Consider the following 57671-nt stretch of genomic DNA (forward strand, 5'->3'; position numbering starts at 1 on the left):
TCCTGCCCCCCGAGGCTCCCACCCACCAAAGCTCCCGCCCTGGTGGCTCCCGCCCACCGAGGCTCCCGCCCACCTCCTTACTCCTGCCGCAAGGCTCCGACAGCAAGGACACGCCATGGCCGCCGCTTCGCCCGTAACGTTCGACGACGTCCGTGACGCCGACGCACGCCTCAAGGGCATCGCCCACCGCACCCCCGTCCTCACCTCGCGCACGCTCGACGCCCTCGTCGGCGCCGAGGTGTTCATCAAGTGCGAGAACTTCCAGCGGATCGGCGCCTTCAAGATCCGCGGCGCCTACAACGCGGCCGCCCAGCTCTCTCCCGAGCAGCTGGCCAAGGGCATCGCCGCCTACTCCTCCGGCAACCACGCCCAGGCCACCGCCCTGGCCGCCCGCGAACTGGGCACCAGCGCCGTGATCCTGATGCCCGAGGACGCCCCCCGCTCCAAGATGGCGGCCACCGCCGGCTACGGGGCGGAGATCGTGACGTACGACCGCTACACCCAGGACCGCACCGCCCTCGGCGAGGCCCTGGCCGAGGACCGCGGCCTGGCCCTGATCCCGCCCTACGACCACCCGCACGTCATCGCCGGCCAGGGCACGGCCGCCCTCGAACTCCTGGAGGACACCGGAGAACTCGACGCACTCGTCGTGCCCGTCGGCGGGGGCGGCCTCATCGCCGGGAGCGCCACCACCGCCAAGGCGCTGCACCCCGGCATCCGCATGATCGGCGTCGAGCCCGAAGCGGGCGACGACACCAAGCGCTCCCTGGAGAGCGGCGAGCGCGTCACCATTCCCGTGCCCCGCACCATCGCCGACGGCCAGGCGATCTCCACCCCCGGCGAGATCACCTTCGACATCAACCGGCGCCTGGTCGACGCCGTCACCCTGGTCAGCGACGAGGAGATCGTCCACGCCATGAGGTTCGCCTTCGAACGCCTGAAGATCGTCCTGGAGCCCAGCGGCGCCACGGGCCTGGCAGCCCTCCTGTCCGGACGCGTCGACGATCTCCCGCGGCGGATCGGTGTCATCGCCTCGGGCGGCAACATCGACACCGAGCGGTTCACCGCGCTCATCAGCGGCTGAGGCGGAGGTCGGAGCCGGTACGCCGGGTGGTGGGCACCCCCTCCGCCGGGCGGCCCGCCGACCGGGACAATCTTGGCCATGACCGAAGAGACGGGCGACGCCGAGAACCGCTTGGCCAGGATCGAGCGCATGCTGGCGAGCCGCGAACGTGATCTGGTCCCCGCGTGGCAGCGGGCGACGCGCGGGGAGCCGCGCTGGGCGGTGACCGCCGCGATCCTGGTGGCGGTCGCCCTGCAGCTGATGCTGCCGCACAGGCTCGCGCTCCAGCCGTTCTGGGCACTGCCCGTACTGGAGCTGGTGCTGCTGGCCGGCCTGATCGCCGCCAACCCCCGGCGGGTCGAGCCCCGTACACGTCGGCTGCGCTGGCTGGGCCTGGGCCTGATCTGTGTCATCAGCCTGGCCAACGGCCTGGCGGCCATCCGGCTCGTGGCGGACCTGGTGAGCGGCACCGCGGGGGCGGACGCGGTGCCGCTGCTGCTCACCGGCGGCGGCATCTGGCTGACCAACGTCATCGTGTTCGCCCTGTGGTACTGGGAGTGGGACCGCGGCGGCCCGATGGCACGCGCCCTCGGCCGGCAGCAGCACGTCGACTTCCTCTTCGTACAGATGCAGAGCCCGGAGACCGCCCCGCCGGACTGGGAGCCGGCGTTCCTGGACTACCTGTACCTGTCCTTCACCAACTCCACCGCGTTCAGCCCGACCGACGTGATGCCCCTGTCACGGTGGGCGAAGATGCTGATGATGCTGCAGTCCTCGGTCTCCCTGGTGACCGTGGTCCTGGTGGTCGCGCGGGCCGTGAACATCCTGAAGTGACCTGCTGTGACTTCTCCCACCTGCTCTTGCCCTGGTGGGAGAGGGTTACCTACGTTCGGTCGTATGTCCTCCTTTGACCCCATCCTTCCCGGCGAGCCGGACGAGCCTGCCGCAGAGAGCACCTCCGCGCCCGTCGACTTCGTGGTCGACCTGACCGCGCACGAGATGCTCCGGCGCACGCACGCCCTGGCCGCTCTGGGGCCCGACTGGGACCCCGTCGCGGCGCTGCGCGGTGAGGAGGAGGCGTACGACCTGCTGTACTCCGGCCTCGACGCGGAGCAGCAGCGCATCTACGACGAGCTGCTCGCGGCCGGTGTGCTCCCCAGGCGCGGGGGCGGCGATGCTGCCGCTTGACCCGCAGGCCGACATCGGGCGCCGTGCCTGGGTGGACTGCCCGAACTGCGACGACCGCCGGCAGTGCGCCACCTGCGAGCAGGGGCGCGCGTGCCACGCCCACTGGCGCTACCTGCTCTCCACCACCGGCAGCCTGCTCCACCTGCAGTGCCCGTCCTGCACCCACGTCTGGACCCACGAAACCAACTTCGGCGCCACCCGGTCCCAGGGGTGAGACCGCTCAGGGCGCGGTGAACAGGGTCGGGAAGCGGGGGGCCAGCCAGGGCTTGGCTCCCCAGGCGAGCACCTGCCCCCGGGCGATGGCACGCCAAGGATTGAGCCGTCCCAGCGCGATCAGGAGGAACGCGGTGGGCTCGATGAGGATGGTGCAGTCCGAGCGGTCCGGCGGCGGCCCCGGTGTCACCGTCGCGGCGCCGTCGGCCAGGGACACGCCGAACGCCTCGCCCCCGCGGAGCCGGACCGTGTAGCGGGCCGTGAGACCGGCGGTGGCCGCGGTGTTCGTGACGCGCGGCATGACCGAGAGCATGAACGGCATACAGAGGCCCACGCGCGGGCCGTCGAGCATGTGCGGGCGGTCCAGGGCGCGCGCGAGATCGTATCCGTGGCCCAGCATGTGCGTGAGCAGGTAGGACGCGAGAACGCCGCGGTCCATGGTGCCCATCGGCGTGGTCGGGGTACGGCCCGCGGTGCCCGTCCGCGCCACGGCGTCCAGGAATACCTCGGCCTGCTCCGCGATCATCGTCGCCAGTGGCTCGGCCCGGCGCTCCCTGAAGCCGGCGAGGGACTCGGCGTTCGCCGCGGCCAGGCTCTGCGGGGTGCCGTCCCCGTACGGGCGCTCACGTCCGGAGGCGAGGTCGGCCATCAGCTCGTTGGCCAGGGCCAGATGGGCGGCCGCCTCGCCGACGCTCCACTCCGATCCCGGTACGGGAACCGCCGTGTCGGGCACACCCCGCAACAGCGCGGCGATGTCCTCGGCGGTCCCGCGTATCGCCTGCCCGAGGTCCTCGGGCAGCGGCCCCCCGATGTCCTGCCGTTCCGTCACCTGCACGCCGCCCACCCCTCCCGCCTGCCACGCCCCGAGCGCACGGGGCGCCGCGTACCCAATCAGACTCGGGAACGCGGGGCAAGCCCGCGGGCGGCGCCTGATCAGCGGCTGCCCGTCCAGTTGTGGGCCACGTCGATCACCACACGGTCGGGCAGCTGGATCACCCGGAAGGGCAGCCGGGCCCGGACCCCGAGACCGATCTGCGTCTCACCCTCGAAACTGCCGGCGAACCGGGTGTCCCGGAAGGTGCGGTAACCGCTGACGTTCACGCCCGGAAGGGTGTGCCCCACCCGTCCCGGATACGTCGGTGTGCCCGTCTCCGGGTCGTAACTCGGCGCGCCGATATGGACGTCGAGGATGGCCCCGCCGCCGACCGGGATGTAGCGGCCGCTGGCGGTCTGGTGGAGCCGGTGGACGTACCTGACGGAGAAGCCGATGGACCGGCCGCCGCCGGGCACGTCGAAGACCATGCGGTCGAAGCAGGCGTGCCGACCGGTCCTGATGTCGTCCAGCGGCACGGCCCCGGCGGTCGGACCGCCCTTCGCGCCGCTGCCCCAGCCGGTCGGACAGGCCGTCGCCCGTGCGGTGGCCGCCGGTGCGGCGCCCGCCGTGCTCGACGCCGTCGCCAGCCCGGTGCCCGCCAGAACGAGCGCCGCTATCACTGCCCCAATTCTTCGCATGATGTCCCCCTTGGTCGAGTCATGCTGTTATCAGGTGAGACACGCAGGTATGGCGAAAGGTTGCACGCTGAGTGCACGGAGTTTAAGGGGTCTCGCGGTGCAGTAACTCTCGGTTGCTGATCTTGTGACGTACAGTCGAGGCCGGGGAGGCAGACCGGAGGGGGTGTCATGCCGGACGAGTCGGCCGTGCGGTTCGCGGTGCTGGGGCCGGTGCGGGTCTGGCGCGGGGAGGGCGAGCTGGATCTCGGGGGACCTCAGGAACGGGCGCTGCTGTCCCTTCTGTTGCTCAGGGCAGGTCAGCCCGTCCCCGTACCCGAGATCGTCGAGGCGCTGTGGGGACCGCACCCGCCGCGTACCGCCCTCAACGTCGTCCGCCGTCATGTCGGCTCCCTGCGCCGCCTGTTGGAGCCGGGGCTGCCCGCGCGGGCGTCGGGCCGCCGCCTGGTACGCGGCGCGGGCGGCTACCGGCTGGTCACCGACGGCGACGCCCTGGACCTCGTACGGTTCCGCGGGCTGCGGGACGAAGCCCGGCGGGCCGCCGCCGAGGGCTCGCCCGCACGGGCCGTGGATCTGCTCGCCGAAGCGCTGTCGTTGTGGAACGGACCGGTGGCGTCCGGGATCTCCCCGGACGTGCGCGACCGCCTGGCGGTCGGCGGGCCGCAGCGCGAGCGCCTCGCCGCCGTGCGCGAGGCGGCCGGCGCGGCGCTGCGGGCCGGTGTACCGGGCCGGATGCTGCCGCAACTCCGGGACGCCGTCGCCGAGCACCCGCTGGACGAGCCCCTGCTGGCCCGGCTGGTCCTCGCCCTCGCGGCCACCGGCCGCCGCGCCGAGGCACTGAGCACCTACCGGACCGCGTGCGCCCGCCTCGCCGACGAGCTGGGCATCGATCCCGGACCCGAACTACGGGACGCGCTGCACGAGGCGACCGGTCCGGGTGCCGACACACCGCCCCGGGAATCCCTGGGCCCGCGCACCGCCGTACCCGCCCAACTGCCCCACGACCTGCCGACGTTCACCGGTCGGCACGCCGAACTGGCGGAGGTCCTCGGTCCGCTCGCCGACGACGCGGAGCAGGCCGAGACGGTGCTGATCTCCGCGCTCGGCGGCATGGCGGGCGTGGGCAAGACCGCGCTCGCCGTCCACTGGGCCCACCGGGTCGCCGACCGCTATCCGGACGGGCAGCTCTACGCCGACCTGCGCGGCTTCGCCCCGTCCGGGTCGGTCACCGACCCGGGGGAGGCCCTGCGCGGCTTCCTCGACGCGCTGGGTGTGCCGCCGGAGCGCATCCCGCAGGGCCTGGACGCCCAGGCCGCGCTCTACCGCAGCGTGTTGTCCGGACGGCGGGTGCTCGTCCTGCTCGACAACGCGCGTGACGCGGAGCAGGTACGGCCGCTGCTGCCCGGCGCGCCCGGCTGCCTCACGGTGGTCACCAGCCGGGACGAACTCACCGGCCTGGTGGCCGCGCACGGCGCCCGCTCCCTGACCCTGCGGCCGTTCGACACCGGCCAGGCACGGGCGTTCCTCGCCGGCCGGCTGGGCACGGCGCGGATCGCCGCCGAACCCGCGGCGGTGGACGAGATCATCACCCGATGCGCCGGACTGCCCCTCGCCCTCTCCTGCGTGGCCGCCCGGGCCGCCCTGCGCCCCCACTTCCCGCTGGCGGCCGTCGCCGCCGAACTGCGCGAGGCCCACGGCAGCCTCGACGCCTTCACCCGGCCCGACACCTCGGCTGACGTCGCCACGGTGTTCTCCTGGTCCGCGCATGCCGTGTCGGCCGAAGCCGCCCGGCTCTTCCGGCTCCTCGCCCTGCACCCCGGCCCGGACGCCTCCCCGGCCACCGCGGCCGCGCTCGCCGGACTGCCGCTCCGTCAGGTGCGTCCCCTGCTCGCCGAACTCTGCGGCGTCCACCTCGTCAACGAACCCGCACCCGGCCGCCACGCCTTCCACGACCTGCTCCGCGCGCACGCCACCGAACTCCTCCAGACCCACCACGGCGAGGCCGAGCGGCAGGAGGCGGTCGACAGGCTGTTCGCGCACTACCTGCACCGCGCCCATGCGGCCGGTGCGGTACTCGACCCCGGTGGAGATCTCCCGCCCCTGCCGGAAGGCACGCACACCGAACCGTTCGCCGACGACAACCAGGCCCTGGCCTGGCTCGGTGCCGAGTACGGGGCGCTGCCCGCCGTCATCCAGGAGGCGGCGGCCTCCGGTCGCGACCGGCTCGCGTGTCTGCTGGCCTGGTCCCTGGAGCCGTACTTCGAACGGCGCGGCCACTGGCACGACGGGCTGACCGCCCAGCGCACCGCGCTCGACGCCGCGCTGCGGCTCGCCGACCCCGCCCTTGAGGCACGCGCCCGGCGGGGTCTCGGCCGGGCGGCGGGCAGACTGGGCCTGCACGACGAGGCCCGCGCCCACCTCGACCGGGCCCTGGAGCTGTTCACCGGTCTCGGTGACGTCGTCGGCCGAGCGGGAACCCACCGCAGCCTGGGCTGGACGAGCGAGCAGCAGGGCGACCTGGCCGGAGCCCTGCGGCACAACCGGCTCGCCCTCGACCTGTTCCGTACCGCGGGCCACCGGCCGGCGCAGGCCAGCGTCCTCAACTCCGTCGGCTGGTACCACGTCCTGCTCGGCGAGCACCGGCAGGCGCTCACGCACTGCTTCGAGGCCCTGACCCTGCTCCAGGACCTGGGCGACCGCTACGGCCAGGCCGCGACCTGGGACAGCATCGCCTACGCCTACCACCACCTCGGCCGCCACCCGCACGCCCTGCTCGGCTACCGCAACGCGCTGACCCTGTACCGCGCGCTCGGGGTGCCGTACCCGGAGGCCGACACGCTCACCCGCATCGGCGAGACCCATCTGGCCACCGGCGACAGCGACAGCGCCCGGGCCGCCTGGGAACAGGCCCTCACGCTCCTCACCGCACTCGGCCATCCCGACGCCGACCGGGTCCGGGCCCGACTCTTCGGACGGGACGAGCGGGTCGGCGCGGTGTGAGCGGCGGACACACGCACGACGCGGCGGCGGTCGGTGGCCGTGCCGGACGGGACTTGGTGAAGTGATGCGGTTCGACGTGCTCGGATCCCTGCGGGTGGTGCGCGGGGAGACCGAGCTGGATCTCGGCTTCCCCCAGCAACGGGCCCTGCTCGGGCTGCTGCTGGTGCACACGGGCCGGTCCGTGCGAATGACCGAGATCGTCGACGTGCTCTGGCCCGGGCAGCCGCCTGCCAGCGCCCGGAACGTGGTGCGCCGCTACGTCGGTGCGCTGCGCAGGCTGCTGGAACCGGAGCTGCCGCCGCGCGCGCCCGGACGGCGCCTGCTGAGCCGTACCGGAGGCTATCTGCTGGAGGCGGACACCGACGAGGTCGACCTGCTGTGCTTCCGCGACCTCACCCGACAGGGCATGCGGGCCGCCGCCACCGCACGGCCGGAAGAGGCGGTACGACACTTCGCCGACGCCCTCGCCCTGTGGCGCGGTCCGGTGGCGACGGGCATACCCGCGGCCACGCGCGCGCACCTCCATTTCGCGGCCGTGGAGCGGGAATTCGTGCGCACCGCGCAGATGGCGGCGGACGCCGCGCTGCTGTGCGGCAGGTCGGAGCAGGTGCTCCCCGCCCTGCGTAGAGCCGCCGTACGCGAACCGCTCGACGAGGCGCTGCACGCCCGACTGGTCCTGTCGCTGGCGGCCTGCGGACTGCAGGCCGAGGCGTTGACCGCGTACGAGGACGTCCGGCGCGACCTGGCCGCGCAGCTCGGCGTCCCACCCGGTCCCGAACTGGGCGCGGCCCACGCACGCGTCCTGCGCCAGGAAGTGCGGCCCGCCGGGCGGGACACGTCCCCGGTGTGGCCGCGGCCTCCGGAACCCTTCGTCCGGCCCGCCCAGTTGCCGCCCGACCTCGCCGTCTTCACGGGCCGTAGCGCCGAGCTGAAGACGCTGAGCGCCCTCGCCGACGCCACGGCGACCACCGGCCACGTGCCCTCGACCGTCCTGATCAGCGGAATGCCGGGCGTCGGCAAGACCGCCCTCGCGGTCCACTGGGCGCACCGCGCCGCCGACCGTTTCCCGGACGGCCAACTCCACGTGGACCTGGGCGGCTTCGACCCACGCCGGTCCGCCCTGGAACCCGCCGAGGCGCTACGGCAGCTCCTCGCCGCCCTCGGAGTGCCCGCGCAGCGGATGCCGCAGGGCGTAGACGCGCTCGCCGGCCTCTACCGCGGCCTGCTGGCGGGCCGCCGCCTTCTCGTCCTCCTGGACGGTGCCGCCGGCACCGAGCAGCTCCGTCCCCTGCTGCCCGCCTCGCCCGGCTGCCTGACGGTGGTCACGAGCCGCAACGCACTGCCCGACCTGATCGCTACCGGCGCTCACCCGCTGCGCCTGGACCTGCCGTCCGCAGCGGACGCTCGTGCGGCCCTGGCCCGGCGGATCGGCTCCGCGCGCGTGACCGCCGAACCCGGGGCGGTCGAGGAGATCGTCGCGCGGTGCGGGCGGCTGCCGTTGGCCCTCGCCGTCGTCGCCGCGCGCGCCACCAGCCGCAGAGACTTCCCGCTGGCCGCCCTCGCCGCCGAACTCCGCGCCTGGCACGGCAGCCTCGACGCCCTCTCGTCCGCCAAGGGGACAGCCGACGTCCGCACCGCGTTCGACTGCTCCTACCGCACCCTGTCGGCGCGAAGCGCCCGGCTGTTCCGGCTGCTTCCACAGCACACCGGCCCCTTCGTCACGGCCGGTGCCGCCGCGGCACTCGCCGACCTGCCGGTGCGCGAGGCCCGGGCGCTCCTGGGCGAGCTGGCCGAGGCGCACCTCGTCACCGAAGCCGTGCCCGGCCGCTACGCCCTGCACGACCTGCTGCGCGCCTTCGCCACCGAACTCACCGCGTAGCCTCCCTCACTTCCTTGTCACTCTTTTTGCACATCCCCCGACCTACGCTCCCGGCGAAGTGGCCGACCGGATCGCCGCTTCACATGACGACAGAGCGGAGGCGACAGCTGATGACGGCGATGACCGGCATCGGGGCGAGCGACGGACACCCGGGCTCGCCACGATCGGGCCGCGTGTGGCGGCGGGCCATGGGACTGGACATCCTCATCACGGACCCGGCCCCCGCCGTGCTGCCCCGCGAACGCTCGCCGTACGGGCAACCGGACCTCGCCGCAGAGCCCCGCAGGTGGACCGCCCGGGACAGCGGCGAGTACCTCTTCGTGGGCGTGCGGGGCGGCGGGCCGCTGTTACTGCAGGAACCCTCCCAGGACGGCGTGCTCGGCCCGGGCGACATCTGCTTCTACGACCTGCACCGCCCGCCCTCGCTGCACCTCCCCGAACGATGCCGTACGAAGACGTTCCTGCTCTCGCGCGAACAACTGGGGCTCGCGGACCGGGACCTGCACCGGATCACCAGGGTGCCCGTGCGCCGCGACTCCCGGATGGGCTCGCTCCTCTCGCCGTTCCTGTCCGACCTCGCCGACACCGCCGTGGTGTCGCGGGCCGCGGTCGGTGAGATGCTCGCCTGGAACGCCGCGAACCTGCTCACCACCCTCGCCACGGAGCACCTGCGGGAAAACGGGCGGGCGGCCGTCGGCGACCAGCCGTCCCTGGTGTGCCGGATCCTCAGGTTCATCGACCTGAACCTGGGCGACGTGGATTTGTCTCCCGAGCGGATCGCCCGAGCCCACCACATCTCCGTGCGCTACCTGCACAAGCTCTTCGCGGACCAGGGGACCACGGTCGGCCGGCGGATCCTGCTGCGCCGGCTGGAGGAGTGCCGGCGCGAACTCGCGGACCGTTCCCGCGGGACCCTGACCATCGCCGCGGTGGCGGGCCGCTGGGGCTTCGCCAGCGCCACACACTTCAGCCGTGTCTTCCGGGCCACGTACGGGACGACCCCGCGCGAGTGGCGGGACTCCGCGGACCGGTAGACGGCATTCGTGCACTGTCGGCACACGGACCGTTCGCTCACGGGCAACTGACCTCCGCTCAGCGGTTTTACGGTGGCGCTCAGCGGTGCCGGAGTACTCAGCGGATCCCGCCGGAGGATCCGGATCCGGCGCCCCCTGAAATCCGAGGAGATTCGATGTCCGATGCCGTAGCACCGGTCCAGCCGGTCCTGGAGCCCGCCGCCGCCGAGTTCGCGCGGGCGACCGCCAATCCGCCGTACCTGTTCGACCTCGCCCCGGCGGAGGGCCGCAAGGCGGTCGACGAGGTGCAGTCCGGCGACATCGGGAAGCCGGCCGTCGACGAGGAGTGGATCACCGTCTCGGGCGGCCCCACGGGCAGCGTCCGGGCCCGGATCGTCAAGCCCGCCGGAGCCACCGGCACCCTCCCGGTGATCGTCTACATCCACGGCGCCGGCTGGGTCTTCGGCAACGCCCACACCCACGACCGCCTGGTGCGCGAACTCGCCGTCGGCGCCGACGCGGCCGTCGTCTTCCCCGAGTACGACCTGTCGCCCGAGGCCCGCTACCCGGTCGCCATCGAGCAGAACTACGCCGTCGCCCGCTGGGTCGTGGAGCAGGGCGCGGCCAAGGGCCTGGACGGCTCCCGGCTGGCCGTGGCCGGTGACTCCGTCGGCGGCAACATGACCGCCGCCCTCACCCTGATGGCCAAGGAGCGCGGCGGCCTCCCGCTGGTCCAGCAGGTGCTGTTCTACCCGGTCACGGACGCGAACTTCGACACCGGCTCCTACCACCAGTTCGCCACCGGCTACTTCCTGCGCCGCGACGGCATGCAGTGGTTCTGGGACCAGTACACGACCGACGAGGCCGAGCGCGCGCAGATCACCGCCTCCCCGCTGCGCGCCACCACGGAGCAGCTCAAGGATCTGCCCCCGGCCCTGGTCGTCACCGCCGAGGCGGACGTCCTGCGGGACGAGGGCGAGGCCTACGCCAACAAGCTGCGCGAGGCCGGGGTACCCGTCACCGCGGTGCGCTTCCAGGGCGTCATCCACGACTTCGTCATGCTCGACGCCCTGCGCGGCACCCACGCCGCCGAGGCCGCCATCACCCTGGCCGCCCGCACCCTGCACGCGGCCCTGCACACCGCCTGAAGCCGGACGGGTCGCCCTTCCGGCCGTGCGAGAGGGCGAGCCCGTAAGCAGTTTGATGGTGCGTCAGACACGGTGAGTGTCGCTGTGAGTCTATGACCTCTCGCCCCCCCCCGAGACGCGTGCCGACTTCAACCATCTGCGTGATATACACGTTCTCCATATCTTCCGCACGGTCTGTTGGCATGCTCCTGGGGGGAGTTCCGTGAGCACTACTGGCGCGGGCGGGCGGGTTCAGCCTGCCCACCCGGGGGACCCCGCCCGCATCGGCCCGTACCGGATCATCGGCCGTCTCGGCTCCGGTGGCATGGGCACGGTCCACGCCGGCCTCACCGTCGACGGACTCAGGGTCGCGGTCAAGGTGATCCACCCCGCGCAGGCCCAGGACCCGGAGTTCCGGGCCAGGTTCCGCCGCGAGGTGCACCTCTCCGCCCGGGTGCAGGGCCCCTGCCTCGTGCCTCTGCTCGCCGCCGACCCCGAGGCCGACGCGCCCTGGCTGGCGACCGCCTACGCGCCCGGCCCCACCCTCAACCGGCACCTGGCCGAGCACGGCCCGCTCACCGGCGGCACCCTGTACGCCTTCGCGACCGGTACCGCCCAGGCACTGGCGGCCATTCACGCGGCCGGCGTGGTCCACCGGGACGTGAAGCCGCAGAACGTCATCCTCACGCCCGCCGGGCCCCGCGCGCTGGACTTCGGCATCGCCCACGCCGCCGACGGCACCAGCGTGACCCGGACCGGCGTCCTGACCGGTACCCCCGGCTGGATCAGCCCCGAGTACTACCGCGACGGCACGGCCGGACCCGAGGGCGACCTGTTCGCCTGGGGTGCGCTGGTGGCCTACGCCGCGACCGGCCGTCTCCCGTTCGGCGGCGGCGCGCCGGACGCGGTCGCGTTCCGCGTCATGTCGGGGGAACCCGATCTGGACGGCGTTCCGCGGGAGTTGCGGGAGATCGTGACGACGGCGCTCGCGAAGGAGCCCGCCGACCGGAGGCCCGCCGTCGCGGCGGCGGAGCAGTGCGCACGGCTGCTCGCCGCACAGACCACCCAGGTCGTCGGCGGCGAGGTGCATCTGGGACCCGCCCGTGCCGGCGACCCGGTCATGGCCCAGTGGGACCTGCCCACCCTGGACGATCCCCGCTGGCACGCCCCAGCGACACCGTCCTCCCGCAAGCGGACCATCACGACCGTCCTCGTCGCCGCAGCCGTGGCCGGCGGCCTCGCGGGCGCCGCCATCGCCTTCCCGCGCGGGGGCAGCGACCACGCCGGAAGGTCCGACCAGTCCACGGCCACCGCGTCCCCGGCCGCGCACGAGGACAGCACCGCACGTCACACCGGATCCGCCGCGCCCGACGGGACGACGCGGGCGCCGGAGCCGGCGGCCGATCCGCGGAGGGCGACCGTCCCGACCGACCCCCTTGCGGGAGTGCCCGACCCGGCCTTCACCCGTGCCGGGGACGAGACCCAGCCAGGCGACGACGAGTGGAGAGCCAGCACCGTAGCGGGCAGCGCGGCCGAGCAGGACGTGGCGAGGGCGGTCCGGGACGACGTGACGGCCATGCTCGCCACCAAGGACATGGCCTTCATGGAACCCACGGTCACGTTCAACAAGCGTGCGCAGACGCTGATGGTGACCGGCGGCCCGATCTCCCAGCTTCCCGACGAACAGCAGGAAGTGTTCCGCAGGAGCGGGGAGATGGCGGCCTGCACCGCCCTGGCCCGCAGGCTCGGGGACGACCCCACCGCCTGGCCCTACGGCCGCTACTCGGTCTTCTGGAAGGACTCCGACACCGACCCCGAGCCGAACATCCTCGGCTTCGGCGAGGCCACCGACGGGTGCTACCACCAGACCGCCGGGCAGTGGCAGGGCGACGAGTCCGGCATGGCGACCGCGCAGATACCGAGCAGCGACCGGGCGGAGATCCGCGTCGCCGACGCCACCGACAAGGCCATCACCGCGGCCTGGAAGGTCAGGGTCGCCGAGGGGAACGGGGTGGATCCCGCGGCCGCTGACAACGACATCAGCCTCGGCTTCGATCCCGTCGAGAAGGCCGCGTACGTGTGGATGAACGACCCCGACGGCACACTGATCGGCCGTGCCCAACGGGACAACTTCCAGGACGTCGTCACCACCACCGCGTGCCGGAGGCTGGTCTCCGAGTACAGCCGTAACAAGGCCTGGAAGTACACCCGTTGGTCCATCGCCGTGTTCGAGGGCAACGCCCGCTTCCCCGAGCTCACGGGCTCGGGCGACTGCATGCGGTAGCGGGCCGGAGCGGCAGGGCGCCGTCCCCGGCGATCACCACACGCACGGCAGCCGCACCTCGATCACGGTTGGCCCCCCAGCCGGACTGGACACCTGCACGCTGCCGTCCAGCGCGGCGACCCGCCGGCGGACGCCCAGCAGGCCCGTGCCCCCGCTCTCGTCCGCCCCGCCCGTGCCGTCGTCCCGCACGACCGCACGCAGCCCGGAGCGCAGGCGTTCCAGCCGTACGGCCGCCCGCCGGCTGCCGCCGTGCTTGGCGGCGTTGGTCAGTGCCTCGGCGACCGCGAAGTACGCGGCGGCCTCGACGGCGGCCGGGGGCCGCGGGCCCTCCTCCAGACCACCCGCGACCTCCACGGTCACCTCGAGCCCTCCCCCACTCTCGGCTCCGCTCGAGCGGGGGGACCCCCACCTCGCCGCCAGGGCCCGTACGGCCCCGGCCAGGCCGCGGTCGGTGAGGATCGGCGGATGGATGCCGCGCACCACCTGGCGCAGCTCGGTGAGCGCCTCCTCGGCCTGGTCCTGTGCCTCGGCCAGCAGCCTGCGCGCCATCTGCGGATCGCGGTCGTACGCGCGCCGTGCCAGCCCGATCCGCATGGACAGCGCCACCAGGCGGGCCTGGGCGCCGTCGTGCAGATCGCGTTCGATGCGGCGCAGTTCGGCCTCGTGCGCCGAGATCGCATCCGCTCTGGTCGCGGCCAGCTCCTCGACGCGGGCGGCGAGCAGTGCCTGGGGCGAAGGCCGCAACAGGGCCGTCGACCAGGCGGCCTCCAGGTCGGCGAGCCGAGTGATCAGCGGCAGTACGACCGGCGTGCGGCGCAGCAGCCCGCACCACACCCCGTCGACGACCAGACCCAGCGGCCACAGCGGCAGCGCCAGGAAGACCAGTGCGCCGTAGACGTACGAGGCGATCATCCAGCGCAGGTCGATACGGGTACCGGGATCAAGGACCGCGGTGCGCAGGCGCTGACGCAGCGGACCGGTGAGGGCCTGGTACGCCTCCGGGATCCGCCGTCCCGTCCAGGCGGCGGTCATGTGCCGCTTGGCCCCGGCGATCCGACGGATCAGCATCACCGTCTCGGGCAGCATCCAGGCCCCGACCACGGCGAGCGTGGCGACGGCCGTGATGAGCAGCACGGTGATGAAGAGATACAGACCGAAGACCAGGACCGCGGCAAGGACCAGGTGAACCGTGGCACGCCCGGCCTGCCGCAACGCTTTACCCATACGGCAACGCTAGGCGATCCGACGCGAACGGCCGGGAGAGCGGACTCCACCTTCGTGGTGCAGCCCGCTACACCATCGCCTCGCTCACGCCCAGGCCTGAGGGTGATCCACCTCACACCCAAATACCTGCGCGACGCAGCGAAGATGTGGGCTACTCTCCTTCGTGACGCAATCAATGCGTCACGCAGAGAAGTCCGGAAGGTATCTGCCTCCCTTCACCCCTCGAGGAGCCCGCATGCTCACCATCGCCGTCACGGGTGCGACCGGTGCCCAGGGCGGGGCCACCGCCCGCGCCCTGCTGGTCGCCGGACACCGCGTCCGCGCCCTCACCCGCACCCCCGCCGCACCGGCCGCCGAAGCCCTGCGCCGGCTCGGCGCGGACGTCCGGTACGCCGACTTCGACGACCGCACCTCCCTGGACGCCGCCCTCGCCGGCGCCGACTCCCTCTTCGCGGTGACGACCCCGTTCGGCACGGACACCGCCACCGAGGTCCGCCAGGGCAGGACCCTGCTGGACGCGGCGGCGGCCGCCCGGGTCGGCCACATCGTGTTCACGTCGGCGGCGCACGCCGACCGCGGCACGGGCATCCCGCACTACGACAGCAAGGCCGAGATCGAGCGCCACCTGCGGACGACGGGCGTCCCCTGGACGGTCATCGCCCCCGCGGCGTTCATGGACAACTTCGCCTCCGGCTGGACCCTGGAAGGCCTGCGCGAGAGCACCTTCGCCTGGCCCATGCCGGCCGACCGCGCCCTGACGCTCATCCCCGCCGACGACATCGGCGCGTTCGCGGCCCTGGTCCTGCGGCGCCGGTCCGACTTCACCGGCCGCCGTATCGACATCGCGTCGGACGAACTCACCGCCGCCCGGATCGCCGCAGCCCTGTCCGCCGCCACCGGCCGTCCTGTCACGCACCGCGAGGTGCCGCTGTCCTACGTCCGCACCCATTCGCACGACCTCGCGGCGATGTTCTCCTACTTCACCTCCACCGGCCTCGACGTCGACGTCACCGGCCTGCGCCGTGCCCACCCCGAGGTCGGCTGGCACACCTTCGCCGACTGGGCCGCCACCCAGGACTGGCCTGCCCTGCTCACCCCGACTCCGAAGGAACCCGCCCTGTCATGAAGCCCATCGGCTACTGGCTCAACCGCACCGACCAGGCCCTCACCCGGCACCTGGACGCCCTGCTCGAGGAGTACGGCCTCACCCGCCTGACCTGGCAGGTCCTCAACGTCGTCCGCTCCGCACCAGGAACCGCCGACACCGCGGTGGCCACCGCCCTGGCCGCCAATGCCGACCCCGCCGCCCTGGCCGCCGCCGTCCACACGGTCCTCACCGACGGCTGGACGACCCGCCCCGCACCGGGCCTCCTCGCCCTCACTTCGGAAGGCGACGCCCGCCTGGCCGTCGTCACCGAACGGGTGGCCGTCTTCCGGGAGGAGGCCATCGCGGGTATCTCGCTGAAGGAGTACGGCACCGCTGTGCGAGTCCTGGAACGCATGACGCGCAACCTCGAAGGGACGCCGGTCGCGGCCTCGGCCGACTGACCCGCCGTTCACTCCTCGTGGGTCGGCATCCAGTGGTGCTCGACGAACCAGCGGCCGAACAGCGCACCCCCGTACACGACGAACCCGACGCCGATCAGCCACGACTCCACCACCAGCACGGTTCCGACCGCACCGTAGTTCAGTGCGTTGGTGACGATGAGCGGGGTGAAGACGAGGAACGAGAAGGCCCTGAGGCCGACCAGGCCGAGGACCGTGGCGATCGCGCCCGGCAGCAGGGTGCGCCAGTGGACCTGGCCCCCCAGCAGGAAGCGCTGGCCCCACCAGAAGAACAGCACCCCGCTGATCACGGACAGCGAGATCCGCTGCATCCCGTGCAGCGCCGTCCGTGTCAGTGCCTCCTGGTAGAGGTAGGCGGTCAGCACCACCAGCCAGGTCGCCTGCCGCCAGACCCGGTGCCAGGGCCCGGCCGCGAGGCCCCAGATCCGTTCGTACCCGTTCTGCACGCTGCCCGCGAAGGAGATGCCGAACACCGCGAGCAGGATCAGGCTCAGCACACTGGTGGTGCCGATGACCTTGCGCGGCGGACTGATGATGTTGGTGAGCGCCTGGGCGGACTGTCCCGACAACCCCATGCCGTCGGTGAGCCAGGAGGCGAAGCCTCCCCGCACCAGCGGATCGGCCGCGGCGACCACGATCAGCAGCGGAGCCAGCGTCACGAGGGCGAGCGTGGCGAAGCCCATGGCCCGGTGCATCAGCTCCAGTTCGCGGCCGTTGCGGAGCAGGGCGCGCAGACGGAGCCACTCCCACGCGCGGTGGAGGCCGCGCCGCCACTGCCTCACGGGTTCCTCCCGTGCGATGAGTCTCTGGTGACATGATCGGACGAAAGTCGCGGAATCGCCCGGCCGGACATGCCGAAGGTGGCGTCAAGGACCAGACTTGATCGTCTTCATCGTCAGGTGGGAGTCGATGCGCAGGACGCAGGACAGTGCGCTGAGCTTCTCGGTGAGGAAGGACTCGTAGGCGGCGTGATCGGCGACGGCGACCCGGACGAAGTAGTCGGGGCGGCCGTACATGCGCCGGAACTCGATCACCTCGTCGTACGACGCCACGGTGTCCTCGAACTCCAGGAAGGTCGTACGGTCGTTGGCGCTGACCTCGACGTCGATGAGGACCTCGAGGCCGCGGCCCAGGGCCTGGGGGTCCACGACGGCCCGGTACCCGGCGATCACACCCGCTTCCTCCAGCCGCTTGACCCGGCGCAGGCACGGTGGTGGGGTCAGTCCCACCCGCTGGGCCAGCTCGACGTTGGTCAGCCGGCCGTCCTGGCGCAGGTGGAACAGAATGTCTCGATCGATGGCGTCGAGTTTCACTTCATTGCGCATACGGCCAGCCTACGGAAACAATCGGCAATCATATGACGTGACATTTTTCCTAAAATGTCTTCATGCGAACATCCCCCGCCGTGGTCGACGGCCTGGCCTCGCCTGCGCCGGCCCCACCACCCCGAACCCGCTCCGAGGCGCGGGCCGCCTTCGAGGACTCCGCCTCCGTGGGCCTCGGCTTCGTCCCGCTCGGCATCGCCTTCGGGGTGCTCGTCACCCACTCCGGAGTCGGCTGGTGGTGGGCGGGCCTGTCCAGCGCGCTGATCTACGGCGGGTCGTTCGAGTTCCTGCTGATCGGCATGGTCACCGCGGCCGCGCCGCTGGTCTCCGTCGCCGTGTCCGCGTTCCTGGTGAACCTGCGCCACGTCTTCTACGCCCTGTCCTTCCCGCTGGACCGGGTGGAGGGGAGGCTCGGGAAGACGTACAGCACCTTCGCGCTGTGCGACGAGGCGTACGCCCTGACCGCCGGGCAGCAGGCCCGGTCCTGGTCGAGCCGGCGCATCCTCTGGCTGCAGCTCTTCATGCACCTGTACTGGGCCGGGGGCGCCACCGCGGGAGCCCTGCTCGGCTCCCTCGTGCCGGACAGCGTCACCGGGCTGGACTTCGCGCTGACCGCCCTGTTCACCGTGCTGGCGCTCGACGCCGTACGTGACCGGCGGGGCGATCTGCCCACCCCGCTGCTCGCCCTGGTCAGCGCCCTCGCCGCCCGGCTGCTGTTCCCCGGTCAGCTGCTGCCGGTCGCCTTCGCCCTGTTCACCGCCGGGCTCCTGGCCCGACACCTCCCCACCCGCAGGAAGCAGAGTCATGCCTGACACGACCTACCTCGTCGCCGCGGTCCTGATATCCGCCGCGGTGACCTGGACCCTGCGTGCCCTCCCCTTCGCCGCCCTCGCCCCGCTGCGGGCGAGCGGCACGGTCCAGTACCTGAGCACGCGCATGCCCGCCGGGATCATGGTGATCCTGGTCGTCTACTGCCTGCGCGACCTGCCGCTGACCCACGCCCGCGTGGCGGCGCCCCTGGCGGCCCTGACCGTCACCGTCGGCCTGCATCTGTGGCGCCGCAACGCCCTGTTGAGCATCCTCGGCGGCACCGCGGTCCATGTGGCGCTGGCCAGCACGGTCTTCGCGCACTGACGGCCCGCCGACAGGCCGACGCCCGGTGAGACGGCCGGTCAGGAGAGAACCGACCGGCGTCATCACCGGGGCGTTCGCGTCACCCGCTGGTGGGGGAGCGTGTCGGTCAGACCGTGCCGCTCGCGGTGATCGTGACCTTCGCGCTGGGCGCGCCGCTCCGGCTGCCGACGCCCTCGATCTGGTCGACGAGCTTCTGACCCTCGATGACCTCACCGAAGACGACGTGCTTGCCGTCGAGCCAGTCGGTGACGATCGTGGTGATGAAGAACTGCGAGCCGTTGGTGTTCCGGCCGGCGTTCGCCATGCTCAGCAGGTACGGGCGGTCGTGCTTGAGGGTGAAGTTCTCGTCCTCGAACTTCTCGCCGTAGATGCTCTTGCCGCCGGTGCCGTCGCCCCGGGTGAAGTCGCCGCCCTGCAGCATGAACTGCGGGATGACCCGGTGGAACGAGGAACCGGCGTAGCCGAAGCCGTGCTTGCCGGTGGCCAGCTCGCGGAAGTTCTTGGCGGTCTTGGGAACCACGTCGTCGAAGAGCTTGAAGACGATCCGGCCGGCCGGCTCGCCGTTGATGCTGATGTCGAAGTACACGTTTTCACTGGTGGCGTTGTCACTCATGGCGATCAATTTATCGTCGACGAGTGTCGCGACGTGCAGAAGGGTCTCCTTGCGCGTCTGGTGTCGCTCCCCACCCCGCCGATAAAGGGCCCGCCTCGTGGCCTTCTCGCGTGGAGAATCCTCCCGTGACGGGAGACTGGGTGTGGGACGAAACACTGTTCGCGGGGGCGGCCCCCTACTACGACCGGGGCAGGCTGCCGTACGCCCCCACCCTCGTGCCGGTGCTGGCCGACGTGCTCGGGCTCGACGGGACCGGGCGGCTCCTCGACGTGGGATGCGGCCCCGGCACCGTGGCGGTGCCCCTGACGCCCCTGTTCGGCGAAGTCGTGGGCGTGGACCCCGACCCGGGCATGATCGGCGAAGCCGCCCGCCGGGCCGCCGCCGCGGGAGGGGCCGCGAAGTCCCGGTGGGTACGGATCCGGGCCGAGGATCTCCCGGCGGACCTCGGCACGTTCACCGTGGCGGTCTTCGCCCAGTCCTTCCACTGGATGGACCGCGACCTGGTGGCGGGCACCGTGCGCGGCATGCTCCGGCCCGGCGGGGCGCTGGTGCACCTCTCTGACCTGAAGGGCGAGCCGCTCGGCGTCGAGGGTCTGCCGTACCCCGGTGTGCCGTACGGGGCCATCGGTGAACTCGTCAAGGAGTACCTGGGGCCGGTCCGCCGCGCCGGGCGCGGAGTGCTGCCCGACGGGACACCCGGCGGCGAGGCGGCGATCATCGCCCGCGCCGGATTCCTGGGACCCGAGCGGCATGTCGTCCCCGGCGGGCAGGTGCTGGAACGCGGCGAGGACGACGTCGTCGCCTCGACCTTCTCGATGTCGTACTCGGCGCCCGGCCTGTTCGGCCCACAGCGCGACGCCTTCGAGACCGACCTGCGCCGCCTGCTGCGCTCGTGCTCCCCGACGGGCCGGTTCTGTGAACGGGGGCCGAGCACCGAGGTGTTCGTCTGGCGAGAGCCGTCCGTGTCTGCCGCGGCCGGAGCACGCGGCTGATCCGTCCGGGCCGGTCCTGCCCCAGCCGCCGTCAGCGGCCGAGCCGGCGCAGGTGCTCGACGCACAGTCGGGCGACCGTGCCGATCACGGAATCGGCCTGTGGTGTCTGGGGGCCGGGCCCGGTGGGCCTGGTGAACACCGCCACCGCGAAGCGGGAACCGTCAGGGAAGTGCACGACTCCGGCGTCGTTGCTCACACACCCGGGAACCGTGCCCGACTTGGCAGCCACCCGCACCTCGTCACCGAACCCGGTGGCGATCTTCCGGGTCAGCCGCTGCTGTCCGATGACGGACCGCACCGCCGCGCAGGCGGCAGCGGGCCCGGCCTCGTCCCGCCAGATCATCCTCAGCAAGGCGGCCATCTGCCCGGCCGTCGCGCTCGTGATGTGCCCGGGCCGCAGGGACGGAGTGGACAGCGCGCGCTCCCAGATGCGGTCGGCATCCCGGGGTGAGCCCGCCTCACGCATCGCACGGGTCATCTCCGCCCACCCGGCGAAGCCCGTATCGCGGCCGATCGCGTCGAACTCCTCCTGGATCGTGCCCGCCAACCGGATCCGGTCCAGGCCCAACGCGGCCAGCCGGGCGTGGATCCGCGGTACCGACACCCGACGGATCAACACGTCGGTCGCGGTGTTGTCGCTGATCGTCACCATCATCCGGGCGAGATCGCGCAGCGAGACCTCGGCCTCGTCCTCGAAGATGCAGAAGCCCTGACCGCCCGGCGTGGCCTGCGACGGCGCGAGCCGGACGCGCTCGGCCAGGTCCAGCTCCCCCTCGGCGCCCTGGCAGAACAACTCCAGCGCCACCGCGATCTTGAACGTCGAAGCGGCGACCACCAACTCATCGCCGTCCAGCACCACTTGGCCGGAACCGTCGATGTCCAGGACAGCCACACTGCCCTGGCACCCGGCCTCGGCGAACACCTGCGCAAGCTTGTCCTCGATCATCCGCCCACCGTCCCTGCTCGCCGAACTCCCTTGAGGTCACGCGGTCTTGCGGGCCACCCCTCCGTAGAAGCCGATCTCGCCGGACCGCGGCGGTGGCGGGGCGTCCGGGCGCCAGAACGGGACCTGGACCAGGCCGGGCTCGACCAGTTCGAAGCCGTCGAAGAACCGTTCGATCTCGTCGCGGGAGCGCAGGTTCAGTGTGGCGGTGGCCTTGCTGTAGACGGCCTGGGCGGCGCTGCGGTCGGCGAAGTCGCCGGTGGCGTGCGACAGCACCAGGAAACTGCCGGCCGGAAGCGCCTCGCGCAGCGCGGCGACGACCTGCTCGGGCTTCTCCGCGTCGGTGAGGAAGTGGAGGACGGCGACCAGGAGGAGCGCGACCGGCCGGTCGAAGTCGATGGCCCGGCGGACCTCGGGGTGGTTCACGACGGCCTGGGGGTCGCGCACGTCGGCGAGTACGACACTGGTCGCGCCGGAACTGCTGAGCAGCGCGTTGGCGTGCGCGGCCACGATCGGATCGTTGTCGACGTAGGCCACGCGGACGTCCGGCGCCGGCCCGTGGGCGATCTCGTGCACGTTCGGCGAGGTGGGCAGCCCGGTGCCGACGTCGAGGATCTGGCGTACCCCGCTGCCGACGACGTACCGGACGGCACGCTGCAGGAAGGCGCGGTTGGCCCGCAGGCCGATGCGCACCTCGGGCGCGGCGGCGGCGAGTTCGTCGCCGGCCCGCCGGTCCACCTCGTAGTTGTCCTTGCCGCCCAGCAGGTAGTCGTAGATCCGTGCAGGGTGCGGCCTGCTGGTGTCGATCTCCCCGATGCCGAAGCCGCCGTCCTGTCCCACACCGCGCTCCTCTCGACGACCGCCACGGCCCCGCCCGTGCACGGTTCACGACAGCTTCGCACATCAACAACCAGGCAGACGCTGGTGGTTGTGCACCGCGCGGAGCAGCAGCACGGTGACGTCGTCCGTGCACTGACCGGTCGGCCAGGCGTGGTGGACGAGGCTGTCGGCGAGGTGGTCGAGGTCGGGGTCGTCCGTGTCCGCGAGATGCTTGAGCAGGTCGGAGGTGGTGTCCGCGGCGTCGCGTCCGGGCTTCTCCACCAGCCCGTCGGTGTAGAGGGCCAGGACGGCTCCGTCGAGCAGCGGTGCGGCGGTGACGGGGTAGTGGACATCCGCGCCGATGCCCAGGAGCGGGCCGGGCTCGATGTCCAGAATGCGCGCGCGGTGCCGAGCATCGAGCAGGAGAGGGGGGACGTGACCGGCGCTGGCCAGGGTCAGTCGTCCGTGGGCCAGGTCCAGGTGCGCGTAGAGGCAGGCGACGAGCAGGTCGGACTCCAGGTCCGCCAGCAGCCGATTGGTGCGGGACAGGACCTCGTCCGGCGCCGCCCCGGCGCTCGCGTGCGCGTGAATGGCGGTGCGGACCTGTCCCATGAGGGTGGCGGCGGCGATGCTGTGTCCCTCCACGTCGCCGATGACCGCCGCGACCGTGCTGTCGTCCAGGCGGAGCAGGTCGTAGAAGTCCCCGCTGACATCGAGCCCGTGCCCGGCCGGCAGATAGCGGGCGGCGACTTCGAGGCCGGGCAGGGTGGGCAGGGTGCGGGGCAGGAGGACCTGCTGGAGTTCGTGGACGAGGCGGTGCTGGGAGTCGTAGAGGCGGGCGCGGTCGAGTGCCTGGGCGATGAGGGCGGCCAGCGACGTGAGGACGGCGCGCTCGTCCGCCGTGAAGGTGTGCGGACGGTCGTAGGACAGGATGCAGCAGCCCACCGGGCGGCCCGTGATGATCAGGGGCAGGAAGGCCCAGGCCTGTTTACCGCTGATCCGGGGCGCCCGGGGGTGGTTGCGTGCCATGTCGTCCGGGCCGGCGAAGAAGGCGGGCACGCCGCTGGCCAGGACCTGACCGGCAGGGGTGAGGTCGGTGTCCAGGGGAAGGGCGTCGAGGCGCTCGATGGTGTCTTCCGGGTAGCCGTGATGGCCGGTGATCTTCAGCCGGCCCGCGTCCACCGCGGAGAGAACCATCCCCTGGGCTCCGAAGGCGGGGAGGATCTGGTCGACGATCAGGGCGGCGACGTCCCGTACGGTGACCGTCTCCGTGAGGGCCGCGGCCAGGTGGACCAACTGGTAGAGACGTCCGGTCGGCGCCGCCGCGGGCCGCTGCGCGGGGGGCGCCGGCGGGTCCGCCGACTGCTCGGTGCACGGGGTGACACGGACGCTGATACCGCTGCTGTCCGGGTGGAGCCAGAAGGTCAGCCACTGGTCGGGCGGCCGGAGCGCGTCGAAGGAGAGCGGCGTACGGCTGACGACGGCTGTGCGGTACTGGTCCTCGTACGCGGGATCGTCCAGCCAGTGCAGCGCCTGCCAGGGCCGTGCGCCCAGCAGCTGCTCCGCGGGGCGCCCGAGGAGCCGGGCGGCGACGCCGCTGACGAAGGTGACGCGGCCCTCCAGGTCCAGGGCGACGGCACCTTCGGGCAGGCGTTCGAGGTAGTCGACCGCGGCCATTCCGGTCTGCGTGGGGTGGCGTACGGTTTCGAGCGGCCAGATGCGCGGCTGCTCGGGGAAGCCGGGTGGCCCGGGTGCGTCGTCCAGCAGACGGGCCAGCCGGTGTGCGCTGGTGATGAGGTGGCCGCGTTCGCGCGGGGAGGCCTCCTGCGGGTGGTCGCCGGACCACATGAGCACGATGCCTCCCCAGCACCGTCGCACGCCGGTCAGCGGGACGGCCGCGAGCGCGAAACGGTAGGGCAGTACGGCCGCGGTGATCGGATAGCGGCGGGACATCTCGTCCTGGCTGCCGATCCACACCAGCCGGTCGTCACGGATCGCGTCGGCGACCGGGACGGGGGCGGTCATGGGCAGGCGCCGCCAGGTCTGGGCGAACTCGACGGGCAGCCCGCACAGCGCCACCAGGCGCAGCATCGGCTCCGGCTCCTCGATCAGGTACAGGCCGCCGATCACGGCGCCGGTACGGCGCACGACATCGGTCAGACCCGTCCCGAGCGCGTCGTCCAGTGACCCGCCACCCTGGGGTAGATCACCGGGCCGCATCGTGCCCTCCGCTCGCCTCCGGGCGGCGCCACCGATCCGGGCGTCGACTGTCCGAGCATCGGCCGCGCGAAGCACAGGTTGCCTTATCGGGACCATATGTCCGATCTGGATCACTGCCAAGGCGGGACGACCCGACCAAGATCAGACTGCCTGATATCGTCCAGCGTTCGAAGGCGGGACCCAGACCGTTCCCGCCGTCCGCATTCCAGGGGGGTTGCGTTGTCCACGTCCTTTTCCGGTCCGTCTCGTCGTCATCTGCTGACCGGGGGCGCCGGTTTGGCGCTCGCCGCGTCCGCCGGTTCGCTGGTCTCGCCCGCGCGCGCCGCCGCCGCCGAACCGGCGACCGCCGCGCTCTACCAGCTCAAGCCGCCGCACCTGCTGGAGGCCGAGACGCTGGTGGAGTACCTGCGGCTGCGCGCGAACCAGTGGGACCACAACCGGTACAACGTCGAGCAGACCAATGGTGAGAACCTCGGCAGAACCACGGTGACCTGGGGCCGTCCCGGGCACCCGGAGGAGTTCGAGAACCTCTCCCAGTGCGCCTCGTTCATGACGTCGCTGCTGCAGCGCTCCTACGGCGCCGACACCGCGTACGGCTGGGCCACCCCGGCCTACTTCAACCAGTACTTCCCGCCGAAGGACGGCCTGCCCCGCACCTCCTCGTTCCCCAACGCCGAGGATCTGCAGGCCGGATTCCTGAACGCCTCCAACGTGCCGCACATCGACCCGGTGACCAAGCCGGTGAACCTGCGCCCCGGCGACATCGTGGCCTGGGACTACGACCCCGACGTCAAGAGCACCCCGTACACCGGGCACACCGTGCTGATCCGCGCGTACCTCGGCACGTACGCCTCCTCCGTCGACAGCAAGCTGGGCATCACCGGGGTCGTCCCGCACCTCTTCCAGATCGTCGACTGCACCAACAGCCCGCACGGCGGCCCCGACCGCACCAGCCAGTCCAGCATCGACCGCTACCGTGCGTACCCGGACAGCCGCGCCGAGATCGCCGACGACAACAGCACCTACACCGAGCACAGCGGTGTGGGCTACGGGCACATGATCTTCTACGCGGACCCCGACACGTCCCTCTTCGTCGGGTACCGCTGGAGCGTCAACTCCGGCTCGCCCCAGGCCGCGGTCGCACAGCCGGTCAAGGACAAGAAGCAGATCGCGGCGGGCCGCGTCAACGCTTTCCTGGTGTAGCCGGGGCGCTGCCGGGCCGGGGCCGCCCAGACCGTGAAATCGGCGCCCGGGCGTGCCGCGGCCGGCACCCGACGGCGCAGCACGGCGTTGCGAGGCGCATCGTGCCCGACAGCCGGTGCCTATGGTGGGCTGTGATCAGCAGCGACGCAGAGCCTCGCCGACGGGGTGGAGGGCGCCCGGGGTACAAGTCCGCAGCGGGCGTCTTCGCCGTCGGCATGATGGGCACCACCCTGCCCACACCGCTGTACGGGTTGTACCGGGAGCAGATCGGGTTCTCCGAACTGATCGTGACGGTGGTGTTCGCCGTCTACGCGGTGGGCGTCATCGCCGCCCTGCTGATCGCCGGCGGCTTCTCCGACGTGCTAGGACGACGGCCGGTGCTGCTGGCCGCGCTCGGCCTGGCCGCCCTCAGCGCGGTGTGCTTCCTGTCCGAGGGCGGACTGCCGCTGCTGTACACGGGCCGGGTGCTGTCGGGCTTCTCGGCCGGTCTGCTGAGCGGCACGGGCACCGCGGCCGTACTCGAACTGGCCCCGCCCGACCGACGCGGCCGTGCCGGACTGGCGGCGACCGCGGCCAACATGGGCGGTCTGGGACTCGGCCCGCTCCTTTCCGGTTTCCTCGCCGAGTACGCCCCTTGGCCGCTCAAGCTGCCGTTCGTCGCCCATCTGGCGCTCCTGGCCATCGCCACGGTGGTCGTCTGTCTGCTGCCCGAGACCGTGCGCCGCAGCGTTCCGCGCCCGTCGCTGCGACCTCAGGGCATGACGGTTCCGCCGGAGGTGCGCGGGGTGTTCGCACCGTGCGCCCTCGCCGCCTTCGCGGGCTTCTCCATGCTCGGCCTGTTCACGGCCGTCGCCCCGGCCTTTCTCACGGAGACCCTGGGGGTGCACAACCTGGCGGTCACCGGTGCCGTCGCCTTCTGCGTGTTCTGCGCCTCGACCGCCGGTCAGCTGCTTATGGGACCGGTCGGCGCGCGCCGCTCCCTGCCCTGGGGCTGCGCGGTGCTCGTCGCCGGCCTCCTGCTCATCGCGGCCTCGCTGCTCCTGGAGTCCTTCCCGGTGCTGCTGGCCGGGGCGGTGACCGGTGGCGTGGGGCAGGGGATGGCGTTCCGCGCCGGACTGACCGAGGTGAGCACCGCGGCGCCCCCGGCGCACCAAGGTGCCACCATCTCGGCCTTCTTCGTCGTCGCGTACGTGGGGATCTCGCTGCCGGTCGTCGGAGTGGGGGCCATGACGGTGGCGCTGGGGCTGCGCGGGGCCGGTCTGGTGTTCACGGGGTGCGCGGTCCTGCTGGTGACGGCAGTGGGCATCCATGTGCGACGGAACCTGTCCCCGGCCACCGTCCGGCGATGAACCGAGGCTCATCACCCGTGGGGTGAACGTCCCGCGGTCCTCCGGCGTCGAAGGAGAAACAGTCCGCGCAGGTGAAAGGCCCGCACATGAGATCCGTCCGTCTGGTCCCCCGGTCCGCGCTGCCGCACCTCGTACTGATCGCGGGGCTCGTCTGGTCAACCGCCGCGTGCCAGGAGGAGGCCGAGTCCGGCGCAGCGGCGCAGGCGGAGAGCACCGCCTGGAAGGAGCCGTCGGCGTACACGTACACCCTGAAGTCGACCGGGGGAGAGCGGCTCCTGATCGGCACCTTCCGGGTGACCGTGCGGGAGGGGAGGGCGGTGCGTGTGGTGGGGCTGGACGAGGAGAGCCGCGATGTGGTGCGGCGGTCGCCGGGGGCGGTGCCCACCATCGGTGGACTGCTGAAGGAGCTGAAACAGGCGCGTCGCGACGGTGCGGACACGGCGGAGGCGGAGTACTCGACCACCGGGTATCCACGCAGCATCACCCTGGACTGGTCGGCGAACGCCGTCGACGACGAAGCCCGGTACGTGATCAGCGACTACGTGGCCGCGCACTAGCAGGGCGGCCCGGCCTTGAGGCGTCTCACTTGAAGTAGACGAGGATGCGCCCGGTGTTGCCGGAGTCGACCTCCCGGCGCACGTACAGCTTCCTGATGTGCTTCTGATCGAGGAACGCGAGGACGCGCGCCCGGAGCTGCCCTGATCCCTTGCCCGGAATGATCTCCGCGACCGGTTCGCCCGCGTTGTTGGCCTTGAAGACGAACTGCCGCAGCGCCAGTTCGATGTCGCGGTTGTTGCGGAAGAGGGGATGGAGATCGAGGGACATCATGGGGGGTCTCCTCCTGGTGTGTGCGTGCCGATGCGGCAGTCTCGCACCGCGGAGGCCGTCGTACCGTAGCCCCGTGTCCACAGCATCCCTCCGCCCGCAGTCCCTGGTGCTCACCTTCCTCGGTGACCATGTCCTGGACCAGGACGTCTGTGTCTACTCCGGCAGTCTGATCGACGTCTTCGGGCGGGTCGGGGTAGGGGAGCAGGCCACCCGGTCCACGCTCACCCGGATGGTGAACCGTGGTCTGCTGCGCAGGCAGCGGGAGGGCCGGCGCACCTACTTCGGGCTCACCGACCGCTCCGAGGCGATCCTGCGGGACGGGCAGCGGCGGATCTGGAAGACGGGCGCGGTCAACAGCGAGTGGGACGGCACCTGGACCCTGCTCGGCTTCTCGCTCCCGGACTCCTGGCAGCGCCAGCGCCACGACCTGCGCTCACAGCTGACCTGGAGCGGCTTCGGGGCCCTGTTCAGCGGGTTGTGGATCGCGCCCGGTGAGGTCGACGTGTCCGGCATCGTCGCCGAACTCGGCCTGGCCGCGCACGTGAAGGTGTTCCGGGCGCGCGCGGAGACCGGCATGGACATCGCCGAGATGATCCACGACACCTGGGACCTGGACGAACTGGCCGCCCGCTACCGGGCGTTCGAGGCCGACTGGCGGCCGCTCACGGACGACGCCGGAAACCGCCCGGCGGAGGAGGCCCTCGCCCTGGGGCTGCGGATGACCTGCGAGTGGCTGCAGGTGATCCGCCGAGACCCCCGGCTGCCCGTCCGCCACCTGCCCGACACGTGGCCGGCGACCAGTGCCGAGAAGACCTTCCGCACGGTCCACGCCCTGCTGGACGCCGCGGCGCGCGACGCCGCTCGCCGGATCATCGACACGATCCCGGCCGCTTCCTGACCCTCGGCGACACCGGGCGGGCCCCTCGCACCAGCCAATGTTGTGCATTCCATTGACGCCCGCAAGAAAACAGCCCTACATTCCCTGGCGTTCCCCCTACGTTCAGTGCACTGAGCATCGGCCATCACTTGCTCCCGCCCCCCTCACTCATCAGGAGCCACCGCCATGCGTAACCGACTCCGCCTCTCCCTCGTCGCCCTGGCCACGGCCGCGGTCACGGCCCTCACCACCGGCCCCGCCCCGGCCGCTGCGACGGACACCGGCCACCTCACCGGCACCCTCGCCGACGGAGCGACCTGGACCGCCGACGTCCCGGCCGACTGGAACGGCACGCTGCTGCTGTTCAGCCACGGCTTCGGCCCGCTCGTCGCCCGGGACGCGCCCACCGACGCCGTACGCACCGAACTGCTGCGGGAGGGGTACGCGCTGGCCGGCTCCTCCTACGACCCGAACGGCTCGATGTGGGCCCTGAACAGCGCGGAACGGGACCAGTTCGCCACCCTCGACGCCGTCACCGCGCGCATCGGCGCACCGCGCCGCACCCTCGCCGTCGGCACCTCCATGGGCGGGCTCGTCAACGCCAGGATCGCCCGCGACGGCACCGGCCGCATCGACGGCGCGCTCGGCCTGTGCGGGCTCGTGGCCGGCGGCACCGACCTCGACAACTACCAGCTCGACGCCGAATACACCCTCGCCCGGCTGCTGCTGCCCGAGCGGCAGGTCACACTCGTCCGGTTCACCTCGGCCGACGAGGCCGCCGGCACGGCGCGGCAGCTCACCGCGGCCGTCACCGCGGCCCAGTCGACCCCGCGGGGCCGCGCCCGCATCGCGCTGGCCGCGGCCTTCCTCAACCTGCCCACCTGGGCCCCGGGCCGCACCGCCCCCGCGCCGACCGACTGGGCCGGACAGCAGGAGCAGCAGTACGCCTGGTTCGCGAACGGCATCCTCTCCTTCGTCGAGGGCGGCCGGTACGCCGTGGAGCAGTCCGTCGGCGGCAACAACTCCTGGAACCGGGGCGTCGACTACACCCGCCTGCTGGCCGGATCGGCGCACGCCCCGCAGGTCCGCGCGCTGTACCGGGCGGCCGGGCTCGACCTGGACGCCGACCTCGACGCCCTCACCACGGGCGCCTCGGTCACCGCCGACCCGGCCGCCGTGTACACCGCGGCACGCACCTCCACGGCCTACCCCGGGCCCGCCGTACCGCTGCTGGACGTGCACACCACCGCCGACAACCTCGTCCCCGTCGAGCAGGAGCGCCGGTTCGCCGACCGTGTCCAGGCCGCCGGCCGCGGGGCGCTGCTCCGCCAGGCCTACGTCGAGCGCCAGGGCCACTGCACCTTCACCACCGCCGAGACGGTCGCCGCCCTCCACGCCCTCGAACACCGCGTCACCACCGGCAGCTGGGCCGCCGCCACCCCGGCCGCCCTGCAGCGATCGGCCACGGCGAGCGGCCTGGACGGAGCGGCCTATGTGCCGTACCGCCCCGCGCGCCTGACGGTGGGCCGCGACCGTCCCGACCACGACTGAAGGCCTATGTGCCCTACTACCCCGCCCGCCTGACGGTCGGCCGCGACCGCCCGGACCACGTCTGACGGCCTACGTGGCCCCTCGCCCCGACCACGCCTGACGGCCTCCAAGCCCCCTCGCCCCGACCCGCCCGCCCCTTCACCTCGCTCACGATGGGACCTCCGATGCCTCGAACCCCAGACCCGGCGCCGTCCCGCGCCTCCCTCCCCGTCGGCACCCTCGTCGCCGGCTGTCTCGCCGTCTGCCTGGCGCAGATCGGCCTCGCCATGCCGGCCACCCTCAACGGCCTGTTCCAGGAACACCTGCACCCCGTCGGCTCCCAACTCACCTGGATATCGGACGCGTTCCTGCTGCCCGTGGCGGTCCTGGAGCTGAGCTTCGGTGTCCTCGGCGACCTCTTCGGCCGCCGGCGGCTGCTCATCGGCGGAGCGCTGCTGCTGTGCGCGGGCGAGGTCGTCGCCGCCACCGCGTCCGGCATCCACCAGCTGTGGGCGGGACAGGCGCTGGCCGGACTGGGCGCGGCCGCGCTGTTCCCGACCTCGCTCGCGATGATCGCGGCCGGGACTCCGTCCGGCGCCCAGCGGGCCCGGGCCATCGCCGTCTGGGCGTCCAGCCTGTCCGCCGGCGGCTTCCTCGCCCCGCTGCTCGGTGGCGTCACCGGCACCTACGGCTCCTGGCGGTCGGCGTTCATCGTGGTCGCCGTACTCGCCGCCGCGAGCGCGCTCGTCAGTCTGCTGGCAGCCGCCGACTCCCGTGCACCGGAAGGGCGTTCACTCGACGTCGCCGGTCAGGTCACCATCGGGATCGGCCTGTTCGCGCTCCTCTACGCCGTCATCCAGGGACCGACGGACGGCTGGGGCTCCACGCCGGTGGTCGTCGCCTTCGTGCTCGCCGCCGTCTTCCTCGCCCTGTTCGTCGCCGCCGAACTGCGCGCCCGCTCGCCCCTGTTGCGCCTGGACCTCTTCCGCAACCGGTCCTTCGCCATCGCCGCGGTCGTCGCCGTCGTCGGCATGTTCAGCTTCCTGGGCACGGCCTACGCGGCCAGCATCCGGCTCGGCCCGATCCAGCACCAGAGCCCGCTGCGGACGGCGTTCGCGTTCCTGCTGCTCAACGGGCTCACCCCGTTCCTCACCCCGCTGACCTCCAGACTGCTGCACCGCCTGCACGCGCGCGTGCCGCTCACCATCGGCCTGGCCCTGATCGCAGCGGGCGACTTCCTCGCCGCCACCCTGGACGTCGACGACCGGGCGCTGAGCTCCCTGATCCTGCCGCTCGGCCTGGTCGGCGTCGGATTCGCCCTCACGGTGTCGTCGATCACCGCGACCGCCGTCAACACGGTTCCGGTCCACCTGGCGGGCATGGCCAGTGGCGCCACCAACCTGCTGCGCGACTTCGGCTTCACCCTCGGCCCCGCCGTCATCGGCGCCGTGGCACTCGGCCAGGCGGCCACTCGGGTGTCGACGTCGCTGGCCACGGCGCCCGGCCTGAGCACGGAGTCACGGGGCGCGGCACACGAGGTGCTGAAGGAGGGCGGCCCGCTCGCGCTCAACTCCGTACCTGCCGAGTCCGCACCCGGAGCGGCCCGCGCCTACGCCCTCGACGCCCTCGGCCACGGCTACGCCATCGGATTCGTGGTGTGCGGCTGCGCCGCCCTGTTCTCCGCGCTGCTCGTCGTCACGGCGCTGCGGGGAGAGGGCGCGACCGAGGCCGCGCAGCAGCCGGAGGTGAAACACCCAGCGTTGTCATGATCGAACCGACGACGCGTGCGTGGCCCGGCCGGCCTGGGCCGGCAGCGGCAGCGTCCAGGTGTAGGCGTCCGGGGTGAAGGCGTGCAGACGCTTGACGAGCCGGGCGGTCGACCAGGGCCAGCAGAAGGTGTTGACGCCCGGGCGGCCGAAGTAGTAACCGGTTCCGCCTGCGGTGTTGTAGACGGTGGTGCGCAGCGCCTCGTGCAGGGCCTGCTGGTGGGCTTCCTCGGCCTCGGGCCTGACGTCCAGCGCGGCGCACCCGCTGGTGCGCAGGTGCGTGAGGGCAGTGGTCACGTAGCGGAGTTGGGCTTCGAGGACGGTGGGGACCGCGGTGGTGCCGGTCAGCAGGTTCGGGCCGATGAGCAGGAAGAGGTTGGGGTATCCGCTGACGCTGGTGCCCAGGTAGGCGCGGCGGCTGTCGGCCCAGGTCCGGGCCAGCGTGGTGCCGCCGACGCCGTGCAGGCGGTCGGCCAGGGGGATCTCGCCGATGTGATAGCCGGTGGCGAGGACGATGATGTCGGCGCGGGTGCGGGTCCCGTCGGCGCCGATGACGTCGGAGCCCTCCACGGCGGTCACGCGGGTGGGATGCAGCCGCACGTTGGGCCGGGTGAGGGCGGGGTAGTAGGTGCCGGAGGTGATCAGGCGCCGGCCGCCGAGGCGGTGGGTCGGGGTGAGGGCCCGGCGCAGGGCGCGGTCCGGGACGGAGGTGCGCAGGTGGAGGCGGGCCAGGGCCTCCAGCGGTCCCAGCAGGCGGGGGTGGCGGAGGGGTACGCCGATGGCCTCCTGGGTCCAGTGGTGCAGGCCGCGCAGTGCGCGGCGGGCTGCCGGGTGGTGTCCGAGGAAACGGCGGAGGCCCGGAGGGAGGGGATAGTCGGGCTTGGGGAGCACCCACTGCGGTGTGCTCTGGAAGACGTCGACGTGAGCCGCCTTCGGCTGGATCTCGGGCAGGAACTGCACGGTGGACGCTCCCGTACCCACCACGGCGACACGGCGCCCGGTCAGGTCGGCCTCGTGGTCCCAGCGGGCGGAGTGGAAGACGGTGCCGGGGAAGGTGTCGAGGCCGGGGATGTCGGGATGACGGGGCCGGTGCCAGGGGCCGGTGGCGACGATCACGGCCCGGGCCGTGTACGTGCCCGACGTGGTCCGCAGCTCCCAGCGGTGCGCGTCCGGGTCCCAGCGGCTGCTCAGCACCTCGGTGTCGTAACGGATCGCCCGGTCCACGCCGTGCGTCGCCGCCGTGCTCTCGAGGTAGTCGAGGATCTCGGACCGGCCGGCGAAGCACCGGCTCCAGGCGTGCGGCGCGAACGAGTACTCGTACAGCATCGACGGCACATCGCATCCGCATCCGGGATAGGTGTTGTCACGCCAAGTCCCGCCCAGGCGACCGGACTTCTCCAGCGCCACGATGTCCTCGAAGCCGGCCCGACGCAGTGCGACCAAGGCCGCCACGCCGGAGAGCCCTGCCCCGATGACGACGACCTCCACGTCCTGACGGTCACTGTCGCTACGTTCCCCGGTCACGGGCGCTCCCCCCAATTGATTACTCAGAGTGACCGATCGTAAGCGCTATCCGTGTTCGGGTAGGTAGACATGACCGTAGCTACCTCATACGAGTGACCCAGCCGGATATGTGATCTTCGATGTCGCTTCCCGTGTTTGGCTGCCCGTCATGACGATGAGGGACGAACTGCCCTACCCCAGCGGCTGGTTCTACTTGGCGCGTGCACGTGAACTCGCCCCAGGCAGTGTCCTGACCCGCCGTTTCATGGACGAGGACGTCGTGCTCTACCGCACCCGTGGCGGCCGACTCCGGGCGGTGCGCCCCTACTGTCCGCACCTCGGCGCCCATCTCGGGGCGGGCGGCACCGTGCGGGGCGAGAACCTGGTCTGCCCCTTCCACCGCTTCGCCTTCGCCCCCGACGGGACCTGCGTCGGCACGCCCGACGGCCCGCCACCGCGCACCCGCCTGGAGCACCACACCCTCAGTGAGCACAACGGCTTCGTCTTCGCCTGGTACGAGCCGGAGGGCGCCCCACCCGCCTGGGAAGTCCCCGACACCGCCCAGGCCGGAGTCGTTCCGACGGCCGCCTGGAGCACGGAGGTGCACACCCATCCCCAGGAGATCATCGAGAACACGCTCGACTACCGGCATCTCCCCGTCCTGCACCAGGTGACCGTACGGGAACTCGACCCTCCGACGGCCCAGGGCCCCCTCCTGGGCATGCGACTGCGCCTCGGCCCGGACCGGCCGCCCGCCCTCAGGCACCGGATCCGGGCCGACCACACGTTCCTGATGGCCGGGCTGGGATACCTCCGAGTCGAACTGCCCCTGCCCTCGCTCGGTCTCGTCAGCTATCTGTGGGCCATGCACACACCGACCGGGCCCCGGCGCACCCGCATGCTGGTCGCGACAGCCTGCGCGGACCTCCGCAGACCGGACGCCACCGGAGCGTCCCTCCCACGGCACGGCCTGCACCGGGCCTTCGCGCGGGCGATGCTGAGGACCGCGGTCGGCAAGGTCCGCCAGGACCTGAGGATCTGGAACACCAAACGTTACGAGCCGCGCCCCCGCCTGGCCGCGAACGACGAGGGCATCGGCCTCTTCCGCCACTGGGCCCGCCAGTTCTACCCGTCAGCCTGAGGAGCCCCTTCGCGCGGCTCTCCTCAGTGCAGTGTCCGGCACAGCAGCGCATCGGGCCCCGGACGGCTGCCGAAGCGGGTGGTGAAGGCGATCCCGGCCGCGTACTCGTTCTCGGCGCACTGGCCCTTGTAGTCGCCGTGGGCGAAGTCGCCGCCCGCCGCACCGGAGGGACGGTTGTCGGACCGGTCGAACCACACGGTGCGTCCGGTTCCCGACAGCGGGGTACGGCCCGGCGCGCACAAGGCCGCCGACAGACGCTCCCCGCGCAGGCTGTAGCCGATCAGGAAACCGCCCGGTGGGCACTGGAGTTTGGTGTACCCGGACGCCCAGTCGCCGCCTGCGGGAACGTACCGCTCGTCGACGACGACCGTCTGACCCGCGTCGGGACTCCGCAGGTCCGCCGCACCGGCGTCGGTGCACAGACCGCGACCCGTGGTGTGCCCCAGACCGATCAGCCGCAACCCGTCGGGGCAGGCGGCCTTGTAGGCCCCCGCATCCCAGTCTCCGGTGGCCCGCACGCGCAGCGACTCCACCGCGTCCCCGTGGTCGGTGCTGAGCATCCGCCACACCGGAACGGCCGCTACGGGACCGGTCGTGCTCGGTGCGGACATCAGGTGCTGCCAAGCCGCACCGCGCCAGTCGCCGGAGTCGAGGATGCCGGTGCGGTGCCCGGCGGTGTCGTAGCGCAGCAGTGCCCAGTCGTCGTGGCCGGCGAAGCCCACCAGCGGCCAGTACGCGAAGTCGGCGTCATGGTCGGCGAAGTAGTCGGTGACGTTGCCGAACCAGGCACGGGCCGCCGCGTTCGTCTCGCCGCTCCCGATGCCGAACTCACTGACCCAGACGGGTGCGGTGTAGTGCCGGCCGCTCTCCTCGACGAAGAACGCCTCGTCGTCGAGGGCCGCGGCCAACTGCTCACGGGTCAGATCCTGGTAGCGGGCGTCGTGGGTCTCGCCGACGCCGGTGGCGCCGCTGTGGTGGGGCCCGGTGTACCCGTAGAAGTGGGCGGAGTAGACCAGCTTGTGGGCGTCGACGAGGGTGTGCGAGAGGGTGCGGGCAGGGGTGAGCATCGGCCGGCCGTGCGGCAGCCCGTCCACGGGCACACCGGTCCAGTTGATGCCCTCGACGACGATGAGGAGACGGGGGTTCGCCTCGGTGAGGATCCGGTCGGCGGCGAGCTGGGCGGCCGCGTACCAGTCGTGGCTGTCGCCCAGGCCCCAGTTGGGGTCGTCCAGGACGTCGCGTCGCACCTCGTTGTACAGGTCGGCGCCGACCACGCGGGGCACGGCGGCGTAACGGCGGGCCATGAAGACCCAGTCGTCGGCCCACTGCTGCGTGGACTGCCCGCTGTTCCACCGCTCGTTGCCGTCGACCCCGCAGCACCAACGGGACGTGTTGGTGTGGTTGTTGAGGATGACGGCGAACCCGCTCTCGTTGAGCGCGCCGACGACGGCGTCGTAGATCTGCAGGGGCGTCCTGCCCCGTAGTTGAGGGTTGGCCCCGACGGCGTTGTCGGGCACCGGGGTCGTGCTGTGGATCATCTCGTTGGAGAACGGCAGCCGGACGGTGTTGATCCCCAGCTGGTGGAAGTCGGCGAGCAGCCCGTCCAGCGGGACGCGGTCGAGGCCGAGGGGTATGCCGTTGGAGTTCTGGCCGGCGTGATGGTTGGCGGGGTCGGTGATACTCCCGCTGCCCGTCCATGATCCCTGTGCGCCGTCCCAGTTGGCCGCTTTCAGCCGGAAGCGGTTGCCCTGCGCGTCGACGATGTAGCGGCCCTGGGTGGACAGGGGCGCAGACCAGGCGGCGGTGTACGGGGTGGGTGAGCGGGGCGGTGGGGCGGCGGACGCCGTGGTCGTCTGTGCGGCCACGAGCACGAGTCCCGCGACGGTTCCGGCCAGACGCAGGGCAGCTGGTGCGATCGACATGTGGACAGCCCTTGGTGGTTGGGGGCGATGTGCCTCCGAGGATGTACGGTGCCCGGCGGGGCTGGGAAGCCCACGTGATGCTCCGTCATGGGGCCCCCGCCCCACCCGTCCCCGTGGTGTCCACCAGAAAGTCGAACGCCAGCCCGCTGGAACCCTCGCCCCGGCCGATGCCCCGGCGGGCACTGAGCCAGACCGAGACGCGGCCGTCGCGCCGGCGGGCGCGGTTGTAGGCCAGGGAAAGACGGGTGCCGGTCTGCGGGACCTCCTCCTCGTTGACGTAGTACTGGTGCCCCTGATCGAGGCCCTGCCGCAGCAGCGACGTCCGCGGGGGAACGGGCAGGCCGGTGACCGCGCTGGGCATCGCGGCGCGCTGCAACCGGATCGCCCGGTCCTGACCGCGCACGTGCACCGGGATGAACGGGATCCAGTGCTCCGGTACGGAGTTCATCGCCCGGTAGGCGACGGCCGCCGCCGCCGGTGCCGGCGCGGTGGGCGGTGTCCGCAGCCGCAGGCGGTGGGCCAGCTCCTCGGCGGAGATCTCGGTGCCGCGCCGGGCCGTACCCGTGGCGGTGGGCACGGTCGCCTCGACACCCCACACCAGGTTGGCGCTCTCGTCCCGGGCCAGGACGACCTCCTCCAGCGGCGGGCCGTCGGCGACCACCACCGCGCCCGGCGGCAGCAGCAGACCGGTGTCGGCGGGGACGTCGTCGTCGCCGACGGTGTCGAGGGTGAACATCGACCAGCGCTGCCAGTCGGCGTCACTGCCCGTGCCCGCGGGGCTGATCCACAGCTTCTCCCCGAAGACGTCGGTCACGGCGAGCCCGCGGATCGAGGCGTACGTCCCGGCCGGCAGGACGCAGGGCAGCTGGTACCAGTCGTTGCTGTAGACGAGCGCGAACTCCAGGAAGACGAGCCGGGCCAGGTCGGTGCTGTCGGGGGTCACGGCGGCGAAGTTCGTACGGCCGTCCTCGACGGCCCACCAGCGCGGGAGCGGCATCCCCGAGAACCGGACGGGAGCCGGGAAGACCGTACGGTGGAACTCCACGGCGTCCGTTGCCGTACCGCCGAGCGGGTGGGCCGGGTCGAGGGAGAAGTGCTGCCAGTCGAGGGTGCCGCCGGGGTACTCCTGCACGGTCAGCACCTTCTCGGCGCCCGCGCCGCCGATCTCGGGGGTGCCGGCGGCGACCGAGAAACGGTGTTCGAGGCGGGTGGGGTCCCAGGTGGCGTTGGTCGTGCCGAGCGCCGGGTTCTCGACCGGCTGGTCGATGAGCCGGTCGAACCAGGCGACCAGCCGAGCGCCGAGGTCGCGCAGTTGCTGCCGGTGCAGTCCCAGCAGTCCGCCGATGCCCTCGGAGGCGTCCCCGCCGCCCTTGAGGTGCACATAGAACGCGTACCCGTCCATGCGGCGCCCGGCCACCGCCTGCATCTCGGACCACACCTCGGGGTGGGCGACGCGCGGGGTGTCGGCGGGGACGCCCGGGTCGGGCAGGGCGAACGGGTAGCGGTCGATGTACTTCTGCCGGATGCCGAGGGAGAGGACGTTCAGCAGCGGCCGCGCGCCCACGAGCTTGAGCCAGCGGCGGCCGATCGCCAGCCGCAGGTCGAGCGCGAGCGGATCGGCGCCGGCCGCGAAGGGCAGCGGGCGCCGCTCGGCGACCGTCTCCAGCGGGCGGTCGTCCTTCAGGGTCTCGACGCTCGTGTGCTCGGCCGCCGGCTTGAAGCGGCTGGGCCGGGTGGCCGCGACCGAGTAGGTGGCCGTGACGGGTGAGCCGCCGTCGGTGCCGTGGAACTCGCCGAGCTGCCACTGCCGGGTCAGCATCCACAGCGCGTCCCGCACCTCGACGCGCAGGGCACGGTCGAAGTCGGTGGTCCGGGGCCGGCCCTCCAGCCGGTTCCACAGGCCGACCGTGGGCGCGGCGCGCTCGTTCAGGGCCCCTCGCAGATCCTCGATACGCGGCTCAGGCACGGTCCGGCCCCCCGGCCGCCGAGCCCGCCACGGAGAAGTCGATGTCAGTCATGGGCTTGGGCCTTCCAGCGCAGGTTGGACACCGCGAGATCGGTGGAGATCGTGATGGGCTGCCGGGTCGCCGAGATGAGCGTGGCGGGCAGGAACTGGGCGTACGCGGTGTCGTCGAGATGGTGCGGTTCGACGGCGCGGATCCTCGCCAGGGCGAAGGTCTCGTTGACGGCGGCGAGCAGGTCGGAGGGGAGCCAGGTGCCGTTCTCCCGCTGGACGGGCGGCACCACGAGCAGCATGGCCTGCGGGGGTTCGGAGTCCGGGCCGTCGTAGTGGACGGCGATCCCGGTCGTCTCCTCGGCCGCGGGAACCACCTCCGTCCACTCGTCGAGCAGCAGCCCGCACCAGCTTCCGCCGCCCAGCAGGGGCTGCGACGCGTAGTGGGCGGTGAACAGCAGCCGGTCCTCCACGATCCGCGTACCGGCCCTGAACTCCATGGCCAGCCAGGAGTCGTCCTGGCGGTACGGCAGTTGAACCGGCGTCAGCTGCGGCTCCTGCCAGCCGTCGAGGTTGCTCAGCAGGCCGCCGGGGCCGCGCAGCGCGTCACCGAGGTGGACGGCCTTCTCCCACAGCCGCGGCTTCTCCCGCACCCGCGCGACGCCGTGCACCCAGTCGTCGACCGGATAGTCGTGCTCCGCGGTGAGATGCGCGGTCAGCCGGGCGCTGTCGTCGCGCGCCCTGCGCCAGTCGTCGGCGAGGTCGGCGGACGGCTTGAACTCGGGTACGACGAGCACGTCGTCGCCGATCATCGCCTTGAGCGCGTCGACGGCGGCCTTCACCCTGTCCGGCCCGGTGACGGCGTCGTCGTACGCCTTCAGGCCCCGGTCGGCGCCGTCGAGCCGTTCGCCGATCTCCGTGCGCAGGGCCTGGGCGCGCTGCAGCAGATCGCGGGCGAAGGTGACGACCCGGTCCTCAAGCGGCGCCGGGTCCAGGCCGATCGGGTCGAACGCGGTCAGCGGCAGCAGGGCGGCGACCTCGGCGAACAGGCCGCTCAGCGTGGTCTCCGTGGTGGTGGCCACGTCCTTGAGGCCGTCCAGCCGGCGGGCGAACTCGGCGCGGCGGAGCGCGACGGTGGCCCGCAGCCGGGCCGGACTGGACGGGCGGGGGCTGGTCGGTGTGGTGGTCAGGAGGCGTTCGGCCTGTTCGAGCAGGGCGAAGCGCTGCTCGTCCGGGGTGGAGAGGGGCAGGCCGTCGTAGGCCCTGATCAGGGCGTCCGCCTGGGTGAGGGAGCGGCCCATCCGGTCGGCGGCGACGGCGACGGCGGCCAGCAGGTCCGCGAACACCGCGCGCCGCCACTCGACGACCTCGCCCCAGCCGCTGCGGACCATGCCGAACCCGCTCGCCCTCGCCACGAGCGCGGAGTACCGGGAGAGGAAGTCGTCGATGCCGGAGACGAGTTCACCGCGCCCCGGGACGGCGGGGGGCGCCGGGAGGAGCGGGGTCAGGTCGGCGAGGTAGGTGTCGACGTCCTTGCGGAGGGCGTCGAGGGCGGTGCGTACGGCGGCGGGGCGCTCCCTGGGGACCGTGACGGCCTCGTCGTCGGCTGCGGCGGCGGGACTCGGACCGGCCGCTGCCCGCAGGTCGGTCGGGCGCAGCGGGCGGGCGGTGGTCAGCAGCGAGCGCAGGGTGTCGACCAGGGAGGACACCTCGAACAGGGTGAGCTTGCCGCGGACGCGCTCGGTGTACCTGATGGTGAGGACGGCGTCGGGGCGTGGGCGGTCGCGGGTGACGACGGCGCCGATGATCCGGTCGTCCAGGTCGGACAGGCCGCTCTCGCCCGTCGGGCGCAGCGCCCACAGCAGGTCGATCGGTTGCAGGCCGAGGTCGAACTGGGTGACGACACGGCTGCGGAACCGCCCGTCGACGGGGTCGGTCCAGGTGACCTGGACCGCGACGTCGAGCTGGGCCGGCAGCAGGGCGGGCAGCCAGGCGTTGAGCGCCGGTTCCGCCTGCGCGCGGGGGCCGCCGCCCGCGAAGTGCGTGGTGCCGTGGTCGGGACGCAGCCCGGGCGTCAGCAGCAGACCCAGCCGGTGGGTGAGGGTGATCCCGCTGCGGGGCGTGCGCACGACCGCGGGGTCGGGCGGAAAGCCTTCCTTGGCGTAGGCGTCGAGCGTGGCCGAGGCGCGCTCCGGGTTGCCGAGCAGGGCCTGGTGCGTGCCCTCGGCGACGGCGAGGTCGGCGAGCGCGTCGTGCAGGTCGAGCAGGCGCTGCACCTCCTGGTTCATGGCGGCCTGCTCGGTGGTGCTCGCCTCGGGCAGGTGCTCGGCGCCGAAGGGGTAGGTGGGCGCGGCGGGCGGCCGGGTGGCCCGGCGGACCAGTTCGAGGCCGTCGACGACGTTGCGAGCCTCGACCAGGTCGATGTCCACGGGGGCGCCGGAGTCCGTGGCGGGCGGGTCGGAGAGCTTCCCGGCCCGCAGCGGGAAGGCGCCGCGCAGCGCGGGCAGGAACCTGTCGAGATCGACGCCCGGATACCCCTCGTGCAGTCCGCGCTCGAACCGGTAACCGAGCAGGGCCCCCAGCGACTGCCCCTGCCGCAGCCCGTCCAGCAGGGCGAGTGCCCTGCGGACCCGCTCCGAGCTGAGGTTCACCGCGAACGCGTCCTTGTTCTGCGGTGATCCGTTGGCGAGGTACCCGGCGCGCAGCACGGCGGCGGTCCGGGCCTGAGCGGGCGAAGGGGCGTGGATCCAGCCGCCGTTGCGGCTGTCGTGCGCGAGGGAGTCGGCCTTGAACACCTCGGCGAGCTTCCCGGTGAGGGACACCCGGGTGAGCGTGGTCCGCTTGCGCAGCCGGACCTGTTCCAGCAGGCCGTAGGCGCCGATGTGCAGCCCCCGCTTCGGGGTGCCAGCGCCGTAACGCAGGGTGGACAGCAACTCGTTGGCCTGGCCGAGGCGCCAGGCGTCGAGACGGTACGTGGCACAGTCGAGGTGCTCGGCGAGGACCCGCTCCAGCCGTGCGGTCGGCAGGTCGGCGAGCAGTTCGACGGCGTCGGTCTGCTCCTTGAGCAGGGCCGTCTCCCGGCGGGTGGCGAGCACCTCGGGGATGTACCGGTGCACCAGGTCGTCGGGGTTACCGGTGATCGCCGGATCCGGGGCGTACAGCAGGCGCCAGCGGCTCTCGCTCGGCGGCTCGGCCTGCCCCGGCGGCCGGCGCAGGCGCACATGCACGAACGGTGGGTCGACGGGCGGCGCGGCAGCCCGTCCGGCGGTCACGGCGAGCCGGCGGGCCGCGTCCTCCCAGCCGAGCATCAGCCCGTGCCGCAGCAGCAGGTACAGCAGGTCGGCGGGCGGTCGCCCGTCGGCGAAACCGTCCTCCAGGCGCAGCGCGTCGAGGTCCGTGCGGCCCTTCTCGGCCAGCCAGTGCAGGTAGTTCCGGCCGTCCGGGCCCGGGGTGTAGGTGCGCACCGGTGCCGTCTCGGACAGCGGGCGGTCGTCGACGAGCGGGCCGAGCAGCGGGTACTGGATGCCCGCGAACAGCCGCCGGATCAGCTCGGGTCCGTTCAGCAGCGGATCCTCGACCTGGTGACCGAAACGGGCCAGGAGGTCGGCGATCGGCTGCGGATGGCGCAGCTCGTTCCTGAGCAGGTCCAGCGCGTGGGGTCCGGCGGCGGCCAGGTTCTCCCGGTTGTAGTAGTCCTCGACGCCGAGCGCGTACCGCTGGTGGTACTCGGCCGAGGTCGGGTGCAGCGCCAGGACGTCCAGGAGCCGTTGGTGAGGGTCGTAGCCGGGCGGCGGGTCCTCGTCGTCGCCGAGGACGCGGGCGACCTTGCCGGTGGCCTTGTCCCAGGCGTCCTGCGCCACGTCGAGGATCCGGCCGAGGGTTCGCCGGTGCGCCGAGTCGGGCGGCTGCAGCCGGGAGAAGGCGGTGGTCGGCAGGATGCCGTAGGGCTGTCTGCCCACCTTGACGGCGGGCACCGGCCCGCGCCCGGAGACGTACCGCAGGAAGAACTCGCGGGTCTCGGCGACCGCCTCCGCCGACAGGACCGGGTGCAGCGCACCCTCCAAGAACGCGCCCCAGGTGGCGGGCCACAGCGCGATGTTCGCGGCGCGGGCGTCGCGCTGGTCGGTGCCGTCGGCGTTCGGGACGCCGCTGAGCACGGCCGGGTCGAGGCCGAGGAGTTCGGCGAACCACTGCCCGTCGCCGCGGCCGCGCCAGTCGCCGGGCGCGGCGGCGAAGCTCTGCCGGAGGCTGCGCAGCCCGGCCTGTGCCACCGCCTTCTCGTCCTGGCCGGCGGGCGCCTGCCCGGTGTTGTTGGTCGCCGTGCCCTGCGGCAGCAGCGCGAACCCGGTCGAGCTGCGTACCTGACGAGTGATCAATTTCTCGAAGGCCACGGCGCTCTGCTCTGCCGTCGGCGCCTCGCGCAGCCCGAGCACGACCAGCCGGTCGAGGCCGTCCCGGGTCCGCTCGTCGAGCGGGATCCGCAGGCCCATGCCGATCCGGACGGCCTCGTCGAAGTCGACCAGCCACAGCAGCTCGTCCGGCACGTTCAGGACACCGGTGCTCTCGTCGAGCCTCAACTGGTTCCGCTCGCCGGGATCGGGGCTGACGGCCAGCTCCTGCCGGGCGAGCGGGGCACCGTCGGCGGTGAGCACCAGGTCGTCGCCGACGTACCCGAACACCGTGAACCGGTCCGGGAGCAGTGCCGCCTTGGCGGGCCTGGTCCAGGAGTCGGCGCTCGTCTGCGGCCGGGGCAGGACCAGGAAGGCGACCACGACCCCGTCGTACGGCGTCACCGGCGCCGCGTCGATCCCGGACGGCTGCCGGCCGCGGATGGCGTCGGCGCGGCCGGCGCCCACGGCGGCGAGCAGCGCGATGTCGGCGGCCCGCAGCCGGGCCCGGTCACCGTGGGCGCGCCAGACAGACGTCCAGTACGTGAGGGTGGGCTGCCGGTCCGCGGCGGGCAGCGCGGCCTCGCTGACGATCACCAGGACCGCCGTCTCGGGGGGCACCCGGTCGGGCCGGTCGCCCGGGTCGGCGGGCCGGTAGGTGTCGGTGAGCCAGGCGGCCCGGCCGACGGGGACGCGTCCGGTCAGCTCCTGCCAGGCGGCGTGCTCGGCCTCCTGCCGCCCCGCGGCCCGCCACATCGCCGTCCAGTACGCCGACAGCGCCCCGAACTCGGCGTCGCTCGGCACCGTCTCCTCGGTGGAGACGCACCACTCGTCGGGAAACACCCGCACCAGCAGCTCGGTCTCGGTGAACCGGGTCTCCACCCGGACCGGTCCCAGCAGCACGGGAAAGTCGTCACTCAGCGGCATCGAGCAGCATCTCCTGCGCGTGGACGGCGATCAGTACGGGAGCCTGGAAGAGCATGTAGGCGATGTCCGCCGAGCCGAGCGTCTCGTCCCAGCGCGGCAGGAACACGTCCTCACGGCGCTGCTCCTCCTTCTCCTGGTCGTCCTCGGACCCGTCGAACGGCGCCAGCGGCTGCCGCACGGCCGGGTCGAGGGTGATGAACCGGGTGCCGCCCGGGTCGATGTCGTTCCAGGACAGGTCGTTCCACACCTCGACGGCATCGGTGCCCTGGCCCTCCTCGTCGGCCCCGAACCGTGGGTCGCCGGGCCGTTCCTTGATCACGAAGAACCAGCCCGGGTCGTCCGGGACCCGACCGCGCGCCGCCTCGGCCGTCAGGTCGAAGCCGAGCAGCGTGATGTCCGGCTCGACCTTCGCCTCGTAGATCGGCAGCCGCACCTTGTCCGGCGGCGGGTGCTCCGAGTCGGGGAACGCGGCGAGCACCCGCTCCCGCTCCGGGTGCGGTGCCCCGTCCTCGCCCCGGTCCCAGTCGGCGGCGTGGGCGTAGATCGCCGCGGTGGGGTACTTCTTCAGCAGGTCGCCGCGGATCACCAGGACGAGTTCCTGCTCCTGCACGCTGCCCTGGTCGCGGTTGTCGTGCGTGCCCAGCGGAGAGTCGGGGTCCCAGTCGGCGACCGGGGTGAGGTCGTAGAGGCGTTCCCGGCGCTGCCCGGCGCTCTCGCCGGGCAGCGGCAGCGCGGGGCGCGGGTCCCAGAACTGCCGGAAGGGCGTGCCCCGTTGGTCGGTGGGGTACTCGCGCCACAGCAGCTCGCGCGCCATCTCGTGGTTGAGCCCCACCATGAACGACTCGATGAACTCCCGGTCGGTCTCCAGCAGGGTGACCGTGTTCGGCGGGACCATCCGGAGGTTCGGTACGAAGGTGTCCACCGACATGTCGATCAGGGACTGGAACATCGGCAGGTCGATCACCGGGTACGCCATCACCTCCAGGAACCGGTCGGTGAAACTCCGCAACCGCTCGGGAACGAGCGCCGAGTGGAACAGATCCCTGGGCACGGTGAGGTCGGAGCGGAGTCCGGTGAGCAGGTGGGTGACGGTCTGGTCCACGCCGAGCGGATCGCGCTCCCTGGCCCTGGCGCCCGCCTCCGCGTCGGCGCGTGCCCGGTACAGGTCCCGCAGACCGTCCTTGAACCGCGCCGCCTCCGGGCTGTCGTGGTCGCCCCCCGCCGGGGGCACGACGCCCTCGCGGGGAAGGGTGACGACGAACTGGGCGCTGGTCTTCAGCCGCCTGATCTCGTCGGGGTCGTCGGCGGCCGCCTGCGTCGGCGGGTGGGGGCGCAGGAGGTCCTCCAGCCGCTGCGCGGTGACCACGGCCGACGGGGTGGCCTTCGCAGGCGCCGGCGTGACCGCCCCGGTGTCCCGGTCCATCTTCTCGGGCAACTCGTCCGGGGACGCCGTGCCGAAGGCCAGCGTGCGCATGAGCCGGGAGCCGGGCCGGGTGATCCGCCGCATCGCGGGCGACACCGGCGCGGAGCCGACGCGGCTGGTGGCGAGCTGGAAGCCGACGGCCAGGTGCCGGCCGTCGGAGGCGAGCAGCGCGGCACCTGTCGGCACCGGTGTGACACGGGCACCCGCCGGGGCCGTCAGCCGCAGCGCGCGGCCGGACCGGGCGGCGGGTGCCAGGGCGGCACCGCCACTCGACGTGGCCGGCGGATCGAGATGCTTCTTCTGCAGGGCGTGCCCGACCTCGCGGGCCAACTGGGCCTGCCGGATCCGCTTGTTGGCCTCCAGCACCTCGCCGACCTGCGCCCAGGCGGCCGCCATGAACTCCTCCTGGCGTGCCTGCACCACCTGGGTGCCGAAGTTCGCGGCGATACGGAACCGGGGGTCCAGGTTCAGCCGGTGCACCCAGTTCCGGCTCCTCGGCTCCGGGATCGGCGTACCGTCCCGCTCCCTCAGCAACCGGGAGGTCGCCGCATGCCACTTGCCGTACAGGGGCGGGGTGACGACGGGATCGACCTGGCCCGCGAGCATGCGCACCTCGGGCGCGCCCGGCACCACCGGGTGGGCCGCACCACCCGGGTCCGCGGCGGCCAGCCGGGCGTGCGCCTCGGCCGGGGCGGTGTCGAGGTAGGCGTCGGCCAGGTTGACCAGCCCGGCGAGAGCCTCCTGAAAGGGATGCGGGTGGGCCGGCGGCGGTTGTGAGGGATCCGCGGCCGGGAACCAGCCGTCCCAGTTGTCCCAGACGTCTCGTTTCCGTCCCGGCACCCGCAGCGCACCGCCCAGCTTCAGGACACCGCCGAGCGCTTCAGGCGTGTCGATCGGCGGCAGATTCGCGCCGGGCCGCTGCCGTACGTCGACATCGCGCCGGGCCACACGCGGGTCGGGCCGCTCCGGGACGAGCTGCCGCACCAGGTACTCGAAGTCGCCGGCGGCACCCGTGGCGAAGAACCAGCGGTGGTAGTAGGGCAGTTGCCCGGCGGCGGGCTGGTTCGGATAGCCGCGCCCCCAAGCGGGGAAGTCGGCGTCCGCGTCGGGCGGCAGGACGGGCGGGAGGCCGAGACCGCTGAGCCGGCCGGTCTCGAACGCCGGTACCAGGAAGGCGTGGTACGGCCGGTTCGGCAGCAGGTGCCGAGGGCAGAGCAGCCGGCAGCAGGCGTCGTCCGGGCGGTCGCGCAGGACGGCGCGCAGGGCGTTCAGGACGGCCGGCATGCGCTGCTCGTCCGAGACGACGGCGCCGTCGAGTTCGCCGCTCACGTGGACGTGCGCCCAGGCGCCGAGCTGGTCCGGGTGGGGCAGGGTGCGCGCGGGATCGGTGACCGTGACGAACGGCAACGGGAGGTCCGCCCCGGCCCCTTCGGTGAACTCGCCCGGCTCACCGGACTCGCCCGGACCCTCCAGGACGATCAGCGCCAGCCACGGCTTGAGCCGACCGGTCGCCTCGGGGGCGGCCGGGCTGTAGCGCCAGAGGAAGTCCTCCTCGTAGAACTCGATGTGCGCGAGGTAGTTCGGCTCGACGTTGGTGACCCAGGGGCGGGGCTCGGTACGGGAGATCGCGCGCGGGTCCACGCCGACGACGTCACCGGGACCGTAGAGCTGAACCCGCCGCTCGACCGGCTTCTCCAGCCGGCCGGACCCCTGGAGCGGATCCCCGGACACCACGAGCTTGACGGGGATCGTGGCCCGGGTGGAGGGGGCGGTCGGCGGCTCGGTGACATGGGTGACGATCCCGGAGCGCAGCCATGGCAGGAAGGAGTACGCGCCGCCGCTCACGAGCCGCCCCCGGTGAGCGTGAAGACCTCGGTGGTCATGGTCAGTTCGGCCTTCGTCGGGTCCGCCGCGGCGACACCCGAGGCAACCGTCCCGCCGGTGACCAGCACCGTGCCGGCCGCGAGCGCGGTCGCGGCGAACGCCCAGCGGCCCTCGGTCAGGCCGGCGGCGGTACTCCAGCCGCCCGGCCCGCTGTCGTCGTAGACGAGCGCGCTCTGGTAGCCGATGCCGTTGCCGTCGTCGGTGGTGCCGCCCACGACGAGGAACTTCGCCGAGCCGAGCGGGATCACCCGGTGCAGGGCCCGGCCGCCCGCCGTGGCCGGTCGCGCGGTCCACTTCCCGGATGCCAGGTCGAAGCGCTCCACGGTCAGTTCGGCGTACGGATCGTAGGTGCCGTCGCCGGCGGTGCCCGGTGTCGCCCCGCCGACGACCAGCGCGGTGGTGTCGGAGGCGAGGACGGCCCGATGGCCGCTCCTGGGCTCCGACAGGCTCGCGACGGGCGTCCAGGTGCCCGCAGAGCCGGAACCCGGGTCGTACACCTCGCAGAAGGCCAGGGCGGCCTCGCCGCCCGGGGACACGGGCGCGGTGCCTCCGGTCACCAGGACCTTGCCGCCCTTGAAGACGAGGGCACAGTGCCCGGCGCGGGCGTCGGTCATCGGCGCGGCGGGGGTCCAGGAGCCGTTGTCCGGGTCGTTCGGGTCGCCCTTCGGGTCGAAGATCTCCGCCGAGGCCAGGGCGCGCACCGAGTCGCCGGAGCGGCTGGTGCACCCACCGGTGACCAGCACCCTGCCGCCCTCCAGGAGCACCGCGGCATGCCCCCAGCGGGCCTCGCGCAGAGCGGCGACCGTCTTCCAGGTCCCCTGGACGGGGTCGTACAGCTCCACCGCGGTCAGCCCGGCCGCGTGCGGACCGGAGCCGCCCGTGCCGCCGGTGACCAGGACCTTGCCGCTGTCGAGCACGGTGACGGTGTGCAGGCGGCGCGGGAAGGCGAGCGGGCTGCCCGCCTTCCACTCCCGCTTCGTCAGGTCGTACACGGCGGTGCGGTTGGTGGCGGCCGAGGCGGCGTCGGAGCCGCCGACGAGCAGCACGCCCTTGCCGTTCTTCAGCAGGACGGCGCCGTCGTCCTGCCCGTGCCAGCCGGCCGCCGCGGGCAGAGCGCCGGTTTTCGTCCAGCTGCCGACGGCCGCCGGGGTGGGACTGGTCATCGCGGGTGCACCCTTCGTGGTGGGGCGTGGGGGTCAGGGCGTGTGGAGTTCGGTGGTGGCGGTGACGTCGTCGGTGCCGTCCGGGGTGGCGGGACCCGAGCGGACCAGCCCGCCGGTGGTGAGCACCCGCCCGTCGGCCAGTTCGACCGCCACCGTCTCCGAACGGCCGGTGGCGAGACCGCCGGTGGCCGTCCAGGTGCGCGCCGCCGGGTCGTAGAGGACCGCGCCGCGCAGCCCGGACGCCGCCGGATCCCGCCGGCCTGTACCGCCGAACACCAGGACCCTGCCGGTGCGCAGGGCCACGGCGCGGTGGCTGCCGCGTCCGGCGACCGGCAGGTCGGGGCACGCGGCCCAGCTGTCGGTGCCCGGGCTGTACTGCTCGACGGAGGCCGCGCACGCCGTGGAGAACCGGGCGCCGACCGGGGTGTCGCCCGGGTCGCCGCCGGTCACCAGGACGGTCCCGTCGGCGAGGAGCGTGGCCTGGTGACCGGTGCGCGGCACGGCGAGGCTGCCGGCCGGTGTCCAGGTCCGGCTCCCCGGGTCGTACAGCTCGCAGTACGCGAGGGCCGCGCGCCCCGCTCCGGTGTGCAGCGCGCCGCCGACGACGAGCACCCGGCCCCGGGCGTCGGAGAGGCGGACGGCCCGGTGGCCGGACCGGGCGTCACCCATGGGCGCGGGCCGCCGCTCGTCCTCGGCCCAGGCCCCGGTACGGGGGTCGAATAGCTCCGCCGACGCCAGTGAGGCGTGCTCCCGCTCGCCGCGTGCCCCGGTCCCGCCGGCGATCAGTACTGTGCCGTCGCCGAGGAGGGTGGCGCTGTGGCCGAAGCGGGCGCCCGGCAGGGGCGCGACCGTGCTCCAGACGCGGGTCACCGGGTCGTAGATCTCGGCCGAGTCGAGCGCCCCGCCGTCGGTGCCCTGCCCTCCGGCGACCAGTACCCGGCCGTCGGCGAGGAGGGTGACCGTGTGCCCCCGGCGGGCCGCCGCCATGTCCGGGGCGGCCTCCCAGACCCCGCCGACGGGGTCGAACAGCGCGGCCGACGCGAGCGAGGAGCCGGCCCGGTCCCGTCCCCCGGCGAGCAGCACGGCCCCGCCCGCGAGCCGGACGGCCTCACCGCCCGCCGCCCCGAAGGGCGCCGGCGCGGCGTCCGTCCAGGTGTTCGGCGCCGCGAGCGGTGCGGAGACCTCCGACTCCCGGATGACGTGCAGCGTCCCGGCGAGACCCGGATCCGCCACCAGCCAGTCGGAGAGCGCGTCCTCGGCCGTGGCCTGGGACCGGAACGTGGCCGCCCCCAGTCCCGCGCTCGGCGGGAACGCCTGGACGTTGTTGCGTACGTACGCGATGACGAACCGCTGCGCGGCCACGCGCACGGTGTCCTCGGCGGCGAACGGCTGCCGCCGGCCTGCCTCCGTGCGGGACAGGGGCGAGCGGCTGGTGCTGCTGCCGTCGAGGAGCTGACGGAACACGGCCGCGTCCACGTTCTGGAACCGCTTGGTCCGGCCGCCGGAGGCGACGACCGCCCGGGGTGCGGCAGCCGCCGCCGCGTGTGCGGTCGGCCGGGTGTGGGGCTTGCGGGAGTCGAAGACGTGCATCTCGTAGCGGGCGCTCCGGCGCACCGCGCGGGGAGCGGCCAGCGCATCGGGCGCGGCGCTGAGTTCGAGGCCCGCGTCCTGGTCCTCGTAGGCGGGCCGGGAGAGTTTGGCCGCGTCGTCCATGTCCTGGAACTGGGCCATCGCGAACTTCTCGGCGGGCAGGGAGAGCTGGACGAGTCCGCCGGCGGGGTCCGGGGCGATGGTGAACCGTTTGCCGTCGCTCGGCCGCTGGGCACCCACCCGGTCGATCCGCACCCCGAGCGGAACGGACCGCTGCCGTACGAAGAGAGTGCCGCGCGGGTGCAGGACGAGGTCGTCGGTGTCCGCCAGCCGGCGCAGCGTGACGAGGTGCCGGGTGTCCGCGGTGGGCAGCCGGGTCTCCCAGCCCTCGGTCTTGCCGATCTCACCGGCGAGCAGCGCGAGGACCTCCACGGGCGGGAGGGTCGTGTTGTGCTCCTCGCCCCAGCTGATGTCGAAGTCCGCGGAGATCTCGAAGAACAGCAGGGAGATGGAGCCGCGCCCGTGCGCCCGCCACGGGGACGGCCCTTCGAGCTGGAACCGCAGGTCGATGCCGAAGATCCCGGCCCCGAACGCCTTGAGCGTGACACTGGCGGACACGCTGATGACGAACGCGAACGGCGAGAACCGGAACAGCGCGTCGAAGGTGACGTGCCCCTCGATGCCGAAGTCCTCGAACCCGAAGCGCAGCAGGGCCTCGGCCCCGAACTGGACGGTGTTGCTGGTGATCGCGAAGTATCCGGAGACCCGGATCAGCCGGCCGGGCATGTTGATGATGTCGACCGACAGCCGGTCGGGCACCGGGAAGGGGAGCGCGGGCGGCTTGTACGAGGGATGGAACCCGCCTACGGACAGCACGAGATCCGGGCTGTCGCCCCAGGCGACGTACAGGCCCATCCCACCGTCGATGGTCATCCAGAGGATGCGCGACTCGAACAGCCGGGCGTAGAACCACAGCCGCGACTTGTCGAACTCGACGGCCCCGATGAACTGCACCTGCAGCACGAGCAGGGGCAGTTGCTCGGTGGGCAGCACACACTTCAGCACGCCGAGGACGGCCAGGTTCCCGGGGACCTCGATGATCAGACCGAGCGAGACGCTCACCAGCGTCGGGGTCCCCCAGCCGATCTTTGCCATCGGCCCGATGAGGAACTTCCCGTCCTCCGGCGGGAAGAACTGCCGCAGATCGCTGATGATCCGCGGCGCGTTGGCGACGACGTCCCGCGGGAACATCACCGATTCGATACGTCCGCTGTGCACGCCCTCGGTCAGCGCCCTGAGGTTCATCGCACGGTTGAGCCCGATGATCCCGCCGACCGCGAGCAGCGTGAAGCCGTACCCCAGCTGGATCCCGGTGCCGAACTCCGCGGTGATCACCACGAGCAGCGAGAATCCGTCGGGCCGGTCCGGCATCCGGGTGGAGATCAGCCCGATTCCCTTGAGCTGGAGAAATCCGGCGAACTCCAGCTCCACGGCCCCGGCGTACTCGCCGCGCTCGGCATCGACGTACAGGTATCCACCACCGGAGAGCACCCCGGCGTCCACCGACAGCCCGACACCGTTCGGCGGCTTGAAACGGAACCCGAGGTCGAGGGGCCCGAGGCTCCCGCCGTCCTTCGGGAAGCCGAGTGTCACGACGAGACCGACCCGGTCGACGGCGGCCTTGACGGGCCCGAACTCCGCGGTGAACGCCCCGGAGATCTCCACCGGCACGGCGGGGCCGTCGCCGATCCCGACGCTGAGGTAGAGCGTGGTGACCTCGACGGGACCGAGTTCTAGGTGCACGGGGATCGACAGATCCAGGGAGCCGCTGCCTTCGAGACGCAGCCCGGAAGACGGCGCCCACAGCGCGGTGACGTCGACGCCGGACTCGATCCGGCCGCCGCGGGTGACGGCCCGCAGGAAGCCGTCGCCTTCGGAGAGGTCGATGAGGAGGTGTCCGCCCTTGAGGTCCAGGCGTGCGGAGGGCTCTGCGGTGACACCGGCACCGGCGCTCGCCTCGGCCTGCAGTCCGAGGGCGAGGGCGAAGTGCCCCAGCTCCAGACGGGAGCCGCCGGCCTGCCCGATGAGCAGCATGGGCGTGCCGTCCGGGCGCCGTGCCTCCAGGCCGAGTTCGGCAGAGAGCTTGAGGTCGCCTTCTGGATGGAACGCGATCGCCAGGGGTGGGGTGACGACGGCCCGCAGCCCGGCGTCGAAGGCGGCGGCCGCTTCGATGGCCAGCTTCCAGAGCGAGCCCGGCCCGGCCGTCACCGAGAACTCCCCGGCCGACCCGCCGTCGGCCTGTACCGACAGGGACGGGGGAGTGGTCGACCTGTCGGCGAGCAGCCGCGTCAGCAGCACGTCGAACGCGGGCGGCAGCCCGGGCTGTTCGGGCGGCCCCTGGTACCGGTAGGGCTGTCCGAGGGCGAACAGGTGGTCGGCGAGGATGCGGAACAGCTCCAGGCCGTCGAACTCCGCCGTGCCGAAGCCGAAGACCTCGCGCATCAGCCCGGCGGGATCGGTGAGCAGGCTGAGCAGCCGGTCCAGGCGCAGGGCGCGTCGCCGTACGGGCAGCCGGGTCGGATCGTCCGGGTCGAGGATCGCGGGGACACTCTCGACGACGCCGGTCAGCGTGAGCGCGCCGACGACCGCCTCGCTCCTGCCTTCGAGATGGGTGATCAGCGCGTGGTCGAGCAGGCGCCGGGGCAACTGCCGTACCTCCGCGGCGAGCCGCAGGCGCTGAGCGTCCGTGAGGTACTGGTCCGCGGCCACCGCGCTCGCCAGGGCCGGGCCGAGGCCTGCGACAGCCGAGAGCACCTGTCCCAGAACTCCCACCAGCGAGGCGCCCGCACGGACGATCTCCGCCGGCTCACCGGCTTCGATCGCCCGCGTGAGGCCGTCGACCGCGGGCCCGAGCCCGGCCGACTGCACGGTCACCGTGCCGATACCGCCGGCCGCGCCGCCCAGCCCGCCCGGAAGCCACAGCCCCAACTCCTGGAAGAACTGGTCCCGCCGTTCCTCGCCCAGCCACTCGTGCAGCGGCTGCAGCGCCCGGGCGAGCTCCCTGGCCAGCAGCTCCAGCGTCCCCGCTGCCATGTCACCGCCCCCCGTCCACGGATACGTCGAGTTCGGACAGCCGGGCCCCGGGAAGCGCGAGCACGAAGGCGCGGTGGGTGGCGATCCCCTCCTGGAGGCCGGGGCCGCCGGCGTGGTGCAGTGTGTCGAGCAGCCGTGCCAGCCCCTCGGCGACGGACCGTCCGCCTAGCGTGCGGGGCACGGGCAGGTCGGGGTCCAGTTCGCTGAACAGCAGCAGCCGCACCAGCAGCGGCCCGTGCATCCGGTGCCAGGCCACGGTCACCCTTCGGTCGCGGACGACCAGCCGTTGCACCTCCTCCTGGTGCACGGCGACGAGCGAGGCCAGGTGACGCCCTGCGGGAGTGTTCTCCAGCCGTGCTCGCACCTGCCCCATCCGGGTCGCGAACGGGACGCGAGCGGCCGGGTAGGCGGCCGTGGGGAGGACGAGGGGTTCGTCGGTGGGGTGGGGGGCGGCGAGGGCGGAGCGCGCTGCCACGGCGTGTCGTACGGCATCCACGGCCTTCTCCGGATTGATCCGGCCGTAGCCCCAGCCGCTGTCCAGTTGCGTCGGGGGCACCGGAGGCACGGGGGGAGAGCAGGTGCCGGTCAGATGGGTGAGGAGGCTTCCTTGGTCCAGGGTTCCGTCGACTTCGAACATGAGGGCGACGACACCCGCGACGTAGGGCGCGGCCAGGCTGGTGCCGCTCTCCCTGCGGTAGAGCGGGAGAGTCGTGTCGATTCCTCTGTTCTGCGCGGAGGTGATCTCCACTCCGGGGGCGCACAGCTCCGGTTTGAGCCGGAGGTCGGTGGTCGGGCCGTGGCTGGAGTCGGGGGCGAGACGGTCGTCCCTGGTGTCGTACGACCCGACGGTGATCGCCTGCCGGGCAGTGCCCGGCGCGGTGACGGTCCTGCTCTGATTCTGATCGATCCGGAGGAACCTGCCCGATGGGTCCTTCGCGTCGCCGAACGTCACGCACCAGAGATCGAACCGGGTGGCGTTGCCTGTTGTCTCCCGCAGCGTGATGGTCCAGGTCCCCGGCGTGATCGGCCCGCCGGGCGGAGGGTCGAGCTGCAGGTCGAGATGGCGTTTCCCGCTCGGTGGCTCGGCCGGCCGGTACAGGTAGCGCACGGTGTGTCCCTTGTCGCCGCCGAGCCGAGCGCTCCCGTAGTCCTTCGCCGAGGCGTCCGGTTTCAGGGGGGACGTGAGCGTGGGGCCGGTGTTTCCGTTGCCGCCCGGGGCGTTCGGGGGTGCGGTCAGGGTGACGCTGAGCTGTCCCGGGCCCTCGTACCACAGGTGCAGATGGTTGGTCTGTGTGTCTTGGGGCTGGACGGCGTACCGGATGACCGTCGGCCCGTTCGCCGGGGCGATGTTCGTGGTGTGGTGCCCTCCGTCGTACGGCTGGCGGGGCTGCCCGGGCTGAGGGGGGTTGTAGAACCCGCCTTCGTTGCCGGCGGCCGCGACCACGGATCGTCCGGGCTTGTCGTGGACCATGTCGTCGAGTGCGAGGGACAGCGGATCGGTACCGTCGCCCGAGCTGTCCATCCGGACGAGGCTCACGCTCAGCACGGTCGGCTTGGCGAACTCACCCGGGGCGAGCCAGGGTTGCGTGAAGATGTGCTGCGCGGCCCGCAGGACCCCGGAGCGCGAGATCACCCTGCAGGCCACGATGTCGGCTCCGGGCGCGACACCGAGCGGTTGGTCGCGCTTGCAACACGCCTTGGCCACCGCGCCGACGCCCGCCGCGATGCCGGCGACAAGGGTGCCGTGGCCGACGCTGTCGAAGTCCTGGGAGACGAACTTCCCGCGTGGCTGGGCCTGCAGGGCGGCGTCGATCTCGGCCCGGGTGATGTGCCGCCCGCGGCGGACGCGAACGGCTCCCCGGGTGAAGGAGGGCACGGCCCGGATCGCGCCCAACTGAGCCTGGTCGATGTTGGCGGTGTCGTAGATGCCGGAGAAGTCGATCCGGACGGGGCTGGAGGGGAGTGGCCCGCCGGTGACCTGGATGTCACCGGGGTCGATCTGCACGAAGGACTCGAGGGCCTGTTGCACGGTGGACGCGGAGAGGGGGAGGGTGAGGGATGCCGTCTTCTCTTCCGGCCTCCCGCTCACCGACTGCCAGTACAGGACGATGGAGCCCGCCGCATCGCTGGTGCACTCGATGGTCTGGCGCAGGCTCTCGTCCCACAGCGAGACGATGCGTGTGCGGGGCGGGTTGCTGCCCGGCTGGATGAAGGCGGGGTGATAGATGTCGATGCCGGTGTCGGCGAGGCCGACGACCGCGCCCTTGCCGGTGACGCCGCTGGGCAGAGGAGGGATCGCCTCGGCGTGCGGTGCCGTGGCGTCGCCCGCGGCCGTGGAGGGTGGGTCCGGGGCGTGCGGGTGCCCCCGCCCCGCATCCGGTGGTGTGCCCGCGGGACGGGATCGCCCCGGCGGCCATACCCGCGCGTTGGTGTGGATGGCCTTGACCCCTGCCACCGCGGCGACCTTCTCGAGGTCGGCCAAGGCGATCGTGCCGACGGCGATCCGTTGCGTGCGGAACTCGGTCCACAGTCCGGCGCGTTCGGCGGCGGCGAAGTCGCCCTCGATGTGCACCATGACGTTCTGCTGCTCGCGGCTCGCCGCCGCGGCGGCCTCGGCAGCGAGGCCCTTCATTGTCTGAAGACGAGAGAGAAGTGGTCCGTCGAGTTTGCTGATCACCACACGGCACCCCCGCGCCGAGCAGACCGCTTTCGCGGTGTTCCCCCGTGGTCGGCGCCAAGCGTAAAGGCCTGCGAAGTTATGCGTCAATTGGCTTGTGGGGGCGGAATTTTGATGGCATCGGCGCTCTGAAAGATGGCTTGAACGGGTGGATTGGCCGAAATTGGTTAATCAGTTCGAGGTTATAGCGACGGTAAATCCTATGCAGGAATTGACTGTTGCCCTAGCATGCCCGCTTCACCGTCCAACTCGGCGGTCAGGGCCTCGCTTTGGCTCGCATTGCCGAATCGCCTGAGTGAGCATCGCGTTTTTCGGGCACCCCCTCACCGAGACACCAGCACCGCGACCCGGGGGGTACGCCCCTGGGGCGAGGACGGCGGCTGACCACCGCCGTACAGACGGGGGAAAGCCCATGACAGGAATCAGCGCTGTCGCCGACGACCCAGTGCAGGAGGCGCAGCAGGAAGTCGAGCGTTACCGACAGGCCGGCGACCGGCCCAACCTTGCCCGCGCGCTGGTCAGGCTGTCGGCGCTGCTGCGGAACGCGGGCCGCCTGCCGGAGGCGATCTCGGCCGGGGAGGAGGCCGTCTCGATCTTCCGCGAGTTGCACAGCGAAGCCGAGCTGGCATGGGCGCTGCAGAACCTCGCCGCCCGCTACTCGGAGGCCGGACAGCACGACAGGTCCGTGACAGCCGCCCGCGAACGCTGCGACATCCTCCGCCGCCTGGACGACCGTCCCACGCTGGCCGAGGCCCTGATCACCCTCTCCGCGTATCTCCAGCACAGCAGGGCCTTCGACGAGGCCGTGGCGGCGGCCGAGGAAGGCGTCGCGATCTACCGCGAGTCGGGGAACGAGCCGGGTCTTGCCTGGGCGTTGGAGAACCTGGCGAACCGGTGTTCGGCGGCGGGGCAGCACGAGAAGTCCGTGGCCGCGGGGCAGGAGTGCGTCGACATCCACCGCCGGCGCGGCGACCGCCCGAACCTCGCCCGCACCCTGATCATCCTCAGCGCGTACCAGTACCATGCCGCCGCGTACGCCCAGGCGGTGGCGGCGGCCGAGGAAGGCGTCGCGATCTACCGCGAGTCGGGGAACGAGCCGGGTCTTGCCTGGGCGTTGGAGAACCTGGCGAACCGGTATTCGGCGGCGGGACAGCACGAGAAGTCCGTGGCCGCGGGGCGGGAATGCTGTGACATCCACCGCCGGCGCGGCGAACTTCCCGACCTTGCCCGCAGCCTGGTCGTCCTCAGCTCCTACCTGCGGCACCTGCGGTCCTTCGCCGAGGCCATCGACACGGCCATCGACGGCACCGGCTTCTACCGCGAGCTGCGCAACGACTCCGGCGAGGCATGGGCGCTGGAGAACCTCAACTCCTGCTATGCCGCAGCGCCGTGGCTGCGCGTCAAACGCGCCCAGGTCTCGGCTCCCGACTTCGACGCGCTGCGCTCCGCGCTCACCGAGGCGCAGGTACGCGCGGTGGGCGGGATCCAGCGGGACGAGTCCGGAACGGTGCGCGCGGAGGTCTACGCGACCGTGGAGCGGCTGGACGCCATCCGGGCCCGGGGCCTCACGGCCGACGTGGTCGACGACAACACCCAGTACTGGCTCGACCGCCAGAAAGAGGTGGGCCGCGGCAACCGCTTCGCCGACGGTACGGCCCCCTCGGGCCTCGGCGTACCGGGCGGCACCGGCCTGGGCGACCTCTATCTGAACGTGGACGAGGTGGACACCGCCGTCCGCAACCTCGCCGCGACCTACGGCGATCTCTGCCGGCTCATCGAACTCCCCGAACGGACCGCGTCGGAGGCGCACCGCGTCAGCCACGCGCTGCGGCTCGGTACCGGCGCCGAGCACAGCCGCCCGACCGTGCTGCTGCTCGGCGGCCAGCACGCCCGCGAGTGGGGAGGCTGCGAGATCCTGGTGAACCTCGCGGCCGACCTCCTCCAGGCCTACCGAACCGGTACGGGCCTGCGCTACGGCGGCCGGGAGATCTCGCCCGTCGAGGTGCGGACCGTGCTGGAACGGCTGCACCTGCTCGTCTTCCCCATGGTCAACCCCGACGGCCGGCACCACAGCCAGTACCGCAAGGGCGACTGGCGCAAGAACCGGAACCCCGCCTACGGCGTGCCCGAGGTGAGCGGCGTCGACCTCAACCGCAACTACGACTTCCTCTTCGACCTCGGAAAGTACTGGGCGCCCGTGACCGAGGACGGTGAGGCTCCGCTGTACACGTCCGCCGACCCGAACGAATACGAGGTGTACCAGGGGCCGAGGCCGTTCTCCGAGGCCGAGACCCTGAACGTGAAATGGCTGCTCGACACCCATCCGCGGGTGCGCTGGCAG

Annotated in this window: 40 protein-coding genes (1 of these 40 running past the window's edge); 22 read left to right on the top strand and 18 right to left on the bottom strand. The window is 72.5% G+C overall.

What is annotated here, in order from left to right; genetic code table 11:
• Positions 1-115 precede the first annotated feature (115 nt).
• The 4 genes from BEK98_RS39030 to BEK98_RS39045 all read left to right on the top strand — a co-directional run bounded on the left by BEK98_RS39030 (position 116) and on the right by BEK98_RS39045 (position 2465).
• The gene (locus tag BEK98_RS39030; protein ID WP_094221516.1) at positions 116-1084 is read left to right on the top strand and encodes a threo-3-hydroxy-L-aspartate ammonia-lyase; all 969 of its coding nucleotides are present in this window, start codon (positions 116-118) and stop codon (positions 1082-1084) included.
• 78 nt (positions 1085-1162) lie between these two features.
• The gene (locus BEK98_RS39035; RefSeq protein ID WP_094221517.1) at positions 1163-1897 is read left to right on the top strand and encodes a DUF1345 domain-containing protein; all 735 of its coding nucleotides are present in this window, start codon (positions 1163-1165) and stop codon (positions 1895-1897) included.
• A 63-nt stretch (positions 1898-1960) separates the two neighbouring features.
• Entirely contained in the window at positions 1961-2251 is a 291-nt protein-coding gene (locus BEK98_RS39040; RefSeq protein WP_094221518.1) for a DUF6400 family protein, read from the top strand.
• On the top strand, positions 2238-2465 hold the full coding sequence (locus tag BEK98_RS39045) for a hypothetical protein (RefSeq protein ID WP_094221519.1): 228 nt from the start codon (positions 2238-2240) through the stop codon (positions 2463-2465). Before BEK98_RS39040 ends, BEK98_RS39045 begins: the two co-directional genes overlap by 14 nt.
• 6 nt (positions 2466-2471) lie before the next feature.
• Here BEK98_RS39045 and BEK98_RS39050 read toward each other — a convergent pair whose 3' ends face one another.
• Positions 2472-3308, bottom strand: coding sequence for a maleylpyruvate isomerase family mycothiol-dependent enzyme (locus tag BEK98_RS39050; RefSeq protein ID WP_167444360.1), 837 nt, complete (start codon positions 3306-3308; stop codon positions 2472-2474).
• A gap of 89 nt (positions 3309-3397) precedes the next feature.
• A complete protein-coding gene (locus BEK98_RS39055; protein ID WP_094221520.1) occupies positions 3398-3976 on the bottom strand; it encodes an AMIN-like domain-containing (lipo)protein in 579 nt (192 codons plus the stop codon).
• 168 nt (positions 3977-4144) lie between these two features.
• On the opposite strand from BEK98_RS39055, the gene BEK98_RS39060 reads away from it, so the two are divergent.
• The 5 genes from BEK98_RS39060 to BEK98_RS39080 all read left to right on the top strand — a co-directional run bounded on the left by BEK98_RS39060 (position 4145) and on the right by BEK98_RS39080 (position 13276).
• Positions 4145-6973, top strand: coding sequence for an AfsR/SARP family transcriptional regulator (locus BEK98_RS39060; RefSeq protein WP_094221521.1), 2829 nt, complete (start codon positions 4145-4147; stop codon positions 6971-6973).
• Between the two features lie 64 nt (positions 6974-7037).
• On the top strand, positions 7038-8852 hold the full coding sequence (locus BEK98_RS39065; protein ID WP_094221522.1) for an AfsR/SARP family transcriptional regulator: 1815 nt from the start codon (positions 7038-7040) through the stop codon (positions 8850-8852).
• A 110-nt stretch (positions 8853-8962) separates the two neighbouring features.
• On the top strand, positions 8963-9886 hold the full coding sequence (locus BEK98_RS39070) for a helix-turn-helix domain-containing protein (protein WP_094221523.1): 924 nt from the start codon (positions 8963-8965) through the stop codon (positions 9884-9886).
• A 155-nt stretch (positions 9887-10041) separates the two neighbouring features.
• Positions 10042-11013 (top strand): alpha/beta hydrolase, encoded by a 972-nt coding sequence (locus tag BEK98_RS39075; RefSeq protein ID WP_094221524.1) that lies wholly within the window; start codon positions 10042-10044, stop codon positions 11011-11013.
• A gap of 202 nt (positions 11014-11215) precedes the next feature.
• Positions 11216-13276 carry a serine/threonine-protein kinase gene (locus BEK98_RS39080; RefSeq protein WP_244202174.1) on the top strand — a complete coding sequence of 687 codons (2061 nt, stop codon included), beginning with the start codon at positions 11216-11218 and terminating at the stop codon, positions 13274-13276.
• A gap of 33 nt (positions 13277-13309) precedes the next feature.
• Here BEK98_RS39080 and BEK98_RS39085 read toward each other — a convergent pair whose 3' ends face one another.
• Positions 13310-14500, bottom strand: coding sequence for a sensor histidine kinase (locus tag BEK98_RS39085; protein ID WP_094221526.1), 1191 nt, complete (start codon positions 14498-14500; stop codon positions 13310-13312).
• A gap of 235 nt (positions 14501-14735) precedes the next feature.
• Here BEK98_RS39085 and BEK98_RS39090 point away from each other — a divergent pair, with 235 nt between their 5' ends.
• A complete protein-coding gene (locus tag BEK98_RS39090) occupies positions 14736-15626 on the top strand; it encodes an NmrA/HSCARG family protein (RefSeq protein WP_094221527.1) in 891 nt (296 codons plus the stop codon).
• Complete coding sequence (locus tag BEK98_RS39095; RefSeq protein WP_094221528.1) at positions 15623-16048, top strand: hypothetical protein; 426 nt, start codon at positions 15623-15625, stop codon at positions 16046-16048. The genes BEK98_RS39090 and BEK98_RS39095 overlap by 4 nt, the downstream gene beginning before the upstream one ends.
• A gap of 8 nt (positions 16049-16056) precedes the next feature.
• Here BEK98_RS39095 and BEK98_RS39100 read toward each other — a convergent pair whose 3' ends face one another.
• A complete protein-coding gene (locus tag BEK98_RS39100; RefSeq protein ID WP_094221529.1) occupies positions 16057-16848 on the bottom strand; it encodes a ribonuclease BN in 792 nt (263 codons plus the stop codon).
• Positions 16849-16932: 84 nt separating this feature from the next.
• Positions 16933-17391: an Lrp/AsnC family transcriptional regulator gene (locus BEK98_RS39105; RefSeq protein WP_094221530.1), complete on the bottom strand. Its 459-nt coding sequence runs from the start codon at positions 17389-17391 to the stop codon at positions 16933-16935.
• 62 nt (positions 17392-17453) lie between these two features.
• Here BEK98_RS39105 and BEK98_RS39110 point away from each other — a divergent pair, with 62 nt between their 5' ends.
• Together BEK98_RS39110 and BEK98_RS39115 are read left to right on the top strand one after the other, a co-directional pair.
• Positions 17454-18203: an AzlC family ABC transporter permease gene (locus tag BEK98_RS39110; protein ID WP_094221531.1), complete on the top strand. Its 750-nt coding sequence runs from the start codon at positions 17454-17456 to the stop codon at positions 18201-18203.
• Entirely contained in the window at positions 18196-18525 is a 330-nt protein-coding gene (locus BEK98_RS39115; RefSeq protein ID WP_094221532.1) for a branched-chain amino acid transporter permease, read from the top strand. Before BEK98_RS39110 ends, BEK98_RS39115 begins: the two co-directional genes overlap by 8 nt.
• A 106-nt stretch (positions 18526-18631) precedes the next feature.
• Here BEK98_RS39115 and BEK98_RS39120 read toward each other — a convergent pair whose 3' ends face one another.
• Positions 18632-19138 carry a peptidylprolyl isomerase gene (locus BEK98_RS39120; protein ID WP_094221533.1) on the bottom strand — a complete coding sequence of 169 codons (507 nt, stop codon included), beginning with the start codon at positions 19136-19138 and terminating at the stop codon, positions 18632-18634.
• 125 nt (positions 19139-19263) lie between these two features.
• Here BEK98_RS39120 and BEK98_RS39125 point away from each other — a divergent pair, with 125 nt between their 5' ends.
• The gene (locus BEK98_RS39125; protein WP_094221534.1) at positions 19264-20130 is read left to right on the top strand and encodes a class I SAM-dependent methyltransferase; all 867 of its coding nucleotides are present in this window, start codon (positions 19264-19266) and stop codon (positions 20128-20130) included.
• 31 nt (positions 20131-20161) lie between these two features.
• On the opposite strand, the gene BEK98_RS39130 is transcribed toward BEK98_RS39125, so the two are convergent.
• From BEK98_RS39130 to BEK98_RS39140, 3 genes are all read right to left on the bottom strand, one after another.
• A complete protein-coding gene (locus tag BEK98_RS39130; RefSeq protein WP_094221535.1) occupies positions 20162-21076 on the bottom strand; it encodes a serine hydrolase in 915 nt (304 codons plus the stop codon).
• Positions 21077-21112: 36 nt separating this feature from the next.
• Positions 21113-21913 (bottom strand): SAM-dependent methyltransferase, encoded by an 801-nt coding sequence (locus BEK98_RS39135; protein ID WP_244202175.1) that lies wholly within the window; start codon positions 21911-21913, stop codon positions 21113-21115.
• A gap of 63 nt (positions 21914-21976) precedes the next feature.
• On the bottom strand, positions 21977-24112 hold the full coding sequence (locus BEK98_RS39140) for a SpoIIE family protein phosphatase (protein ID WP_094221536.1): 2136 nt from the start codon (positions 24110-24112) through the stop codon (positions 21977-21979).
• 219 nt (positions 24113-24331) lie between these two features.
• Between BEK98_RS39140 and BEK98_RS39145 the strand changes: the two genes are divergently transcribed.
• The 3 genes from BEK98_RS39145 to BEK98_RS39155 all read left to right on the top strand — a co-directional run bounded on the left by BEK98_RS39145 (position 24332) and on the right by BEK98_RS39155 (position 27221).
• Positions 24332-25315, top strand: coding sequence for a hypothetical protein (locus BEK98_RS39145; protein WP_143684220.1), 984 nt, complete (start codon positions 24332-24334; stop codon positions 25313-25315).
• Positions 25316-25530: 215 nt separating this feature from the next.
• Positions 25531-26664, top strand: a complete 1134-nt coding sequence (locus BEK98_RS39150; RefSeq protein ID WP_094221538.1) for an MFS transporter — start codon at positions 25531-25533, stop codon at positions 26662-26664.
• Positions 26665-26750: 86 nt separating this feature from the next.
• Positions 26751-27221 carry a DUF6174 domain-containing protein gene (locus BEK98_RS39155; protein WP_094221539.1) on the top strand — a complete coding sequence of 157 codons (471 nt, stop codon included), beginning with the start codon at positions 26751-26753 and terminating at the stop codon, positions 27219-27221.
• Between the two features lie 25 nt (positions 27222-27246).
• On the opposite strand, the gene BEK98_RS39160 is transcribed toward BEK98_RS39155, so the two are convergent.
• A complete protein-coding gene (locus BEK98_RS39160) occupies positions 27247-27492 on the bottom strand; it encodes a Smr/MutS family protein (protein WP_094221540.1) in 246 nt (81 codons plus the stop codon).
• Positions 27493-27565: 73 nt separating this feature from the next.
• On the opposite strand from BEK98_RS39160, the gene BEK98_RS39165 reads away from it, so the two are divergent.
• The 3 genes from BEK98_RS39165 (at position 27566) to BEK98_RS39175 (ending at position 31668) form a co-directional block, all read left to right on the top strand.
• A complete protein-coding gene (locus tag BEK98_RS39165; protein ID WP_244202176.1) occupies positions 27566-28390 on the top strand; it encodes a PaaX family transcriptional regulator in 825 nt (274 codons plus the stop codon).
• Positions 28391-28555: 165 nt separating this feature from the next.
• A complete protein-coding gene (locus BEK98_RS39170) occupies positions 28556-29920 on the top strand; it encodes an alpha/beta hydrolase (RefSeq protein WP_094221542.1) in 1365 nt (454 codons plus the stop codon).
• 164 nt (positions 29921-30084) lie between these two features.
• Entirely contained in the window at positions 30085-31668 is a 1584-nt protein-coding gene (locus BEK98_RS39175; RefSeq protein ID WP_094221543.1) for an MFS transporter, read from the top strand.
• On the opposite strand, the gene BEK98_RS39180 is transcribed toward BEK98_RS39175, so the two are convergent.
• On the bottom strand, positions 31663-33189 hold the full coding sequence (locus BEK98_RS39180) for a flavin-containing monooxygenase (protein ID WP_244202177.1): 1527 nt from the start codon (positions 33187-33189) through the stop codon (positions 31663-31665). The two genes, BEK98_RS39175 and BEK98_RS39180, sit on opposite strands and share 6 nt — an antisense overlap.
• A gap of 148 nt (positions 33190-33337) precedes the next feature.
• Here BEK98_RS39180 and BEK98_RS39185 point away from each other — a divergent pair, with 148 nt between their 5' ends.
• Positions 33338-34309 (top strand): aromatic ring-hydroxylating oxygenase subunit alpha, encoded by a 972-nt coding sequence (locus tag BEK98_RS39185; protein ID WP_094221544.1) that lies wholly within the window; start codon positions 33338-33340, stop codon positions 34307-34309.
• Between the two features lie 23 nt (positions 34310-34332).
• Here BEK98_RS39185 and BEK98_RS39190 read toward each other — a convergent pair whose 3' ends face one another.
• The 7 genes from BEK98_RS39190 to BEK98_RS39220 form a co-directional block, all read right to left on the bottom strand.
• A complete protein-coding gene (locus BEK98_RS39190) occupies positions 34333-36231 on the bottom strand; it encodes a glycoside hydrolase family 5 protein (RefSeq protein WP_094221545.1) in 1899 nt (632 codons plus the stop codon).
• Between the two features lie 85 nt (positions 36232-36316).
• Positions 36317-38197 (bottom strand): hypothetical protein, encoded by a 1881-nt coding sequence (locus tag BEK98_RS39195; RefSeq protein WP_094221546.1) that lies wholly within the window; start codon positions 38195-38197, stop codon positions 36317-36319.
• Between the two features lie 44 nt (positions 38198-38241).
• Positions 38242-43500, bottom strand: coding sequence for a hypothetical protein (locus tag BEK98_RS39200; RefSeq protein ID WP_094221547.1), 5259 nt, complete (start codon positions 43498-43500; stop codon positions 38242-38244).
• Positions 43487-46768, bottom strand: coding sequence for a hypothetical protein (locus tag BEK98_RS39205; RefSeq protein WP_094221548.1), 3282 nt, complete (start codon positions 46766-46768; stop codon positions 43487-43489). Before BEK98_RS39205 ends, BEK98_RS39200 begins: the two co-directional genes overlap by 14 nt.
• On the bottom strand, positions 46765-47970 hold the full coding sequence (locus tag BEK98_RS39210; protein WP_094221549.1) for a Kelch repeat-containing protein: 1206 nt from the start codon (positions 47968-47970) through the stop codon (positions 46765-46767). The genes BEK98_RS39205 and BEK98_RS39210 overlap by 4 nt, the downstream gene beginning before the upstream one ends.
• Positions 47971-48003: 33 nt before the next feature.
• Complete coding sequence (locus BEK98_RS39215; RefSeq protein WP_094221550.1) at positions 48004-52653, bottom strand: DUF6603 domain-containing protein; 4650 nt, start codon at positions 52651-52653, stop codon at positions 48004-48006.
• Between the two features lies 1 nt (position 52654).
• Positions 52655-55285, bottom strand: coding sequence for a S8 family serine peptidase (locus BEK98_RS39220; protein ID WP_094221551.1), 2631 nt, complete (start codon positions 55283-55285; stop codon positions 52655-52657).
• A gap of 457 nt (positions 55286-55742) precedes the next feature.
• Between BEK98_RS39220 and BEK98_RS39225 the strand changes: the two genes are divergently transcribed.
• Positions 55743-57671: the 5' portion of a M14 family zinc carboxypeptidase gene (locus tag BEK98_RS39225; RefSeq protein WP_094221552.1), read on the top strand. The gene runs 1464 nt beyond the window's last position; the window shows 1929 of its 3393 coding nt (coding positions 1-1929); the start codon lies at positions 55743-55745; the stop codon falls past the right edge of the window.

The sequence above is a fragment of the Streptomyces diastatochromogenes genome (assembly GCF_002242805.1).
Lineage (GTDB): Bacteria > Actinomycetota > Actinomycetes > Streptomycetales > Streptomycetaceae > Streptomyces > Streptomyces diastatochromogenes.

Coding starts and splice junctions, on each gene's coding strand:
- BEK98_RS39215 (WP_094221550.1), bottom strand. CDS start 52,653: ATGGCAGCGGGGACGCTGGAGCTGCTGGCCAGGGAGCTCGCCCGGGCG.
- BEK98_RS39115 (WP_094221532.1), top strand. CDS start 18,196: ATGCCTGACACGACCTACCTCGTCGCCGCGGTCCTGATATCCGCCGCG.
- BEK98_RS39220 (WP_094221551.1), bottom strand. CDS start 55,285: ATGAAGGGCCTCGCTGCCGAGGCCGCCGCGGCGGCGAGCCGCGAGCAG.
- BEK98_RS39030 (WP_094221516.1), top strand. CDS start 116: ATGGCCGCCGCTTCGCCCGTAACGTTCGACGACGTCCGTGACGCCGAC.
- BEK98_RS39120 (WP_094221533.1), bottom strand. CDS start 19,138: ATGAGTGACAACGCCACCAGTGAAAACGTGTACTTCGACATCAGCATC.
- BEK98_RS39075 (WP_094221524.1), top strand. CDS start 10,042: ATGTCCGATGCCGTAGCACCGGTCCAGCCGGTCCTGGAGCCCGCCGCC.
- BEK98_RS39160 (WP_094221540.1), bottom strand. CDS start 27,492: ATGATGTCCCTCGATCTCCATCCCCTCTTCCGCAACAACCGCGACATC.
- BEK98_RS39095 (WP_094221528.1), top strand. CDS start 15,623: ATGAAGCCCATCGGCTACTGGCTCAACCGCACCGACCAGGCCCTCACC.
- BEK98_RS39070 (WP_094221523.1), top strand. CDS start 8,963: ATGACGGCGATGACCGGCATCGGGGCGAGCGACGGACACCCGGGCTCG.
- BEK98_RS39185 (WP_094221544.1), top strand. CDS start 33,338: ATGACGATGAGGGACGAACTGCCCTACCCCAGCGGCTGGTTCTACTTG.
- BEK98_RS39055 (WP_094221520.1), bottom strand. CDS start 3,976: ATGCGAAGAATTGGGGCAGTGATAGCGGCGCTCGTTCTGGCGGGCACC.
- BEK98_RS39045 (WP_094221519.1), top strand. CDS start 2,238: ATGCTGCCGCTTGACCCGCAGGCCGACATCGGGCGCCGTGCCTGGGTG.
- BEK98_RS39090 (WP_094221527.1), top strand. CDS start 14,736: ATGCTCACCATCGCCGTCACGGGTGCGACCGGTGCCCAGGGCGGGGCC.
- BEK98_RS39065 (WP_094221522.1), top strand. CDS start 7,038: ATGCGGTTCGACGTGCTCGGATCCCTGCGGGTGGTGCGCGGGGAGACC.
- BEK98_RS39035 (WP_094221517.1), top strand. CDS start 1,163: ATGACCGAAGAGACGGGCGACGCCGAGAACCGCTTGGCCAGGATCGAG.
- BEK98_RS39140 (WP_094221536.1), bottom strand. CDS start 24,112: ATGCGGCCCGGTGATCTACCCCAGGGTGGCGGGTCACTGGACGACGCG.
- BEK98_RS39130 (WP_094221535.1), bottom strand. CDS start 21,076: ATGATCGAGGACAAGCTTGCGCAGGTGTTCGCCGAGGCCGGGTGCCAG.
- BEK98_RS39170 (WP_094221542.1), top strand. CDS start 28,556: ATGCGTAACCGACTCCGCCTCTCCCTCGTCGCCCTGGCCACGGCCGCG.
- BEK98_RS39105 (WP_094221530.1), bottom strand. CDS start 17,391: ATGCGCAATGAAGTGAAACTCGACGCCATCGATCGAGACATTCTGTTC.
- BEK98_RS39210 (WP_094221549.1), bottom strand. CDS start 47,970: ATGACCAGTCCCACCCCGGCGGCCGTCGGCAGCTGGACGAAAACCGGC.
- BEK98_RS39110 (WP_094221531.1), top strand. CDS start 17,454: ATGCGAACATCCCCCGCCGTGGTCGACGGCCTGGCCTCGCCTGCGCCG.
- BEK98_RS39040 (WP_094221518.1), top strand. CDS start 1,961: ATGTCCTCCTTTGACCCCATCCTTCCCGGCGAGCCGGACGAGCCTGCC.
- BEK98_RS39155 (WP_094221539.1), top strand. CDS start 26,751: ATGAGATCCGTCCGTCTGGTCCCCCGGTCCGCGCTGCCGCACCTCGTA.
- BEK98_RS39175 (WP_094221543.1), top strand. CDS start 30,085: ATGCCTCGAACCCCAGACCCGGCGCCGTCCCGCGCCTCCCTCCCCGTC.
- BEK98_RS39150 (WP_094221538.1), top strand. CDS start 25,531: ATGATGGGCACCACCCTGCCCACACCGCTGTACGGGTTGTACCGGGAG.
- BEK98_RS39200 (WP_094221547.1), bottom strand. CDS start 43,500: ATGCCGCTGAGTGACGACTTTCCCGTGCTGCTGGGACCGGTCCGGGTG.
- BEK98_RS39060 (WP_094221521.1), top strand. CDS start 4,145: ATGCCGGACGAGTCGGCCGTGCGGTTCGCGGTGCTGGGGCCGGTGCGG.
- BEK98_RS39085 (WP_094221526.1), bottom strand. CDS start 14,500: ATGGGTAAAGCGTTGCGGCAGGCCGGGCGTGCCACGGTTCACCTGGTC.
- BEK98_RS39190 (WP_094221545.1), bottom strand. CDS start 36,231: ATGTCGATCGCACCAGCTGCCCTGCGTCTGGCCGGAACCGTCGCGGGA.